General features: G+C 39.7%; 60 protein-coding genes (2 of these 60 cut by a window edge). 32 read left to right on the top strand and 28 right to left on the bottom strand.

The features are described from left to right. Positions 1-465, bottom strand: the start of a protein-coding gene (locus MJX77_RS17025; protein ID WP_252059789.1) for an SGNH/GDSL hydrolase family protein. Its footprint begins 774 nt before the window's first position; 465 of the gene's 1,239 nt are visible here — the first part of the coding sequence; the start codon lies at positions 463-465; the stop codon falls past the left edge of the window. 111 nt (positions 466-576) lie between these two features. On the opposite strand from MJX77_RS17025, the gene MJX77_RS17020 reads away from it, so the two are divergent. Continuing rightward, complete coding sequence (locus tag MJX77_RS17020; RefSeq protein ID WP_252059788.1) at positions 577-1,482, top strand: LysR family transcriptional regulator; 906 nt, start codon at positions 577-579, stop codon at positions 1,480-1,482. Here the strand turns inward: MJX77_RS17020 and MJX77_RS17015 are convergent. Further along, a complete protein-coding gene (locus MJX77_RS17015; RefSeq protein ID WP_004793054.1) occupies positions 1,475-1,777 on the bottom strand; it encodes a hypothetical protein in 303 nt (100 codons plus the stop codon). The genes MJX77_RS17020 and MJX77_RS17015 overlap by 8 nt on opposite strands. A gap of 904 nt (positions 1,778-2,681) precedes the next feature. Here MJX77_RS17015 and MJX77_RS17010 point away from each other — a divergent pair. Together MJX77_RS17010 and MJX77_RS17005 are read left to right on the top strand one after the other, a co-directional pair. Further along, entirely contained in the window at positions 2,682-2,828 is a 147-nt protein-coding gene (locus tag MJX77_RS17010) for a hypothetical protein (protein WP_005304246.1), read from the top strand. A 266-nt stretch (positions 2,829-3,094) separates the two neighbouring features. Further along, positions 3,095-3,523 carry a hypothetical protein gene (locus MJX77_RS17005; RefSeq protein ID WP_252059786.1) on the top strand — a complete coding sequence of 143 codons (429 nt, stop codon included), beginning with the start codon at positions 3,095-3,097 and terminating at the stop codon, positions 3,521-3,523. A 90-nt stretch (positions 3,524-3,613) separates the two neighbouring features. On the opposite strand, the gene MJX77_RS17000 is transcribed toward MJX77_RS17005, so the two are convergent. From MJX77_RS17000 to MJX77_RS16990, 3 genes are all read right to left on the bottom strand, one after another. After that, the gene (locus MJX77_RS17000) at positions 3,614-3,931 is read right to left on the bottom strand and encodes a hypothetical protein (RefSeq protein WP_004793048.1); all 318 of its coding nucleotides are present in this window, start codon (positions 3,929-3,931) and stop codon (positions 3,614-3,616) included. A 115-nt stretch (positions 3,932-4,046) separates the two neighbouring features. Then, complete coding sequence (locus MJX77_RS16995; protein WP_005304252.1) at positions 4,047-4,262, bottom strand: hypothetical protein; 216 nt, start codon at positions 4,260-4,262, stop codon at positions 4,047-4,049. Between the two features lie 280 nt (positions 4,263-4,542). Continuing rightward, complete coding sequence (locus MJX77_RS16990; protein WP_252059784.1) at positions 4,543-5,019, bottom strand: CinA family protein; 477 nt, start codon at positions 5,017-5,019, stop codon at positions 4,543-4,545. Between the two features lie 316 nt (positions 5,020-5,335). Here MJX77_RS16990 and MJX77_RS16985 point away from each other — a divergent pair, with 316 nt between their 5' ends. After that, complete coding sequence (locus MJX77_RS16985) at positions 5,336-6,754, top strand: iron-containing redox enzyme family protein (protein ID WP_199987174.1); 1,419 nt, start codon at positions 5,336-5,338, stop codon at positions 6,752-6,754. Positions 6,755-6,797: 43 nt separating this feature from the next. Further along, complete coding sequence (gene katE / locus MJX77_RS16980) at positions 6,798-8,942, top strand: catalase HPII (protein WP_252061354.1); 2,145 nt, start codon at positions 6,798-6,800, stop codon at positions 8,940-8,942. 56 nt (positions 8,943-8,998) lie between these two features. On the opposite strand, the gene MJX77_RS16975 is transcribed toward katE, so the two are convergent. Together MJX77_RS16975 and MJX77_RS16970 are read right to left on the bottom strand one after the other, a co-directional pair. Next, positions 8,999-9,877 carry an SDR family oxidoreductase gene (locus tag MJX77_RS16975; protein WP_005304264.1) on the bottom strand — a complete coding sequence of 293 codons (879 nt, stop codon included), beginning with the start codon at positions 9,875-9,877 and terminating at the stop codon, positions 8,999-9,001. Between the two features lie 139 nt (positions 9,878-10,016). Next, a complete protein-coding gene (locus tag MJX77_RS16970) occupies positions 10,017-10,418 on the bottom strand; it encodes a DUF6367 family protein (RefSeq protein WP_252059783.1) in 402 nt (133 codons plus the stop codon). A 474-nt stretch (positions 10,419-10,892) separates the two neighbouring features. Between MJX77_RS16970 and MJX77_RS16965 the strand changes: the two genes are divergently transcribed. Continuing rightward, a complete protein-coding gene (locus MJX77_RS16965; protein WP_286089230.1) occupies positions 10,893-12,122 on the top strand; it encodes a KGG domain-containing protein in 1,230 nt (409 codons plus the stop codon). A gap of 59 nt (positions 12,123-12,181) precedes the next feature. Here MJX77_RS16965 and MJX77_RS16960 read toward each other — a convergent pair whose 3' ends face one another. Beyond that, positions 12,182-12,415, bottom strand: a complete 234-nt coding sequence (locus MJX77_RS16960; protein ID WP_004793031.1) for a hypothetical protein — start codon at positions 12,413-12,415, stop codon at positions 12,182-12,184. 288 nt (positions 12,416-12,703) lie between these two features. On the opposite strand from MJX77_RS16960, the gene MJX77_RS16955 reads away from it, so the two are divergent. Further along, positions 12,704-13,315: a LexA family protein gene (locus tag MJX77_RS16955; RefSeq protein ID WP_005304277.1), complete on the top strand. Its 612-nt coding sequence runs from the start codon at positions 12,704-12,706 to the stop codon at positions 13,313-13,315. 69 nt (positions 13,316-13,384) lie between these two features. On the opposite strand, the gene MJX77_RS16950 is transcribed toward MJX77_RS16955, so the two are convergent. Beyond that, on the bottom strand, positions 13,385-13,996 hold the full coding sequence (locus MJX77_RS16950) for a LysE family translocator (RefSeq protein ID WP_151768552.1): 612 nt from the start codon (positions 13,994-13,996) through the stop codon (positions 13,385-13,387). A gap of 156 nt (positions 13,997-14,152) precedes the next feature. Between MJX77_RS16950 and MJX77_RS16945 the strand changes: the two genes are divergently transcribed. After that, positions 14,153-14,608 (top strand): Lrp/AsnC family transcriptional regulator, encoded by a 456-nt coding sequence (locus tag MJX77_RS16945; protein ID WP_000376211.1) that lies wholly within the window; start codon positions 14,153-14,155, stop codon positions 14,606-14,608. A 57-nt stretch (positions 14,609-14,665) separates the two neighbouring features. On the opposite strand, the gene MJX77_RS16940 is transcribed toward MJX77_RS16945, so the two are convergent. Then, positions 14,666-16,282 (bottom strand): purine-cytosine permease family protein, encoded by a 1,617-nt coding sequence (locus MJX77_RS16940; protein ID WP_004793027.1) that lies wholly within the window; start codon positions 16,280-16,282, stop codon positions 14,666-14,668. 195 nt (positions 16,283-16,477) lie between these two features. On the opposite strand from MJX77_RS16940, the gene MJX77_RS16935 reads away from it, so the two are divergent. Both MJX77_RS16935 and MJX77_RS16930 read left to right on the top strand, forming a co-directional pair. Further along, on the top strand, positions 16,478-19,942 hold the full coding sequence (locus MJX77_RS16935; protein ID WP_252059781.1) for a hybrid sensor histidine kinase/response regulator: 3,465 nt from the start codon (positions 16,478-16,480) through the stop codon (positions 19,940-19,942). Next, a complete protein-coding gene (locus MJX77_RS16930) occupies positions 19,939-20,898 on the top strand; it encodes a response regulator transcription factor (protein ID WP_252059779.1) in 960 nt (319 codons plus the stop codon). Before MJX77_RS16935 ends, MJX77_RS16930 begins: the two co-directional genes overlap by 4 nt. A gap of 45 nt (positions 20,899-20,943) precedes the next feature. Here MJX77_RS16930 and MJX77_RS16925 read toward each other — a convergent pair whose 3' ends face one another. Together MJX77_RS16925 and MJX77_RS16920 are read right to left on the bottom strand one after the other, a co-directional pair. Then, complete coding sequence (locus MJX77_RS16925) at positions 20,944-22,014, bottom strand: alpha/beta hydrolase (protein WP_252059778.1); 1,071 nt, start codon at positions 22,012-22,014, stop codon at positions 20,944-20,946. A gap of 45 nt (positions 22,015-22,059) precedes the next feature. Continuing rightward, positions 22,060-22,536, bottom strand: a complete 477-nt coding sequence (locus MJX77_RS16920) for a cyclophilin-like fold protein (RefSeq protein ID WP_252059777.1) — start codon at positions 22,534-22,536, stop codon at positions 22,060-22,062. A 285-nt stretch (positions 22,537-22,821) separates the two neighbouring features. On the opposite strand from MJX77_RS16920, the gene MJX77_RS16915 reads away from it, so the two are divergent. Continuing rightward, the gene (locus MJX77_RS16915; protein WP_252059776.1) at positions 22,822-23,712 is read left to right on the top strand and encodes a LysR family transcriptional regulator; all 891 of its coding nucleotides are present in this window, start codon (positions 22,822-22,824) and stop codon (positions 23,710-23,712) included. On the opposite strand, the gene MJX77_RS16910 is transcribed toward MJX77_RS16915, so the two are convergent. Next, entirely contained in the window at positions 23,690-24,895 is a 1,206-nt protein-coding gene (locus MJX77_RS16910; RefSeq protein WP_252059775.1) for an MFS transporter, read from the bottom strand. The two genes, MJX77_RS16915 and MJX77_RS16910, sit on opposite strands and share 23 nt — an antisense overlap. A gap of 263 nt (positions 24,896-25,158) precedes the next feature. Between MJX77_RS16910 and MJX77_RS16905 the strand changes: the two genes are divergently transcribed. Next, positions 25,159-25,443, top strand: coding sequence for a GNAT family N-acetyltransferase (locus MJX77_RS16905; protein ID WP_252059774.1), 285 nt, complete (start codon positions 25,159-25,161; stop codon positions 25,441-25,443). A gap of 105 nt (positions 25,444-25,548) precedes the next feature. On the opposite strand, the gene MJX77_RS16900 is transcribed toward MJX77_RS16905, so the two are convergent. Further along, positions 25,549-25,662, bottom strand: a complete 114-nt coding sequence (locus MJX77_RS16900; protein WP_085940545.1) for a hypothetical protein — start codon at positions 25,660-25,662, stop codon at positions 25,549-25,551. Positions 25,663-25,726: 64 nt separating this feature from the next. Between MJX77_RS16900 and MJX77_RS16895 the strand changes: the two genes are divergently transcribed. From MJX77_RS16895 to MJX77_RS16875, 5 genes are all read left to right on the top strand, one after another. Further along, entirely contained in the window at positions 25,727-26,386 is a 660-nt protein-coding gene (locus MJX77_RS16895) for an amino acid ABC transporter permease (RefSeq protein WP_002114214.1), read from the top strand. Next, positions 26,376-27,041 carry an amino acid ABC transporter permease gene (locus tag MJX77_RS16890; protein WP_000418072.1) on the top strand — a complete coding sequence of 222 codons (666 nt, stop codon included), beginning with the start codon at positions 26,376-26,378 and terminating at the stop codon, positions 27,039-27,041. The genes MJX77_RS16895 and MJX77_RS16890 overlap by 11 nt, the downstream gene beginning before the upstream one ends. Before the next feature lie 2 nt (positions 27,042-27,043). After that, positions 27,044-27,775 (top strand): amino acid ABC transporter ATP-binding protein, encoded by a 732-nt coding sequence (locus MJX77_RS16885; protein WP_001130360.1) that lies wholly within the window; start codon positions 27,044-27,046, stop codon positions 27,773-27,775. A gap of 30 nt (positions 27,776-27,805) precedes the next feature. After that, entirely contained in the window at positions 27,806-28,666 is an 861-nt protein-coding gene (locus MJX77_RS16880; RefSeq protein ID WP_032063758.1) for a transporter substrate-binding domain-containing protein, read from the top strand. A gap of 82 nt (positions 28,667-28,748) precedes the next feature. After that, a complete protein-coding gene (locus MJX77_RS16875; protein ID WP_000209985.1) occupies positions 28,749-29,615 on the top strand; it encodes a cysteine ABC transporter substrate-binding protein in 867 nt (288 codons plus the stop codon). Positions 29,616-29,861: 246 nt separating this feature from the next. Here the strand turns inward: MJX77_RS16875 and MJX77_RS16865 are convergent, their stop codons facing one another. Beyond that, positions 29,862-30,797 (bottom strand): LysR family transcriptional regulator, encoded by a 936-nt coding sequence (locus MJX77_RS16865; protein WP_252059773.1) that lies wholly within the window; start codon positions 30,795-30,797, stop codon positions 29,862-29,864. A 91-nt stretch (positions 30,798-30,888) separates the two neighbouring features. Between MJX77_RS16865 and MJX77_RS16860 the strand changes: the two genes are divergently transcribed. Further along, on the top strand, positions 30,889-31,527 hold the full coding sequence (locus MJX77_RS16860) for a LysE family translocator (RefSeq protein ID WP_252059772.1): 639 nt from the start codon (positions 30,889-30,891) through the stop codon (positions 31,525-31,527). A 620-nt stretch (positions 31,528-32,147) separates the two neighbouring features. Here MJX77_RS16860 and MJX77_RS16850 read toward each other — a convergent pair. The 5 genes from MJX77_RS16850 to MJX77_RS16830 all read right to left on the bottom strand — a co-directional run bounded on the left by MJX77_RS16850 (position 32,148) and on the right by MJX77_RS16830 (position 37,717). Next, entirely contained in the window at positions 32,148-34,109 is a 1,962-nt protein-coding gene (locus MJX77_RS16850) for a family 2A encapsulin nanocompartment cargo protein cysteine desulfurase (RefSeq protein ID WP_252059771.1), read from the bottom strand. Further along, the gene (locus MJX77_RS16845; protein ID WP_001107602.1) at positions 34,084-35,016 is read right to left on the bottom strand and encodes a family 2A encapsulin nanocompartment shell protein; all 933 of its coding nucleotides are present in this window, start codon (positions 35,014-35,016) and stop codon (positions 34,084-34,086) included. Before MJX77_RS16845 ends, MJX77_RS16850 begins: the two co-directional genes overlap by 26 nt. A gap of 257 nt (positions 35,017-35,273) precedes the next feature. Continuing rightward, a complete protein-coding gene (epsC, locus tag MJX77_RS16840; RefSeq protein ID WP_075382795.1) occupies positions 35,274-36,215 on the bottom strand; it encodes a serine O-acetyltransferase EpsC in 942 nt (313 codons plus the stop codon). Positions 36,216-36,233: 18 nt separating this feature from the next. Further along, a complete protein-coding gene (locus tag MJX77_RS16835) occupies positions 36,234-36,743 on the bottom strand; it encodes a rhodanese-like domain-containing protein (protein ID WP_151821791.1) in 510 nt (169 codons plus the stop codon). 236 nt (positions 36,744-36,979) lie between these two features. Next, positions 36,980-37,717 (bottom strand): SDR family oxidoreductase, encoded by a 738-nt coding sequence (locus MJX77_RS16830; RefSeq protein ID WP_252059770.1) that lies wholly within the window; start codon positions 37,715-37,717, stop codon positions 36,980-36,982. 125 nt (positions 37,718-37,842) lie between these two features. Here MJX77_RS16830 and MJX77_RS16825 point away from each other — a divergent pair, with 125 nt between their 5' ends. Beyond that, the gene (locus MJX77_RS16825) at positions 37,843-38,763 is read left to right on the top strand and encodes a LysR family transcriptional regulator (protein WP_252059769.1); all 921 of its coding nucleotides are present in this window, start codon (positions 37,843-37,845) and stop codon (positions 38,761-38,763) included. Between the two features lie 37 nt (positions 38,764-38,800). Here MJX77_RS16825 and yghU read toward each other — a convergent pair whose 3' ends face one another. From yghU to MJX77_RS16810, 3 genes are all read right to left on the bottom strand, one after another. After that, positions 38,801-39,661 (bottom strand): glutathione-dependent disulfide-bond oxidoreductase, encoded by an 861-nt coding sequence (gene yghU / locus MJX77_RS16820; protein WP_252059768.1) that lies wholly within the window; start codon positions 39,659-39,661, stop codon positions 38,801-38,803. Positions 39,662-39,694: 33 nt separating this feature from the next. Next, positions 39,695-40,321, bottom strand: coding sequence for a glutathione transferase (gene yfcF / locus MJX77_RS16815; RefSeq protein ID WP_252059767.1), 627 nt, complete (start codon positions 40,319-40,321; stop codon positions 39,695-39,697). Between the two features lie 120 nt (positions 40,322-40,441). Beyond that, entirely contained in the window at positions 40,442-41,347 is a 906-nt protein-coding gene (locus MJX77_RS16810) for a LysR family transcriptional regulator (protein WP_252059766.1), read from the bottom strand. Positions 41,348-41,457: 110 nt separating this feature from the next. Here MJX77_RS16810 and MJX77_RS16805 point away from each other — a divergent pair, with 110 nt between their 5' ends. After that, positions 41,458-41,889, top strand: coding sequence for a CidA/LrgA family protein (locus MJX77_RS16805; RefSeq protein ID WP_252059764.1), 432 nt, complete (start codon positions 41,458-41,460; stop codon positions 41,887-41,889). An 11-nt stretch (positions 41,890-41,900) separates the two neighbouring features. Continuing rightward, positions 41,901-42,590, top strand: coding sequence for an LrgB family protein (locus MJX77_RS16800; protein ID WP_004792992.1), 690 nt, complete (start codon positions 41,901-41,903; stop codon positions 42,588-42,590). Positions 42,591-42,597: 7 nt separating this feature from the next. Here MJX77_RS16800 and pdxR read toward each other — a convergent pair whose 3' ends face one another. Further along, positions 42,598-44,088: a MocR-like pyridoxine biosynthesis transcription factor PdxR gene (gene pdxR, locus MJX77_RS16795; protein ID WP_252059762.1), complete on the bottom strand. Its 1,491-nt coding sequence runs from the start codon at positions 44,086-44,088 to the stop codon at positions 42,598-42,600. Positions 44,089-44,202: 114 nt separating this feature from the next. Between pdxR and MJX77_RS16790 the strand changes: the two genes are divergently transcribed. Next, a complete protein-coding gene (locus MJX77_RS16790) occupies positions 44,203-44,838 on the top strand; it encodes an FMN-binding negative transcriptional regulator (protein ID WP_252059760.1) in 636 nt (211 codons plus the stop codon). Positions 44,839-44,880: 42 nt separating this feature from the next. Continuing rightward, complete coding sequence (locus MJX77_RS16785) at positions 44,881-45,474, top strand: GNAT family N-acetyltransferase (protein ID WP_252059759.1); 594 nt, start codon at positions 44,881-44,883, stop codon at positions 45,472-45,474. A 3-nt stretch (positions 45,475-45,477) separates the two neighbouring features. Here the strand turns inward: MJX77_RS16785 and MJX77_RS16780 are convergent, their stop codons facing one another. From MJX77_RS16780 to MJX77_RS16770, 3 genes are all read right to left on the bottom strand, one after another. Further along, positions 45,478-46,470, bottom strand: a complete 993-nt coding sequence (locus MJX77_RS16780; RefSeq protein WP_252059757.1) for an AraC family transcriptional regulator — start codon at positions 46,468-46,470, stop codon at positions 45,478-45,480. Between the two features lie 39 nt (positions 46,471-46,509). Then, entirely contained in the window at positions 46,510-47,340 is an 831-nt protein-coding gene (locus MJX77_RS16775) for an oxidoreductase (RefSeq protein ID WP_252059755.1), read from the bottom strand. Positions 47,341-47,500: 160 nt separating this feature from the next. Beyond that, positions 47,501-48,688, bottom strand: a complete 1,188-nt coding sequence (locus MJX77_RS16770; protein ID WP_252059753.1) for an MFS transporter — start codon at positions 48,686-48,688, stop codon at positions 47,501-47,503. A 409-nt stretch (positions 48,689-49,097) separates the two neighbouring features. On the opposite strand from MJX77_RS16770, the gene mdcA reads away from it, so the two are divergent. From mdcA to madM, 9 genes are read left to right on the top strand one after another with little or no spacing between them, the layout of a single operon-like run. Then, positions 49,098-50,777, top strand: coding sequence for a malonate decarboxylase subunit alpha (mdcA, locus tag MJX77_RS16765; protein WP_252059751.1), 1,680 nt, complete (start codon positions 49,098-49,100; stop codon positions 50,775-50,777). Next, positions 50,777-51,661: a triphosphoribosyl-dephospho-CoA synthase gene (locus MJX77_RS16760; protein WP_252059750.1), complete on the top strand. Its 885-nt coding sequence runs from the start codon at positions 50,777-50,779 to the stop codon at positions 51,659-51,661. The genes mdcA and MJX77_RS16760 overlap by 1 nt, the downstream gene beginning before the upstream one ends. A gap of 2 nt (positions 51,662-51,663) precedes the next feature. Next, positions 51,664-51,963, top strand: coding sequence for a malonate decarboxylase subunit delta (locus MJX77_RS16755; RefSeq protein ID WP_252059748.1), 300 nt, complete (start codon positions 51,664-51,666; stop codon positions 51,961-51,963). Next, the gene (locus tag MJX77_RS16750; RefSeq protein WP_252059746.1) at positions 51,956-52,807 is read left to right on the top strand and encodes a biotin-independent malonate decarboxylase subunit beta; all 852 of its coding nucleotides are present in this window, start codon (positions 51,956-51,958) and stop codon (positions 52,805-52,807) included. The genes MJX77_RS16755 and MJX77_RS16750 overlap by 8 nt, the downstream gene beginning before the upstream one ends. Further along, positions 52,804-53,631, top strand: a complete 828-nt coding sequence (gene mdcE, locus MJX77_RS16745; RefSeq protein WP_252059745.1) for a biotin-independent malonate decarboxylase subunit gamma — start codon at positions 52,804-52,806, stop codon at positions 53,629-53,631. The genes MJX77_RS16750 and mdcE overlap by 4 nt, the downstream gene beginning before the upstream one ends. Further along, positions 53,622-54,230: a malonate decarboxylase holo-ACP synthase gene (locus MJX77_RS16740; protein ID WP_252059744.1), complete on the top strand. Its 609-nt coding sequence runs from the start codon at positions 53,622-53,624 to the stop codon at positions 54,228-54,230. Before mdcE ends, MJX77_RS16740 begins: the two co-directional genes overlap by 10 nt. A gap of 12 nt (positions 54,231-54,242) precedes the next feature. After that, positions 54,243-55,181, top strand: a complete 939-nt coding sequence (gene mdcH / locus MJX77_RS16735; protein WP_252059742.1) for a malonate decarboxylase subunit epsilon — start codon at positions 54,243-54,245, stop codon at positions 55,179-55,181. Positions 55,182-55,229: 48 nt separating this feature from the next. Beyond that, the gene (gene madL / locus MJX77_RS16730) at positions 55,230-55,646 is read left to right on the top strand and encodes a malonate transporter subunit MadL (RefSeq protein ID WP_252059740.1); all 417 of its coding nucleotides are present in this window, start codon (positions 55,230-55,232) and stop codon (positions 55,644-55,646) included. Further along, complete coding sequence (madM, locus tag MJX77_RS16725) at positions 55,639-56,403, top strand: malonate transporter subunit MadM (protein ID WP_005132241.1); 765 nt, start codon at positions 55,639-55,641, stop codon at positions 56,401-56,403. The genes madL and madM overlap by 8 nt, the downstream gene beginning before the upstream one ends. A 36-nt stretch (positions 56,404-56,439) precedes the next feature. Here the strand turns inward: madM and MJX77_RS16720 are convergent, their stop codons facing one another. After that, on the bottom strand, positions 56,440-57,272 hold the 3' portion of the coding sequence (locus tag MJX77_RS16720; RefSeq protein ID WP_005132240.1) for a LysR family transcriptional regulator. Its footprint extends 100 nt past the window's final position; only the last 833 of its 933 coding nucleotides appear in the window; its start codon lies beyond the right edge, outside the window — the gene reads right to left on this strand; it ends in the stop codon at positions 56,440-56,442.

Raw genomic sequence — 57,272 nt, 5'->3', positions numbered from 1 at the left:
CCAATGAAAAGTTTTAAATGTAGTCGGCTTTTGAATAAAGCTATTTACCATTAACTGCGCATGATCGGGAACAGGTAGCTGGATTGGATCACTAATCAGTTGTTTGCCAGGTAGAATTTGTGCTTTAAGTTTCCCAGAAAAATAAACTGGATAAGTACTCTTAGCTTTTAGACTTTGTCCTTTGAATATTCCCACAGTTGTTTTATCAATAGATAGCGGTTGATCCCCATATTGATTTGTGAAAACAAGCCTAACAGCTTCACCACCTAAACTAATTTGGCTGATTTGTTTGATGGTTTGATTAGATATTTGATCTGGAATATTGGTCGGGAAAACGAAATCTTTATTCCAGACTTTTTGGGGGCTGGCTGCCCAAGTGGTAATCCATTCGCTCTTTTTTACTTCTGCTTGTGCAAAGCTCGTAAATAAAATGAGAGAGAATAGGGCGGGTTGATAAAGTTTCATCTCGTGAACTCTTTAAAATGAATTAAAGTTATCTTGAAACAAATTGCTGGCTTGTTATAGCGACATAAGCGGAATAAGATTTGTGAATGAAATTCATAAATAGCTTTTGTTATGTCATATTTTGATATTAATCGGTCTGGCGAGTTGGCAATTTTTATTCGAGTGGTCGAGCTTGGAAGTTTCTCTTCCGTTGCAAGAGCTTGTGACATGACGCCGTCTGCGGTCAGTAAGTTAATTTCTCGGCTGGAAAAAAGACTTGGTGTTAGATTGCTTAACCGTTCAACACGCCAGTTTCAGCTTACCAGTGAAGGATGTCATTTTTATGAGCAAGGCATTCACATACTCAATAACTTAGATGAACTAGAGCAATCAGTTACTGCAAATCACATGCCGCAAGGGCGAATTAGAATTCATACCAGTCTTTCATATTGGACACACTTTTTATTACCTTGTATTTCTCGATTTAATGAGTGCTATCCACAAATTGAATTAGAGGCTCATTTGAGTGATGAAGTCATTAATTTAGTTGAGCAACGGATTGATGTTGCAATTCGGACAGGGCCTCTAAAAAGCTCAAATTTGGTTGCTCGCTCACTTGGAAGCACGCGGAAACATTACGTCTGCTCACCTGCCTATATTGAAAAGTATGGTTGTCCGCAGCACCCAGAAGAGCTTTATGAACATCAGCTTTTAGATGTAAGTTATCAGCGCCAGAATAAAACATGGTTCTTTAAAAAAGACGAGCAAGAAATCACACTTGCACCTACTAAAGTTCTGAGAGTAAATCATGGAGAAGCAATCTTACAGTTAGCACTCGCAGGTCTTGGCGTTGCACAGCTTAATGAATTCCAAGTTCGAAAAGCGCTAGAGCAGAAACTATTGGTTAAAATTCTTGAAGACTGGAATATCAATGCTTCTGAAGAATTTCATGCTGTTTGGATAGGACATGACAAATATGTCCCTAAACGCGTAAGGGCATTTTTAGATTTCTTGGTAGAGCAGGCAAAGGTTAGTTAATTAAGTTTTTTCTGGCACTTAACTGACATTGGTGCATGGTTTCATTCATTGTTTCCACAAAGTGCATATCCGCATCAATATTTTGTAAGCTTACTTTAGGTAAGTTTTCTACAAATTGTGGCGAATAATGTTCTTCTAAAGAGTTATAAATACAATTACATTGTGAAAGTGCGCGTCCTGCCCAAACACAATGCCTGTTAAATTCATTTTTACTGATAGATCTGCAACCTAATAAACTTATAGAACTTATTAATAGGATGCACATTAAAACAATACGATATAAAAAAAACATCATAATTGCTCTTTGTTGGTTGTTGTTATCGTTCGATTTGGTATATAGATGTTCTAATCTTTAATTGGCGTTTAATCTTGAGATTTTTTCCGTATAAAGATAAAAGTTTGGATAGGTGAAAAGATGGCAGGAATTCTTTAAAAGTGTTTTAAGCTGAACGATAAGATAATAAAGATGAAGAAAAATAAAATGATATAAAATAATAGTCATTAGAGACTCCTTGATAAAAGAAGTTACGCCCAATCACTGCTATTAATTATGGTGGTGAAACGAAAGAGGGTTAGCAGACTGATACCTAAGAAACCAGCACACCCGAAGGTGTCCCACTCCCGTTCCTCCGTCAAAGGCACGAGGGGCTCCACACCAAAAAACGTGTTTTTAGTGCACTTAGGTAGACGGTCTGCTAAAACCGACTGACAAAATAGGTCAGCCGGAGCATCATAAGCTGAGCATTAAAGCGGGTCAATTGCAAAAATAAAAGATTGGTTTATATAAACAAATATTAATATTTTTAAATTTTTATTAATAAAATAACTGATTATTTGGAATTTAAGCGATTGATTAATTATTATACCTAATCTTAATAATTGAGTTTTAATGTTTATATATCAAATATTTATTAATTGTTAATTTATATATTGTTTGCAATCATTGACTTAATAAGACACAAACTCGGAAAGGATGAATAATTTTACTTTCATGAATATGACAATCTGAATTAATTAGCTAATGCCAAAATTTAATTAAAATATCAATTGCAAGAATGATATTTTTTGATCATTTATTTAATTTTGATTTTTACAAAAGCTTGCATAATCTACAAAAGTTAAGAGAACCACTGCGGTAGGTCAACAGAAGATAATGTTATTCATAAGCTTACATCTTAAGATTAATCAGGGTGATCTCAATGTTAAGAATTTTTTGTGCAGTGAGTATGGTATTTGCAATCGCGATGGGTATGAGCGCTTGCCAAGATCGACATTCAACAGATGATGATGGAACACATGGCTCTAATGATCCAACTGTTCCACAACAAATGGATAAAAACTCATAATTATTTCATCTAAGAAAACTCACTTTTACGTGAGTTTTCTTATCGTTAATTTCTATAAAATATGTAACACAATAAAAAAGATAATTATATAAAAAGATAAAATTAATCAATGAATTAGATTGAATTTATCTTTTGAATAATTTGTTGTTACTGAATTGTTTCGCTATTAAATTATAGTTTCAAAAAATTAATAAAATAAACACAATAAATTACTTATATTCATCCAAAATTCATTTTAATGATGAGAGTTTTATAAAGGTAAGGATATGCCCCAGTACTTAAGAATAGCTGAGAAAATCTATCAAAATGTTAAAGAGAAAAAAGGCTTTACAGATGAGCCTATGGAGGACCTTAACAATTTGATGATTGAACTCAGACATGAGCTTAAGGGGACAAAGCTTAAGCTTTTATACAATTACATTGATTTTGCTGACTTACTGATTAAACCCTTACAGGAATCTAAAATTAAATTGGATTTAAGCCTTATTCCAAAGAGTAAAAATACACAAGAATTTGTGCTGTGGCTTGCAGGTTTTATTGAAAGAATTACTACAGGCGGGCAAGAAAAATTACCGCCAATTCAGACTAAAGTTGCTTTACCTAACTACGCCTATGAAGAAATACATTCGTCTCCAGTAAAACCAGTCAATAATGGAGAAGAAATTATTGAATATTTTAAGAAAAAAGAAAGTTAAATAGTGGCATATAAAAAAAGCCTATTTCCGAGGGCCAATCGGAAATAGGCTCTTAGTTTTTGGACCAAAAGAGAATGTTATAAAAACAACTTATCTTCCATTCCATGCATCTTTAATTGCTTGTTTAGCATGTTCCCATTTTAAACGAGATTCAGCTTTGAGTTCTTCCCATTTTTGTTCCAAACCGCCTTCGACATCTTCAAATTGAGTGCCTTGTTCCGATTCAGCACGTGCACGATGACCTAATTCATAGGCTGTCGAAAAGTCTCGGTCATAATCGAGATCGGGAGTAGTAAGCTGAGCTTCTTGATAATAAGGACGAGTAAGGTAACTTTCGCGCCAATAAGTGTCAGAATAATTATGGTCGCCGGCTGGCAGTCGTGCGTGATCGCTATTTTGATCTGTCATCAGTTTTTCCTCATCTATTATTTAATTTTATGCTTATGGTAAATTTAGGAAGGTGAGGGCACCTTCCTAAATAAAATGAATGACCGCATCAAATGACATTTAAGTCAGCATCGGATTAGCGTTGCTGATTATTGTTATTTGAGTTTTGTTGGCCTGAATCTTTTTGATTCGAGCCTTGTTGTTGGCGGCGATTGTCATTTTGCTGTTGTTGCTGATTGTTTTGTTGCTGTTGATTGCCGTTTGGCTGTTGCTGATTGTTGCGGTTGTCATTTTGCTGTTGTTGTTGCTGTTGATTATCGCGTTGATTGCTTTGATTATTAGTAGTGCTCATCTTTAATTACCTCATATCATTTATGATGTGTGTTTTATCTGAGAGCTTCAGATAGGTTTATTAAAACATGAAAATTTTTAATGTGTAGCCTTCGGGTGTTACCCTATATTTAACTGTAAATTTAAAAATTAAATAAAACCTTGATTTCTATAAAATGTAACTTTTATCAGTAAACATAATTAATATGAAGATAGATAAAATTACACTTGTGCAAAATGGTGTTAAATAAATGCAATGGTCATTTCTAAATGTGTATATGTTATCTTTTATTAAAATGAATTTATTTTTTATTATCTAATATTATGTATTCTATATCTTTAGAAATGCAATAAATAAGTTGTCTAATTTTAAGGCATGCTGGTCCTTTAAATAGCCGTCTAAAGTTATAAAAATTATTTTTATAATAAATAGAATAAAAAAAGGTGCCTACAGGTTTTTCTTTAGTCTCAGAACCTCCTTTTTTTAAGAGGCCTGTGCAGGCAATATAAAGATCGGCATGTAGGAGTTCTTTGCCTTTTTTGATCATTTCCACAGTGACTTCCATCGATTCAGGTGTATATTTTTCAATAAGTTCAGGTGCGATATGAAGTGTATTTTCTTTGACACGTAAGTCATAGCTGACTAAGCTTCCAATAAGAATATCACCTGAATAGGGACTTAAAGAGAAGCGATAAGCTAAATAGCCCGCCGAAGCACTTTCAAAAAGTGCAATTTTAATTTTTTCTTGTGCGAGTAATTTGCAACATGAATTAAACATTGGTTTTCTCCTTAAAACTCTTTTTAATTTAGTTATAAGATTATTTTTAATTTATTTTTGTTAAGTTTTTAAACTTTATGATTTTTAAAGTAACTTAAATGTAATTAAAATTTATTATTTATATATTTTTTATAAAAACAGATGCTTAAATAATTCTAAAGGTGAGAATGTAATTTTATGTTATTTTTTATCTGGTTGAAATTTAACGCTTTTAAAATTATAGGTTATTTCTTAATAACGTAATATAACAAAGATAGGCTGGGATTATAGTTTAGCTGAAGTATGGTAATTTATATCTCACTAAAGGAGAATAGAAATGCCTGTTGTAGTGAAAGAAAGATTATTAGACTTATTACAAGATAATCAACAAAACTATTACGAATTATTTGTTTTTTTCCTTGATCCTGATATTTCTAGTTTTGAAAAAGAAAAGAAAGCACGAGATTTTCTTAATAAAGAAATTGATAAAATAGATCAAAAGGAAATTGATTTTCCTGCAACTATAAATACAGTTAAACAATGGTGTGAAAACGATAATAAACAAAATTGTGAATTATTTCAGACTTACCTAAACCGTAGACAAAACGGGGGTGAGAGAGAGTATTTTAAGAATGTTGGTCAGGCATTCGAATTTTTAATTAAGGTTTCCCCAACTAAAAAAGTAGATGGTGCATGGCTATATAGTTCAGTTCACTACTGGAATGATCCGGTTTTTCATGACCTCATTATTACTTATTTGGAAGAGCTGGGACTAGGTGAGCCGAAAGCCAACCATGTCTGTATTTATGATGACTTACTACGTAGTCTCGGACTCGATAGTTTTGATCTGCTATTAGAAGATGAATATTATCATAATGCCGTGATTCAGCTGGCACTTGGTTATGCTCCACCTGAGTTCATTCCTGAAATTGTCGGCTTTAATTTAGGTTATGAGCAACTGCCACTGCATCTACTCATCAGTAATTATGAGCTTGCCGAACTAGGCATCGATTCTAAATATTTTAATTTGCACATTACTATCGATAACATTGATAACGGGCATGCAGATAAAGCAATTAAAGTTATAGAAAATATTTACGATAAATACAGAGATAAAGAACTTTTCTTTAATAAATTGAAGCGCGGTTTTGCGCTTAATGGCCATGGTGTTTCGTCTTCAAAAATTATTAAAAATTTAAATCTTGAAGATTTAGTCCTTAAAATTTTAAAAAGAAAAGCGCTCGTGGGTCAGCTCATTCATAACGAAACTAGACAGTTTGGATGTAAAACGATTAACCAATGGTTATCAAATCCAGAAGACGTTAAAGGGCTAGTTACACATCTTATTGATCACAAGTGGATTAAATTTAATACCGACCCTGAACAGAGTGTGTTCTGGCGAATGATTAATGAAGAAAATGGAAAAATGTTTGGGGTATTTAACCCTGTAGAACGTCAAATTATTCATGACTGGATTGCTGGTAGTGACCATTCTTCTAACTTCTTGGCCTATAGCAGGGAATTAAAGAATAGCCAGCGTATTCAAGATTATCTCTTTAGTTATATTTCCGATGGCGAACTGGATGCACTCCAAGAGCGTGTTCAGAAATCACATGATCTTGCTATAAAAATATGCAAGCTGACTCCGTTTTTGGCCCCAGATTCACATCATAAAAGCATTGGACTTTGGAGCACTCGTAAATACGTCGAACTCCTTTTTCCATATTTAAGTTCCTTTAACAAAACTAACTCTTGAAGTTTTTTAACTCACCCCACGTTTAACTTTAAAAACATAGGTAATAAACATGACTGATAATGTTAAATCAACAAATAAAACAAGTGAAATGGCTGGTGCTGACGCTGCAAATAAAGCCAATACTACCCAAAAAACTGAACAGTTAGACTCAGTCAGAGACGATGCAACCAATGAAGCATTAACCACAAACCAAGGCGTTAAAATTGCTGATAACCAGAATAGTTTAAGAGCAGGTATTCGCGGTTCGACGCTATTAGAAGACTTTATTTTAAGAGAGAAGATTACTCATTTTGACCATGAACGTATTCCTGAGCGTATCGTGCATGCGCGCGGTGTAGGTGCGCACGGTTACTTTCAAGCTTATGAAGGAAATGAGCGCTTAACTAAAGCGGGATTTTTAACTGATCCAAGTATTCAAACACCAATTTTTGTACGTTTCTCAACAGTGCAGGGACCACGTGGCTCTGCTGACACCGTTCGTGATATTCGTGGTTTTGCGATTAAATTTTATACCCAAGAAGGTAATTTCGATTTAGTCGGCAATAATGCACCAGTATTTTTTGTACAAGATGGTATTAAATTTCCAGACTTTGTTCATGCGGTAAAACCTGAACCAGATACAGAAATGCCAACAGGGGCAACTGCCCATGATACTTTCTGGGATTTTGTGTCTTTAGTTCCTGAGTCAGCACATGCAGTAATTTGGGCAATGTCGGACCGTGCTATTCCACGTAATCTACGCTCAATTCAAGGCTTTGGTGTTCATACATTCCGTCTTATTAATGCCCAAGGTAAATCACATTTTGTAAAATTCCACTGGACACCTAAACAAGGTTTAAGTGCTTTAGTGTGGGATGAAGCTCAAAAGCTTGCAGGTAAAGATCCAGATTTCCATCGCCGAGATCTTTATGAAGCGATTGAGAATGGGGTTTATCCTGAATGGGAATTGGGTGTACAAATTGTCGAAGAAGAAGATGAAATGAACTTTGACTTCGATTTATTAGACCCAACCAAAATTATTCCTGAAGAGTTGGTTCCAGTGACTCCAATCGGCCGATTTGTTTTAAATAGAAATGTAGATAATTTCTTTGCAGAAACAGAGCAGGTGGCTTTCTGTCCGGGACACATCGTGCCAGGAATTGATTTTACAAATGACCCACTTTTACAAGCACGCCTATTTTCGTACACCGATACACAGTTAAGTCGTTTGGGTGGACCGAACTTCCACCAAATTCCGATCAATAAACCAGTATGCCCATTCCATAACAATCAACGTGATGGTATCCACCAACATACGATTCACAAAGGGCAGGCTTCCTATCAACCAAACTCAATTGATAATGATTGGCCAGCAGAAACACCACCTGCTGCTTCAAATGGTGGTTTTGAAAGCTATCCTGAACAAATTAGCGGACACAAACTTCGTCAAAGAAGTGAAACCTTTTCCGATCATTTTTCACAACCGCGCCTTTACTATAAGAGCCTTGCGCCTCATGAGCAAAAGCATGTGGTCGATGCCTATACTTTTGAACTAAGTAAAGTGCAACGAAAACACATTCGTGAGCGCCAAGTTCAACAAATTTTGGCAAATATTGATCTCGACTTAGCTCGACAAGTAGGCGCTAATTTAGGAATTGAAGTTCCTGATTTGACTCTAGATTATAAGAAAACCGCAGTTGAAAAATCGGCTAAATTATCTTTCTTGGCTTTCCCACCAGAAGATATTCAAGGCCGAAAAGTTGCTGTACTAATTCATAACCTTGTGAAGTCAGATACCCTTGAAGCTATTAAAAATTGGGCGATTAAAGAAGGTGCGGTTGTTCATTTACTAGCGCCGAGCTTGGCTCCAGTAAAAGACCATAAAGACAACATTATTGTGGCTGATGGTATGCAAATGGCTGAACCTTCAATTGCTTATGATGCGGTGATTATTCCTGATGGCGATAACTTAAATGCTGTCCTGCAAGATGGCGTAGCGCGCCATTATGTACTCGAAGCTTATAAGCATTTAAAACCAATTGCGTTTTTAGGTAATAAATCTGATTTGCTTGAACCGCTAGGTTTAGTTGCCGATGAGGGTACTTTAGTTGAAGATGAATTCCAGGCTATTGCTGAAAAATTCAAAAAACTGATTATGGCCCATCGTGTTTGGTCACGAGAACAAATAGCCGCTCAGGTACCAGCTTAATAAACAAAAAAAGCCCTGAAAGATTTATCTTTCAGGGCTTTTTTATATCTTAGGGATTAACCATTTACGATTTGACCACCGTTTACATGAATCACCTGACCTGTAATATAACTTGCATCATCTGAAGCAAGGAAAAGATAAGCAGGTGCAACTTCACTTGGTTGTCCCATTCTTCCCATTGGTGTGTCTTTACCAAATTCCTTAACGGTTTCTGCATCGAAACTGCTTGGAATTAAGGGGGTCCAGATTGGACCTGGTGCAACACCATTCACCCGAATTCCTTTTTTCTGCTTCATTAAATTGTTTGATAAGCTACGTGTGAAAGTCGTAATCGCACCTTTGGTACTTGCATAATCAATAAGCTCATCATGGCCTTGATAACTGGTAATACTAGTCGTATTAATAATACTGTCGCCTTCTTCCATATAAGGAATAGCTTCTTTAGTAAGATAAAACATTGGAAAAATATTAGTTTTAAATGTCTTTTCTAATTGCTCATTACTAATACTTTCAATTTCCTTTTGTTGATATTGCACGCCAGCATTATTCACTAAAATATTAATTTTTCCATAATGTTGTAGAACTTTATCAATATCGAGTTTTGCAACATCTGGGTCAGAAATATCACCTTTTAATAAAAGACAATGTTGTCCTTCTCTTTCAACGAGTTGTTTAGTGATTTCGGCATCCTCATCTTCTTCAAGATAAAGGATTGCAATATCGGCACCTTCACGGGCAAACAATACTGCGACAGAACGACCTATACCGCTATCGCCACCACTAATAACGGCAACTTTATCTTTTAACTTATCGCTACCTTTATGGGAGCTTTTTATAATCTCAGGTTCAGGATGCATTTTTTCCTGATCGCCTGGTTGATGAGATTGAACTTGTGCAGGTGCGGATGTTGGATACTGATTTGTTGAGTTTTCCATACTTTAAATACCTCGGTTAAATATCTAATTTATAAATAGTGCGCTGTTACTACGTAAATATGAGTAAAATGAATTTTTTAATAAGTTGCCTTTGTTATTTTATTTATAAGGATGTAAAAAAATATTTTATATTTAAAAGTTAAATAATATCCATTAATTTAATTTTGTTCTTATCAATCATACTTTCAATAATAGATCTATTGCCTGTATCTTGTAGCCAATTTTCAATAGGTATATTGTTGGATAAGTCCAAAATTTCTTTAATAATTTTTTTAGCACCTTCAATATTTTTTGTCTCTTTATTATTTTTAATAATGATATTATCAAGCAATAACTTTATATCTTCTTGCTCTATATTCTTTGACTTAATAATATATAAATCTCTTTGGAATGGATGGCTTGCATGCGGAGGATCTAATCTATAGCTCCATTCTTGGTCATAATTTTGCCATGAATTCTTAGACTTAATATGGCCGAGTAAAATTTCTGGAATAGAAATATGGATGTATTGTAGTGTTGACTCTTGATATTCTAATTGCATGGCTAAACTACTCAAATTGCCTTATTAAAACTAGTTTTAAATATTCATATTAATCTCTCAAGTAAATTCATTTTGAAAATGTAATGATATATATTATTGTTTTTTATTGAAAATAAGTGTTTTACTCTGTGTTTGTTTAAGTGAGTATGTTTCATTATTTTACTTTTTGTTTATAGTTAAGCTGTTTTGTTGTTTGTATAGATATTTTAAATCTGTTTGTAAAAATATATTGTAATGTGCAGTTAAGTAATAATAAGTGAGCTAATTATTTAAAAAGTAAAATGTGAGAAAAGTTGGAATGTATAAATCTTTATTTAAATAATGAAGTTATAAAATTTTTAATCTTTCATTTTATATACATTTAAATTGATTGATACAGAGCATCGGTAGGAAAATATTATAGATCTTCTATCTTTATTAAATCCGTTAATCAAAAGCGGTAGTGACTATAATTAAATATAGGAAGATATAACTATGGCTAATACTAGATATGAAGATGATGATAACAATAGTACAGGTACTTCAAATCGTGGATTTGCAAGTATGGATCCTGAAAGAGTTAGAGAAATAGCCAGCAAAGGTGGGCGAGCAGCCCATGCCAGTGGTAATGCGCATGAATTTACTTCTGAAGAAGCTCGTGAAGCTGGTCGAGCAGCGCATGCAAGCGGTAATGCACATGAATTTACATCTGAGGAAGCTCGTGAAGCGGGTGCCTTAAGCCATAGAAATGGTGGTCGCGGTCGTAGCCGCGATGATGACGACGATGACGATGATCGCGGTAGCCGTTCAGGTGGCCGAGGACGTGGCCGCAGCCGTGATGACGATGATGATGACGATCGCGGTAGCCGCTCAGGTGGTCGAGGCCGAGGTCGTAGCCGTGATGATGACGACGATGATGACGATCGCGGTAGCCGTTCAGGCGGCCGAGGACGCGGTCGCAGTCGTGATGATGACGACGATGATGACGATCGCGGTAGCCATTCAGGTGGCCGAGGTCGCGGTCGTAGCCGTGATGACGATGATGATGACGATCGCGGTAGCCGTTCAGGTGGCCGAGGCCGAGGTCGTAGCCGTGATGACGATGATGATGATCGCGGTAGCCGTTCAGGTGGCCGAGGTCGTAGCCGTGATGACGATGATGATGACGATCGCGGTAGCCGTTCAGGTGGTCGAGGTCGTGGCCGCAGCCGTGATGACGATGATGATGACGATCGCGGCAGCCGCTCAGGTGGTCGAGGCCGTGGCCGCAGTCGTGATGACGATGATGATGACGATCGCGGTAGCCGCTCAGGTGGTCGAGGCCGTGGCCGCAGTCGTGATGACGATGATGACGATCGTGGCCGCTCAGGTGGCCGAGGACGCGGTCGCAGCCGTGACGACGACGATGATGACGATCGCGGTAGCCGCTCAGGTGGCCGAGGCCGAGGCCGCAGTCGTGATGACGATGATGATGACGATCGTGGCAGCCGTTCAGGTGGCCGAGGCCGCGGTCGCAGCCGTGACGACGACGACGATGACGATCGCGGTAGCCGCTCAGGTGGTCGAGGCCGTGGGCGCAGCCGTGACGACGATGATGATGACGATCGCGGTAGCCGTTCTAGCGGACGAGGTCGTGGTCGCAGCCGTGACGACGACGATTATGACGGTCGTGGACAAAACTCTCGTAATCAAAAACGTGATGCCTCTGGACGTTTTACGTCTTAAGCATAATGTTTTAAAAACGAAGGAGGCTTTTGCCTCCTTCGTTTTTTAATTTATTTACTTTACTGTGGGAGCAGTTGTAGTCCTTTTACAATATCAATGTACTCAGAACCGTTTAACCAAAAAGATTTTTTTAAAAATAGTGTCGTCATAATACTTTCGGCTGCTTCGCTATCCGGATTTTCACAGAATAATCCGTAGCTTTCACCTAAAACCGCATCATTTTCAATCAGGCGGATATAGTAAGCATGTTGCTCATTTGCATAACCTAAAACCGCATCACGTTGATTTTTCATTTCGCATGTCTCCATACCAAAAAACTGAATTTAACCAGAATGTTAAGTGTTCAGAATCTCATTTGATAAAAATCAAAAAACAGTCAGCAATAATGACTATCTCGAAATAGGTTTTGATTTTCTTCAAATTGCCATTTTGATTAAAACATCCCTGTTAAAAGCAAAATGGATTAAAATCTGATCATGAGATTTATTGTTATGCAAAAAAAATATTTCGTCAACTTGAAAATGTAACTTTTTCAAGTTACATTGTTTGTGTAGGATTTGAACAGTGAAAAGGGAGGCAATATGCCAAAGAAGAAAGAGTTCGAGCATGGCGGTGTACGAGAAAATGCCGGACGTAAAGCACAGTTCAATGAACCCACCAAAGTCATTCGTGTTCCCGAGTCTCAAGTTAACTTTATCAAAAATTGGTTACTGAATAATGTCAAAACCAATAATTTAACCGACTTTAACTCAAAACTTAATGTTCAACAGGTCCACCCGAATAACGATAAAATTTACCACATTCCTTTGGCAACAGAACGTGTTGCGGCAGGTTTTCCTTCGCCTGCACAAGATGATATTGAGCAAGCACTCGATTTAAATGAATATTTAATTAGAAATGAAAATGCCACGTTTATTGTCAAAGCCAACTCTTTGTCCATGTTAGATGCTGGAATTGATATTAATGATCCGCTTATTGTGGACCGTAGTATTCCCGCTAAATCGGGTGATATTGTGATTGCACTCATCGACAATGATTTCACTGTTAAGCGCTTAATGATTGATAGTCAATTTCAGCCACCTAAAGTTTGGCTAAAAGCTGAAAATCCTGATTATCAGAATATTTATATTGAAGAGGGGCAAGAACTGGTGATTTGGGGAGTGGTGACTTATAACCTCAAACGAATGAGATAAATTTTTCTTATATTTATTATTTAAGTTACTGAACCGAAAAGTGAGTCAGTAACTTTTGTTAAATGAGTTTTAAATTTGCCCAATCAATAAACATGTAGCAATAACGACCATCAAACCACCTGAAAAACGGCCAACTAATTGTGCTGCTTGTGGTCTGGTTTTTAAAATAGCCTCTGAACCATAACCTACCATTAAGTAAATAATCGCGCAGCTAATCATGTGTACAACACCAAAGGCAAGAATTTGTGTCGTCACTGACCATGAAGCAGTAGTGTCAATAAATTGAGGAAGCAGGGCTAAAAAGAGCAAAAAAACTTTCGGGTTTAAGCCACTCACGTAAACGCCTTTGGTTGCCCAGCTCAACCATGACTGAGCTTTTTCAGAACCAGATTTGTTCGGAGTAGGAGGGGTAAGTAATAAGTTTATTCCCATCCATAACAAATAAGCAGAACCTGCAATGGTTAGGATCATGAGTGCAGTTGGATTATTTGCTACAAGCAGCCCAACACCAGCCGCTACTAATAAAATCGTAATAAAGTGCCCAAATAGCATACCTGCGACAGCGGGTACGACGACTTTGCCCTTAATTCCTGCCGAAATGGCATATGCCCAGTCTGCCCCTGGCGTAATAATAAAAAGAATGGAGACACTCCAAAATGCAATAAAAATGTTAAAAGCCATATGCTTATCTCGGCAAACTATTTTCCAAAGGTTTCGCTCGTGGTTTAGAAAAAATCCCTATTTATTCGAGCTTGTTGAAAATAATATGCTCATGTATTTAGAATGTGCTTTTAAATGTTTGCTCATATCACACTCATTTGGGGTAAATTTTTCTAAATGGATCGCACAGATAAAAAGATTCTTGCTGAATTGCAATTAAATGGCCGATTATCTATTACTGAATTGGCAGAAAAAGTAGGCTTGAGCATTTCACCTTGTCATAGACGAGTGAAGGCTTTAGAAGAATCGGGAGCCATCAAAGGCTATCGGGCAGAACTCGACCCAAACTTAGTGGGATTTGAATTTTCAGCGATTGTTTTTATTACGCTTAAAGAAGGTGATAAACAGGCAGTCGAGAAGTTTGAAAATGCCGTAATTGATATCCCGCAAATTATTCAGGCGCAGCGCTTATTTGGTGAACCAGATTACTTGTTGCATGTGGTCGCTAAAGATTTGCCTGCTTTTCAGCGGTTGTATGATGAAAAATTATCTGCTATTCCAAGTGTGCAACGACTCATCTCAACCATTGTGATGAAAGATGTAGTCCCTGAACGTTTATTTCCGATTGGCTAAAATCATCAGGGGTAAAAAAAGAAGCTTTAAAGCTTCTTTTTTAGTTGGTATAGAATTTTAAGCATCAAGAGTTTTACACAAAGAGCAGATCGTACCGTTATGTTTATGAGAGAACATAATATCTGGGCGTTCGTAACCTTGTTCACATACGCGGCAGTGGTAAACCGTTGCAACTGGTGTGCCTTCAGCATCGTAACGTGGTTCTTTAATGCCGTCATCGTGTGACTTGATGTAGTATTTTCCTTTGGTTAATAAGCCCATGACTGGAGTTAATACGAAGGCAAGCACAAGTGCGATAAGCGGTGAGTAAGGCGCCAAGAAACTACCAAGTAAACCGAAGAATGCTGCAATTGATAAGCCTGCTGATACAAGGAATGCAACCATACCGACAGGGTTCACGTTGTATAGCATGTCACGGCGATATTCTGGTTCTTTCGGTGAAAGTTTTAAAACATATTTGTTGATTGAAATGTCTGTTGCAACGACTACAACCCAAGCAATCGCAAAGTTTGAATAGAACCCTAAGATTTTACCCAATACCGCAAACATGTTGCCTTCCATTAAAGCAAGCGCAATTGCCAAGTTCACCATCACAAAGACAATACGACCCGGATAATGTTTGCTAATACGTGTGTAGGCACTTGTCCATGCAAGGGAACCAGAGTAAGCATTGGTCACATTAATTTTAATTTGAGAAATGACCACCAAAATCACTGCAAGTGTTAAAGCTGCCCAGCCCGGAAGCATGTCATGAAACGCTGCATTAAACTGTTGAACAGGTTCAGTACTGTTTACGCCCGGTATTTTAGTGAGTAAATAGAAACCTAAAAATGCCCCAATAATTTGTTTGATTGCCCCTAAAATCACCCAACCCGGACCCGCTGAAATAACGGCTGCCCACCATGCTTTGCTATTTTCTTTTGTTTTTGCAGGCATGAAGCGTAAGTAATCAATTTGCTCACCAATTTGCATGATGAGCGATAAACAAATACCAGCACCTAACATGATCGCGGCCATGTCTACGGTTGCAAAACCTTCTTTACCTGTAAAAGTAGCAAATTGGCTAACTAAGGTTGGTTCTTGATAAATCAGGTAGGCCACAGGACCAATCATCAGAATGAGCCAAAGTGGGGTAGTCCAGACTTGTAATTTACTCAAGGCTTTCATGCCGTAAATCACCAGCGGTATGACCATAACGGTTGAGATGAGGTAACCAGCCCAAAGCGGAATGCCTAAACCGAGTAGTAACCCTTGCGCCATGATTGAACCTTCAAGGGCAAAGAAAATAAATGTGAAACTGGCGAAAATGATACTAGTAAGAACTGATCCGATATAACCAAAACCTGCACCGCGGGTAATCAAGTCAAGGTCGATGTTATAGCGCGCTGCGTAGTAGGCTAAAGGAATGCCGGTTAAGAAGATAATAATCGCTGCAAATAAAATGGAGAAAACAGCATTGGTTGTTCCGTAAGACATACCAATACTGGCACCAATAGAAAAGTCAGCAAGATAGGCAATACCACCAAGTGCAGTAATAGCGACAACTTTGGGACTCCAGCGCCGAAAGCTGTGTGGAGCATAACGTAAAGTATAATCTTCTAAGGTTTCATTCACTGCTTTTTGTGAATCTGTACCTTGCACAGTGTCCAGATTTGGATGTTCAGATACACTCATAACATCAATCTCCCAATCATTTTCGGTCAATCAACACAAATATTGATCATTGTTTTTTGATGGTTTTGAGTGTGTGATTTTTGGGAAAAATTGAAAATACGTTATTTTGCGTATATGTGCGTATTTGAGAAAATCGCCATGATAAATGACTTTTGGCATAAGGATTGCTGGGTTTAATGCAGCCCCATCCAAAACATGAGTGTTATGCCAGATTCTTCACGCCCCCAACAAGCGCCACAACGTGTGATCAAAACACGCCGTGAATATAATATTTGGGTGGCCGATGAAAGTATCGAAGATTATGCGCTCCGCTATGCACCTACCTCAGTGAGAAAATGGTCACCTTGGACCGTTACTAATACCGCAATTTCAACCGTTAGCTTTTTGGCTATGGAAGCCATTGGGGCAACCATGCTTTGGCAGTATGGCTTTAGCAATGCAGTCTGGGCAGCAATTGTCGTATGTACCATCATATTCTTAACCAGTTGGCCCATTAGTTACTACGCCGCAAAATATAATGTAGACGTCGATTTGCTTACTCGTGGTGCAGGTTTTGGCTACATTGGCTCGACCATTACATCTCTAATTTATGCCAGCTTTACCTTTATTTTGCTTGCGTTTGAAGCCGCAATTATGGCGATGGCACTTGAGCTGGCTTTAGGCATTCCGCAAGTTATTGGTTATTTAATTTCTGCCTTAGTGATTTTGCCTTTAGTGGTCAAAGGCATTGGTTTTATTAATAAAGTTCAGGCAATCACTCAGCCAATCTGGCTCTTGTTTCTGTTATTGCCGTGGTTTTTTGTACTTTGGAAACAACCACAAATTTTAAGTAGTAGCCTGCATTTTGTTGGTGCGGTTTCAAATTCAACCGATTTTAATCTGTATTACTTTGGTGCGGCGTGCACTCTTATTTTTTCATTTGTGATCCAAATTGGGGAGCAAGCCGACTATTTACGTTTTTTACCCCAACAAGAAAAAAACAGAACTGCATGGCGTTTTGCTGTTTTTTTAGGTGGACCATCTTGGATTATTTTCGGTTTTCTAAAAGTTTTGATGGGCATGCTGCTGATGGTTTTGGCTTTTCAGCTGTTTATTCCTGTCTCTGAACTAGACAATCCGACTTATCTATATTGGGTTGCCTATCAACAATTTATTCCAAACCCTCAGCTTGCATTAATCCTGACTTTAGCACTGGTTTGCTTGGCGCAAATTAAAATTAATATGACCAATGCCTATGCTGGTTCACTGGCATGGTCAAACTTTTTTGCCCGTTTAACTCACAGCCATCCGGGACGAATTGTCTGGCTTCTTTTTAACGTTTTTATCGCCATTGTTTTGATGGAAATGGGAATTAGCCATGCGGTTGAACGCATTTTGGGGCTATATAGCAATATCGCTTTGGCATGGATTGGTGCCGTTGTTGCCGATTTAATTATCTGTAAACCTTTAGGTTTAAGCCCAAAGGGAATTGAATTTCGCCGTGCTTATTTATATGACATTAACCCCGTAGGTGTGGGTGCTTTACTGATTGCCTCAGTGTTATCGATGCTCAGTTATTTGGGCTTTTTCGGATTGATGGCCAAAGGTTTAGCAAGTTTTATTGCTTTGGGGAGTGCGGTGTTATGTGTTCCTGTTATTGCTTACTTAACCAAAGGCAAATATTACATCGCACGCCAGCCTGAAAAAATTCAGGCGACTTCGGTTGCAAACTGTGTCGTGTGTGAACGGGACTATGAACTTGCCGATATGGCCGGCTGTCCAGCCTATAATGGTACGATTTGCTCTCTATGCTGTTCACTTGAAGCACGCTGCCACGATTTATGTAAACCCGATGCACGCTGGTCAGTACAACTCAAAAAAGCCATCTGGCACTATTTACCAGAACGTTGGGCCAGCCGTTTAAATAGCAGGGTCAGTTTATATTTATTACTGACTTTAGGGCTGTCGATCGTTCTAGCTGTGAGTTTAAGTCTGGTTTATATCCAAGAAAAAACCTACTTAGAAACGATTAATGCCGCAGCCGTTCCTCAGCTATTTACCTTGTTTGTCAAAATTTATACCATTTTATTTTTATTAATGAGTGTTGCTGCATGGTGGTTAGTGTTAAACGATGAAAGCCGTCGTAATGCCGAAATCGAGACACACCAACAAACAGCATTATTGATTGATGAAATTGCTGCCCATGAAGTCACTTCAAAAGATCTGCAAGATGCCAGAATTTCAGCAGAGCGAGCAAATGATGCAAAAAGCCGTTATGTCATTGGCATTAGTCACGAACTAAGAACACCTCTAAATAGTATTTTGGGCTATAGCCAATTGCTTCAAAAACAAGAACAGCTTTCAGAACAAGGCAAAATGGCGCTCGGTGTGATTAGCCGTAGTGGGCAGCATTTGACTTCACTGATTGACGGTTTACTAGATTTAGCACGGATTGAAACGGGCAAAATTTCTTTAAATGTGGTGGATGTGCATTTTCCAAATTTTATAGAACAGATTATTCAAATGTTTCAGCCACAGTTTGAACAGAAGAATTTACAGTTTGTTTATGAAATTGGAGATAACCTGCCGCACTATGTGCGTACCGACAAAAAACGCTTAGAACAAGTGCTCATCAATTTATTGGGCAATGCTTTAAAGTTTACCACGAGCGGCACAATTACTTTGAAGGTTGAGTACCGTTTTCAAACGGCTTACTTTGAAATTAGAGATACGGGTTGTGGTATTGCCGAGGCAGATTTAGAGCGAATCTTTAATCCGTTTGAACGGGGCAGTAATGTGGTTCAAGGCGGATTTACCGGAACAGGGCTAGGCCTACCCATTGTAAAATTGTTGGTCGATTTACTCGGCGGACAGCTATCTGTGACTAGTCAGCTCAATCAGGGTTCACAATTTAAGATTAAGTTTTACTTACCTTCAAAAGAAGTAGTTCATCCAATTTCTAATGTTTACTCCAACCAGATCACAGGTTATCAAGGCGAGCGAAAACGAATTTTAGTTGTCGATAATGAAGCGGTGGATCGAGGTTTAGTCGCTAATTTTCTCAAACCTTTAGGATTTATGATTGAAGAAGCCGAGTCGGGCATTGACTGTTTAAGACGAGTACCTATTTTTCAACCTAACCTGATTTTGATGGATTTAAATATGCCTTTGATGGGCGGTTGGGAAACTGCGCGATTATTGCGTCAGAATAATATTACCAATGTGCCGATCTTAATTATTTCAGCGAATGCAGGCGAGCGTGAAGTCAATCCACAAGATGCCGTCTTAAGTGAAGACTTTATGCTAAAACCAATCGACCTGAATTTGTTGCTGAGTAAAATTGGAGACAAATTAGGTTTACTATGGATTGATTCCAAATCAGATGCACTACTTGAAAATAATGAGGTTCAATCACTGGATGTAAAGGTATTTAAGCAGGAGCAAACCACTGTTCATACATCAATTACACAACCTGAAAATAATGATCTGCTCGATTTGCCGCAAAGCTTGCAACAATTAAATGATTTGATTGGGCAGGGTTACATTCGAGGAATTCAACAGACTTTAACGCAATGTCGTCAAAATTTTCCGGAGCATAACGAGTTATGGGAACAGCTTGAACAGGCTATTCAAAAGTTTGATTTAAAACACGCGCAACGATTAATTCAGGATAAGCAATGAGTACGCAACATGTTTCTTTTCAGCAAGCTTCGCCAAACGAGCAGGCTGTTATTCTGATTGTGGATGATGTGCCGGAAAATTTAGGCTTGCTACATGAAAGTCTGGATCAGGCAGGTTATCGCGTGCTTGTCACAACTGATGGGTTAAGTGCAATTGAAATAGCTCATCGATGCTTACCAGATATGATCTTGCTCGATGGCAATATGCCACATATGGACGGTTTTGAAAGTTGTATACAGCTTAAAGCGAGTCCAATTACGCAGTTTATTCCCGTCATTTTTATGACAGGTTTGTCTGAGACAGAACATATTGTGCGTGGTTTTCAGGTCGGTGGGGTAGACTATGTAACCAAGCCTCTGAATATTGAAGAAGTATTAGCAAGGGTAAAAACACATTTGGCACATGCCAAACTATTGCAGCAACAAAAACAGGTGATTGATGCAACGGAAACAGCCATTCTTGCGCTAGATGTTCACGGTAAAATTGTTTGGAAAACCCAAAAAGCCAGTGATTTACTGAATCAATATTTACCTGAATTAGAGGGTTTTGAAGCAGGTTTAAAAGCTTGGTTTTCAGACTTAGAAAATGAAAAAGACCCTAAAAAATTAACCAGCTGTTCTTATTCAACGCCATCCCAGCAATTACAGCTTTTATTGCTTACGCCGTGGGAAAGTGACCCAAGCGTGGCAAAAAATTATCTTATCCAGATAAAAACTTCTACACCAGCTTTGGAAATGAATGATATTTTGAAATATTGCCCACAGTTGACTCAACGTGAGGCAGAAGTCATGCACTGGTTATTGTTAGGCAAAACCAATAAAGATATTGCAGAAATTTTGGAGCTGAGCCCACGGACGGTGAACAAACATTTAGAGCATGTTTTTGAAAAACTTTGTGTTGAAAATCGAACTGCTGCGGTGGCGCATATTAATAGCTTGGTACAAGAGTTTCATTAAGTTCATTTAAAAATAGAGGCCCGTGTTGAGCCTCTATCATTTTTATTACTTCAAGTTCTGTTTAAAGAAACTGGTTAATTTATTAAATGGAATGAGATCGACCCGATCATATAAATCGACATGTCCAGCACCCTTAACGTAGTAAAGTTCTTTAGGTTGGCCTGCGAGTTTATAAGCTTCTTCACTAAACTCCTTTGAATGAGCTTGTTCACCGGTAATAAACAACATCGGACGTGGTGAAATCGTTTCAATGTCGTTAAATGGGTAGAAGTTTAAAAATTTGACATTACTGGTGAGCGTTGGGTGGGTTGTAAGCTCTCTCGATGAACCTTTAGGCGTATATTCTCCGCGTGGAGTACGATAAAAGTCGTAAAATTCACGTTGAATAGGGTGTGTATCTGCTGTTAGCTCATGCGTAGTTCCGCTGGTATATTTGGTTTCACCACCTTTAAACTCAACATAACGCTGTGCAGCGGCTTCTGCAATAATTTGTTTTCTTTGTTCTAGGGTTTGTGAGTGACGTAAGCCATTGCGGTTTGCTGCACCCATGTCGTACATACTTACAGTGGCAATAGCTTTTAAACGCGGATCAATTTTTGCTGCACTAATGACAAAACTCCCGCTTCCACAAATACCTAATACACCAATGTTATTACGGTCAATGAAAGATTGTGTTCCCAAATAATCTACAGCGGCACTAAACGCTTCTGCATAAATGTCTGGTGCTACAACATTTCTTGGTTGGCCCGCGCTTTCACCCCAAAATGATTGATCAATTGCTAAGGTCACAAAACCTTCTTCAGCCAGTTTTTGTGCATAAAGCATAGAGCTTTGCTCTTTTACAGCACCCATAGGGTGACCAATTACAATTGCAGAGGCTTTAGTCTTTTTATTCAGATTTTTGGGAATAACCAGATTGCCGACAATATCCATGTTGTATTGATTTTTAAAAGTCACTTTTTGAATAGTCACTTGCTGACTTTGATAAAAGTTATTCGCACCATTAGACATATCGGCCGCCATAGCTGAAGTTGAAGAAAATAGACAAATAGTTGCTGCACAAATTGCAGCCGCCGTATGGGTTTTAAGCTTTTTAAATAAGGGAGATGTACTCATAAATACCTCAATTTAAACAATGTGAATGGGTGAGTAGGTGCATGCTTATTCGATTTGGGAAATTGAAATTTTGATGTGTTGTTTTTGCTTGAATGCGTGGGGAATAGCATCAAGTTTCCCAAGAAAAATGAGGCCATTCGCGTAACCAATAGCTGAGTCTTTATAGAAAAAAGCTAGATTACCCCAAGGAGCATAATAGGTAAGATCACCCGCTTTTCCAGCATATCCATGAGGCGCGTTTTGTGTAGTTAGCTTGGTGGGTAGATCAGCTATTTTTTCAGTAGAGTCATAATCTTTAAGGATTAATGTCAAAGGAAGCTGTTTGGCAAAATCTTCAACAGTAGGTAACATGGCTAATGTGGCAAATAGCGGTTGCTGTGTTCCATCAATATCAATACGGATTTTCATCATCGATCCCCTTTGTTGATTTTTACCTTGAGGCTTTATTGCATAAGAAGCGGAAGTCACTGAGAACAAAACACAGAGGCTGACTAAGCCTTTAAAAAACTTATAACTAGCCATATCAACTCACCTCGCTTCTTTAAGAAAAAGCACATAAATGCAATGAAGCTATTTATTCTTTAACGTAAAGATATGAGTGGAATTTATTAATTTTTTACAATAATAAAATGACTCATAATAATCGCCTCAGTTTATTTAAATCTTCATATTTACTGCTTGATATGGATTTTAACGAATCTTCTTTTTAATAATTAGTCTAAAAAACAAACATGGACTTATGAGTAATATTCATGAATAGTTTTATCCTTTATAATGAGGTTGACTCCCCAATAAGAGATAAAGCAGATGATAAATAAAGAAAACTATAATGATCTTTATGCTTTTTTAATGGTGGCAAGAGAGGGTAGTTTTACTAAAGCCGCAGGGAAAATGGGAATTTCACAATCTGCGCTAAGCCATACGATTCGGGGTTTAGAAGAACGTTTGGGAATGTTACTCCTGACCAGAACTACACGTAGTGTTTCACCTACAGCAGCAGGCGAAAGGTTGAAACAAACGATTAGTGCTAGTTTTGACCAAATCGATAATGAATTATCCCTTTTAACTTCATTTCGAGACCAACCCGCTGGTACGGTTCGGATTAATGCTAGTAGCCATGCGATACGGGAAGTGCTGATTCCAAAACTTAAAAAGATTGCGGGTGATTACCCAGATGTGCAAGTTGAACTAACTGCCAATAGTGGGATGGTCGATATTGTGGCAGAGCGCTTTGATGCAGGCGTTCGTTTCGGAAGCCGCGTAGCTGATGGCATGATTGCAGTACGTATTAGTCCAGATGTCAAAATGGCGGTAATAGCAACACCAGCATATTTTGAACAATATGGAATTCCTAATACTCCTAAAGATTTAATCAATCATCAATGTATTGGCTATCGTTTAACGACCCAAGGCAGCGTGTATGCGTGGGAATTTGTGAAAGATGCTCAAGAAACAAAAGTTAAAATTCAGGGGAAATGGATATTTAATGAAAGTTATGAGATTGCACAAGCTGTTCGGGCTGGATTTGGACTAGCTTATATTCCAGAAGATTTGATTCGAGAAGATCTAAAAGAGGGGAAGCTGATTCAAGTTTTGGAAGAGTACAGTATCCAGTTTCCTGGATACCATTTGTACTATCCACATCGCAGACAACTTTCACCTGCGTTACGGTTGGTTATTGATGTGTTACGTGAGTAGCATTCTGCCATGTAACATAAGCAGTAATCGCGCCTAATAGCAAAATAGTTGCGCTCATATAGAACGTGGCGCTATAGCCATGTGAGTCATATAACAACCCACCTATAGTTGCACCTAAAGTAATTGCAAATTGAATAATCGCAACCATCAAACCACCACCAATTTCGGCATCATGATGTAGTGCTTGGGCAAGCCATGTATTCCATGCAACAGGTGCCGACGTTCCAATCAAGCCCCATAAACCCATCAATATGGCAACAAACCATAAATGCTCACCACCAAACACAAAAGCTCCAGCAATCACTGCCATGATGAATGGAATAAGAATCAGATAACGATAAATATGTTGGTGGAGGATTAAACTAATTACAAATGTACCCACTAAACCTGCTAAACCCAATATTAATAATAAAATGGATAGCATTGTCGCATCGACATGAGTAACGGTTTCTAGAAATGGGCGTAGATAGGTAAATAGCGCAAATTGGCCCATAAAGAGTAATAAAATTCCGGTCATCCCATAAAGTACAATTGGGCGTTTTAGTAAACCAAATGGATTTTTAGATTTCTCAACTGATAATATTGCAGGAAGAGAAGGCATACTTTTAAATTGCCAAATAAGTGCAACAATCGCGATGGGGACAATACAGAAAAAAGCACCACGCCAGCCAATAATTGAACCCAAAAAACTTCCTAATGGTGCTGCAATTGTGGTGGCTAAAGCATTTCCGCCATTTAATAAACCGAGAGCTTTAGGTACTGAAAGCGGAGGGACAAGTCGCATGACAATTGATGTCGACATTGCCCAAAAACCACCAATAACTACGCCTAAGATTGCACGACCCAACATAAACAAAGCCGCAGAATGGGCAAATGTAATGACTATCCCCGAGGCAATCATCAGTAGGGTGAGTAATAAAATGATATGACGTCGGTCCCATGCCTTAAATACACGGCTAATCGATAAGCTGGTCATCACAGCAAAAATACCAGAAATTGCGATTGCTTGACCTACTTGGCCTTCACTCATATTTAAATCTAATGAGATTGGGGTGAGTAAACTTACGGGCATGAACTCAGATGCAATTAATACTGCGCAGCAGAGCGACATTACAAAGACGGCACCCCAGGCAGGTGTTGAATGTTCATATGTGCTTTGCTCAATTTGATGAAAAGAAGGCATAAAAGTTCCAATCTCAAAACCATTGAATTTTCATAAATGAAATGAATAAAATCTGGTCGCAGAGCTTAACAGTAATGATTTGAGAGCATTAGACGCAGAATTAAGAATAGAATTATGAGTTTTATGCATGAATTGTATTTAAAAAGCATACAGACTAGCTGCTAAAAACAGGCTATTTTTTTACACTTAGATTTGTTCTTATAGATAAAGATTATACAAAGTCATTTCTAAATAAATATGAGTCGTAATACGAGGAATTCATTGTGGATATTCAACAAAAAGATGATACAAAACACGGCAGTTTTAGCTTACTTGATGGTGAAACCGTTGCAGGCGAAATGACTTATACATGGGCAGGCGAAAGCATGCTAATTATTGATGCCACAGATGTGAATGAAAATTATCGTGGACAAGGCGTAGGTCGCCAATTACTTGATGCTTTGGTGGCTTTCGTTCGTGAAAAAGACGTAAAAGTAATTCCGCTTTGCCCATATGCTAAATCGGTTTTTGATAAAGACCCAAGCATTGGCGATGTACTTAGAAAGTAAGTAATAGATTAAAATCATTTAATAAAAATCGGGCCTTGGTGTCCGATTTTTTATTGGCTTTATTATTCATCTTTGTTTTAGTGAATATGTTTTGAGCGGTTGTATTCAACTGATTTGAAGGTTTTCGATTGTCAGATCGAATTTATCAAACTTATAGAAAAGCTTATCTAATAAAAATAGTTTTAGACCAATTGGGAAAAAAATAAACTTGTTGCACAAATATTTAATGGCTGACGAAAGCTAAATATTTATAACGTTTTAATATTATTTTTTGGAATTTTCCTTGAACTGGCAGTATATCCATAGTGTGTTGCCGCAATTTTTCTCTGCAACTTTGACCACGCTGAAAATTTCAATTATCAGCATTATTTTGGCAATTATTGTTGGGCTGATTTGCAGCATTTTAATCACATATCGCGTGCGGGTGCTAAATAGAATTGCCCAGTTCTATATTGAGTTATCTCGAAATACCCCTTTATTAATTCAACTGTTCTTTTTGTATTACGGTTTGCCAAAGCTTGGCATCAAAATCGATGGTTTTGCTTGTGGTGTGATCGGACTGACCTTTTTAGGCGGAAGCTATATGGCCGAAGCCTTCCGAGCAGGTTTGCAGTCTGTTGCAAAAGGGCAGATTGATTCTGCAAAAAGTATTGGTCTACAACCGATTCAAATTTTTAGATATGTCATTTTTCCTCAAGCACTGGCTATTTCAATTCCAGCAATAGGGGCAAATTGTCTATTTCTAATTAAAGAAAGTTCTGTGGTCAGTGCCATTGCTGTCGTTGAACTGCTTTTTGTCACTAAAGACTTAATTGGCATGGACTATAAAACCACAGAAGCTTTGTTCTTACTCATCATGGCTTATCTCATTATTTTATTGCCCGTGTCTATTTTAACCAGCTATCTGGAGCACAGAAGTCGGAAGGTGAGCCATGGAACTTGATTATCTATTTCAAGCGAGTCACCTCGAACGTTTAATGTGGGGACTTTGGGCAACTGCAAAAATTGCATTTATTTCAGTGTTTTTCTCTGCAATTTTCGGCACAGTTTTCGGCGTCATCATGACTTCTAAAAATATAGTCGTTAAATCGCTGTGCCGTCTGTATTTAGAAGCCATTCGAATTATTCCAATTTTAGTTTTGCTGTTTGTGTTTTATTTCGGCTTTGCGACATGGTTTAACTGGCAATTTTCCGCAATGTGGGTGTGCGTTGTTGTATTTGTTTTATGGGGTACGGCTGAAATGGGCGATTTGGTCCGTGCAGCTATTACTTCAATTGATCAACATCAACGCGATTCGGCCTATGCGCTCGGACTAACTCATGTTCAAGCTTTGATCTACGTCATTTTTCCGCAAAGTTTAAAACGAGTAACACCAGGCGCGATTAATTTATTTACTCGAATGGTGAAAACCAGCTCTTTGGCAGTCCTGATTGGTGTGGTCGAGGTGATTAAAGTTGGCCAGCAAATTATTGAAAACTCGCTGTTGACCGTGCCGAGCGCTTCTCTTTGGATTTATGGCTTTATTTTTATTTTGTATTTTCTGATTTGCTATCCCTTATCTCGTTTGGCGGCACATTTAGAAAAGGTCTGGGAGTAGTTATGCCTTTGTTATCGATACAACAATTACAGAAATCATTTGCACAAAGTCATATTTTACAGGGCATTGATCTGGATGTAGAACAAGGAGAAGTGGTTGTTATTTTAGGTCCATCGGGCTGCGGTAAAAGTACCTTATTGCGCTGTATTAACGGCTTAGAACCGATTCAGGGTGGCGAAATCCGTTTAACCGGTTCAGGTGTGCTCGGTAAAGATGTGGACTGGACTAATGCTCGTCAAAAAATTGGCATGGTTTTTCAGAACTATGAGCTATTTGGGCATATGAACGTCATTGACAATATTTTGCTTGGACCACTTAAAGTACAAAAACGCCACCGTGATGAAGCTGAACAAGTAGCAGATGAGTTGCTAAAGCGCGTTGGACTGTTTGAGCGAAAACTTGATTATCCACGACAGCTTTCAGGTGGACAAAAGCAGCGTATCGCTATTGTGCGTTCACTAGTTATGCAACCTAAAGTCATTTTACTTGATGAAATTACTGCTGCGCTTGATCCGGAAATGGTCAGAGAGGTGCTTGATGTAGTCCTTAAATTGGCGAATGAAGGAATGACTATGTTGATTGTGACACATGAGATGTCCTTTGCACGCAAGGTTGCCGACCGCATTATTTTTATGGATAAGGGCAAGATTATTGAACAGGCTTCACCAGAAGAATTTTTTGAACAGCCAAAAACAGAACGAGCGAAAGCCTTCTTAAATATTTTGTCGTACTAAATTTTTATTATTTGAATCATGAGGAAGTGAATGTTTAAACGTAATTCAATAAAAATATTAAGCAGTATTGCCGTTGCTGGGGTGTTATTAACTGCATGTAGTAAAACGCCATCCACTGAACAGGCAAGTAATACTCAAGAAGACCATTCTTTAGAGCAAGTCAAAAAAAATGGAGTTCTACGAGTTGCTGTTTTTGCCGATGATCCGCCATTTGGTTACGTAGATAGTGCGGGGAATAACCAGGGCTTTGATGTGGCCTTAGCAAAACGTGTGACTAAAGACTTACTCGGTGATGAAAAGAAAGTTGAGTTTATTGTGACTGAAGCTTCAAATCGGGTGGAGTTTTTAAAATCAAATCGTGCTGATGTGGTGTTCGCGACATTTACAGTGACGCCTGAACGCAAGGAAGTTGTAGACTTTGCTGAACCTTATTTAAAAGGTGCTTTTGGTATTGTCTCGCCTAAAGCCAAGCCGATTACTGACATTGCTCAATTAGAAGGTAAGACTTTAATTGTCAATAAAGGCACAAGTTCAGATACCTACTTTACCAAGCATTATCCAAAAGTGAATTTACTGAAGTTTGAAAGAAATTCGGATGCCTTCAAAGCCTTAACCGATGGTCGTGGTGATGCAATTTCACAAGATAGTACTTATGCATTAGCGTGGGCCGCGAAGAACCCAAGTTATGTAGCAGGTATTCAGTCTATTGGTGATCAAGAGTTTATTGCACCAGCAGTTAAAAAGGGCAATACCCAATTATTGAACTGGCTTAATACTGAAATTAAGCAGTTAAGAACAAGTGGTGAAATTAATAAAATTTATGATGAAACCTTGAAACCAATTTACGGTGACTCGGTCAATCCAAATGTGTTTTTAGATGTAGGCCAATAATTTTCAATATCGCTAGAGCAGTGTCTAGTAGTAGGCGCTGCGATTTTAAATAAGACTTTTACAAGAACGATAGGGTGAAATAATGACAACATTAACATTTCAAAACGTGAAGCATATTTTAGCTGCGTCTTTACTGAGTTTAGGTTTGGTTGCATGTGACAAAGGAACTCAGTCTACTGAAAAAACGGCAGATACCACACAAACTGTATCGAGTATTGAACAGATCAAAAAGAATGGCGTGGTAAGAATTGGCGTATTTAGTGATAAACCGCCGTTTGGATATTTAGATGCTCAAGGTAAAAATCAGGGCTTTGATGTAGAGATTGCTAAGCATGTTGCGAAAGATCTGCTCGGTGATGAAAACAAAGTTGAGTTTGTTTTAACTGAAGCGGCTAACCGTGTCGAATATTTGAAAGCCAATAAAGTGGATATTATTTTTGCCAACTTTACCGTTACACCAGAACGCAAAGAAGTGGTCGATTTTGCTAAACCTTATTTAAAAGTGGCACTAGGCGTGGTTTCTCCAAAAAGTCATCCGATTACCGATGTGGCTCAACTTAAAGATAAAACTTTATTGGTAAACAAAGGTACAACGGCTGATTCATTCTTCACCAAGACTCATCCTGAAATTAAACTACAAAAGTATGAACAAAACACTGAAACTTTTGATGCTTTAAAAGATGGTCGTGGTGCTGCGCTTGCACATGATAACTTGCTGGTTTTAGCTTGGGCTAAAGAAAATCCAAACTACACCGTTGGCATTACCAATTTAGGTGAACAGGACTTAATTGCACCAGCAGTGAAAAAAGGTGATAAAGAGTTGCTGGATTGGTTGAATCAAGATTTAGAGAAACTGGCGAAAGAAGGCGTGATTCATCAGGCTTATGAAAAAACGTTAAAACCAGTCTATGGCGATACCATCAACCCGAAAGATTTATTGGTTGAGTAGTTGTGCTCATAGCCTCTAATGATTAGAACTCTAGAATAGTATTTGCTTGAGCTAGGATTCATCTACAGCCTGCCCATAATTTATAAAGATAATGTTTTTGCAATATTTTTTATAGATGGAAACAGTGGTCAGGTTCTGTAGATGAGAAAGTTTTTTGGTTACTTTTTCCAAAAAAATAACAGAATGAGCTGAGTGCTTTAGAGGTTAAAAGGTAGGAGTCCATCGTGCTAATTCTTTGACTTTATATTACTTTAATTTAAATAAAGTCGGCTCTACTGCTAGTTTATCTGCCAAATATTGAATAAACACACTCAATTTAGGCGGGACATGCCGTGTCGGTGGGTAAAGTAACCACAGCCCGCCACTGTAATAGGTTTTAAAATACCAGTCGGGTAAAACCTGAACTAAGGTACCTTGTTGTAGAGCATGGCGTGCAACGAAGTATGGCAGGCTCGCAATACCTAAATGCTGTAATGCAGCACTCAAACGCACACCCGTATGGTTTGCTGCATAACGACCACGCACAGCCACACTGATCGATTTATTTCCTTGTTGAAATTTCCATTTTGAGTCACTGGCTTGTTCACCTAAGTAAATACATTCATGCTGCTTTAAATCATGAGGGTGGTTCGGAGTGCCATGCTTTGCTAAATATTCAGGTGTAGCACAAACCAAGTGATCAATATCAATCAGCTTTCGGCCCATAAGGCCACCTGGTGGTTGCTCTGTAATTCGAAGCGCTAAATCGATTCCATCATCAATCAGGTCTACATAACGATCTTCTAAAAGCATTTGAATATCAATTTTCGGGTAGCGTTCTAAAAACTCGGGTAAATGTGGGTGAATCATAAAATGTCCCACAGCTTTTGGAACACTCATGCGAATAATACCTTCTGGCTCGACATGAAATTGTCCCGAACTTTCCATGACTGCTTGCGCAGCATTCACCATGTCTAAACAGCGTTGATAAACCTGTTGTCCACTTTCACTTAAACGAAGTTTCCGTGTGGTCCGATAGAGTAAGCGGGTGCCTAAAGCACGTTCTAAACGAGCAATTGCACGACTAACAGCAGAAGGTGTTGTACCAAGCTGGCGGGCAGTTTCAGAAAAACTTTCCGACTCGACAACCTTAACAAAAGTCGCCATTTCATTTAACAGAACCAGACTTTGATTTGTGCTCATGAGGCAAAAGTTATTTGGATTTTGATTGGATTATCGCGTTTAAAAAATCGCAATACAATCTTTTAGGTGATTTTCAGGAAACTAAATTGTTATGTGGCAGTTGTATGGACATGAGTTTTTAACACTAGCTCTTATTCACTTTATGGCGGTGATTTTACCGGGACCAGATTTTGTGATTACGGTAAGACAAAGTGTACGTTATGGCTACTTAATTGGTTGTCTAACCGCAATTGGTATTGGTGTCGGGATTTCAGTCCATGTGTTTTATACACTTGTTGGTATTGGCTTTTTGATTCAACAAAGCGAATGGCTGATGTCAGTTATCAGAACAGCGGGCGCAGCTTACTTAGTGTATTTAGGATGGCAGTGTTTACGTAGCCAGCCGAATACCAATATTGAGATTAATAGCCAAGCAGACAGTGATACTCCGAGTTTATTTAAAGCGTTTACCATGGGTTTTCTTACCAATGCGTTAAACCCAAAAGCCACTATCTTTTTTCTGGCAATTTTTACAACGATTGTAAGTACGACCACACCAATGAAAGTTCAGGTCTTTTATGGGGTTTGGATGTGTATGGTCAATGCCATCTGGTTTATGGTAGTGAGTGTACTGTTTGCACAGTCTATTGTACGTAAAAGATTTTTAGAGTTTGGGGTGTATTTTGAGCGGGTAATGGGAGTTTTATTAATTGGGATTGCATTGAGATTGATTTGGGGATTGTTTGTTTAAGTTAGTTTTCTTTATAAATGGATGGACTGTCGCGACGGAGTCTTACCGTTTATACATCGGAAGAAAGTAGCTAATTCTGTTACTTTTTTTGAAAAAAGTAACCAAAAAACTTTGTCATCTACAGAACCTGTTCACTGCTTCCATCTATCAGAAAATGTTGCAAAAACATTATTTTTATAAATTATGGGCAGGCTGTAGATGACTCTTAGCTCGAGCCGAAGGCTAACCTAGAAATCGAATTTTAAATAATAAGACTCCGCGGTGATAACTGCTTTGAGTTGTCCGAACTATTGATAACTCTTAATTCGCGCTAAAATCATCTGCAACCTGCGTGGTATTAAATAGTTTATGTTTCTGCGATATATCGATTAGATATAAGAAGAGGACAGGTTTTGCAGATGAAAATGCTTTTGCTCTTACGAAGCTTTAGACGCTTCTCAGGGCGAAACCAAAGTAAGTCTAGCTGAAGGCTAATTCAGAAATTGAATTTAAGATAATAAGACTCCGCTGTGATAACTACTTTGACTTGTTACTTTTATATAGAACTTTTGAGCTAAAGTAGCTTCAATAAAGAATCCATAAAAAAGACTGCCCGTAAGCAGTCTTTTCTACAAATAGATTTAATTGCTACGCCTATTACGCGTCAGTTGATGTAACACCGACACCAATAAATCAATTTCTTCTGTCGTATTATAAAAAGCCAAAGACGGACGCACGGTCTGTTCTACACCAAAACGACGTAAAATTGGCTGTGCACAGTGGTGTCCAGAACGTACGGCAATACCATGTTGATTTAAAGCTTTACCGACTTGTTCGGTTGAATAACCTTGTAAGGTAAAGGACATAACACTGGCTTTGTGATGTGCCGTTCCGATCAAACGTAAACCTGACACACTGCTCAGTGCATTTTGACCATATTCGAGTAGATCATGTTCATAGCGAGCAATGTTATGAATACCTAGACTCTCGACATATTCAAGCGCAGCGCCTAATCCGACAGCATCGGCAATGTTTCCAGTTCCAGCTTCAAACTTGTTTGGTGCAGGTTGGTAAACTACTTGTTCGAAGGTCACATCCTGAATCATGTTACCGCCGCCTTCCCAAACAGGCATGCTTTCTAGCAACTCTGGCTTTGCATATACCGCGCCAATGCCCGTCGGCCCAAACACTTTATGTCCAGAAAACACAAAAAAGTCTGCATCAAGGGCTTGTACATCGGTAGGGATGTGTGAAACAGATTGAGCACCATCAACTAAAACACGTACACCTTTGGCATGCGCAATTTTAATGACTTCAGCAACAGGTGTGACTGTACCTAAAGCATTCGAAACTTGAGTAATCGACAGCAGTTTAGTGCGTTCATTAATCAGTTTTGGCAACTCTTCTAAAATAATCTGGCCCGTGTCATCCACAGGAATGACTCTTAATTTTGCTCCAGTTTTTTTAGTGAGTTGATACCAAGGCACAATATTGGCATGGTGTTCTAAGTGAGAAACGATAATTTCATCACCTTCACCAATATTTTGCTCACCCCATGTTTTTGCAATCAGGTTAATGCCTTCGGTTGTTCCTCGAACAAAGATAATTTCTTTAGAAGAGGGTGCACCAATAAATCGGGCAACTACATTTCTTGCATGCTCATAGGCATCGGTTGCACGAGCCGCTAACTCATGTGCAGCACGGTGAATATTTGAATTTTCATGCTTATAAAAATAAGCAATTCGATCAATCACGCGCTGCGGTTTTTGTGTGGTCGCAGCATTATCCAACCAGACTAGAGGACGACCATTTACGCGTTCCTGTAAAATTGGGAAATCGCGACGTATAGCATGTACATCGAGTGGTTGAGCACTACTTGCTACAAAGGTAGGTTGCGATGGTTGATAGTGACTATAACTTTGTCCACTTTGAGGCAAGTCTAAAAAATAAAATGCAGAGCTTGCCGAACTTTGGGGAGGCGTGTTCGTTGCAAAACGATCTTCCGTCAGCAATGATTTCAGCTGGTCACCATGTGGCAATTGAAAAGACTGTGCAACCGAATAATTATCTTCAACACCTTGAACAGACGGTTCTGCTGCATTTGGAGCAGAAAAATCATTTAAAAAATAATAAGGTGATTCACCTGCACCCGTTGGTAAGCTTGGTTCAATGCGTGGCACATTGGGTTCACTGTGAGCACTTTGTGGCAAATGTGGTTCAAATGGTGGGCGTGGCAAATTAGCTCCACCAACCACAGGCGCAGACGCTACAATTCGACGTTCAGGGTAGTCTGGCAAATTTGGAATATGCTCAGGATATTCTGGATTGAGACTTTTCTGAAAGGCGATATTGGGCGCACGACCACTCAGTGCAGAAAATGGTTCACCCGGTTGTGGTGGGTGCGGTGGCGCTCCGACAGGTAAGTCCAAGTTTAGGCCCGATGGAGAAGCTGAACTGCTTGAGCTTGGTAATGCTGAAAAAAACTCATTAGCAAGTCGAGCAATGGTGGACTCATCAGGGAAGTTGGCTGGTGGGTTAACACCAGTCACTTCAGGCCCCGTTGGACTACCTTGCAGATTACTTGTAGTTAACTGGGTAGTCATGATATTTGTCCACCTCCACATCATCTAATACTGCCAATGCATCATCAGTGAGTACTGCAAGTGAGCAATATAACGAGATTAGATATGATGCAATCGCGTTACGGTTGATTCCCATAAAGCGTACTGAAAGCCCTGGTGACTGTTCACCAGCAAGACCTGGTTGGAACAAACCAACAATCCCTTGACGCTTTTCACCAACACGAAGCAGCAAGATTTTAGTTTTGCCATCTTCTACAGGAATTTTATTTGATGGAATGAGTGGAATACCGCGCCATGTAATGAATTGCGAACCGAACAGACTAACCGTTGGAGGTGGTACACCACGGCGTGTACATTCACGGCCAAATGCTGCAATTGCATCAGGATGCGCTAGGAAAAATCCCGGTTCTTTCCAGACTTTACGTAACAAATCATCAAGATCATCTGGAGTAGGTGGGCCATTTAAAGTCGAAATACGTTGGTCATCTGTCACACTTGCCAGTAAACCGTATTCAGGGTTATTGATAAGCTCACTTTCTTGACGTTCTTTAATGGTTTCAATGGTTAAACGAAGCTGTTCTTTAATTTGGTCGTGCGGGCTGCTGTAAAGGTCAGCAACACGTGTATGTACATCTAAAACAGTAGATACACCATTTAAAAAGTATTCGCGTGGCTCTGGGTCATAATCGACAAAGGTTTGAGGTAAAGTTGCTTCATCACGTTGTGTGCAAGCGACTTGAATATCATCGGTATTATTTACACGGTTTAAGCGGTAGATACCTGCTTCAACAGGAAGCCATTGAAGTAAGTGAGTCAGCCATCTGGGAGTAATTGTAGAAAGTTGGGGAGCAGTTTTGGTTGCATTGGCCAGTTGACGGGCTGCGTGGTCCCCCAGCGCAAGTTGTGCTTTGTCAGTATTTTTCGCCATGAATCATTTTTCCTTATTACAGTGGCTTGGTTATAAAATGTTAAATTTTTAAATTATCGTGTTAACAGATTAGAATTAAATATTCGATTTTCAAAATATGAATAAGGTATAAATAAATGAATACAGTTCACTTATTATGAATAAGCATATGTTTATGAAAATTTAATATAAATAAGTAATAAACTGATTTATATATACCAAATTCATGTTTTTAATATATTGGTTAAAACTCTTATATATAAAATTGTGAATACGATTTATTTAAATTCTGGATTTTTTTGATAAGCTTCCAGTGGTGACTGTAAAATCTGGCTTCCTGCGGGAATACTATGTGTAAGCCAGACATTTCCCCCAATAATGGACCCTCGACCAATCGTAATACGGCCTAAAATAGTGGCGCCTGCATAGATCACCACGTCATCTTCAACAATTGGATGGCGTGTATAGTCTTTTTTCAAACCGCCATCATCATTCGTTTCAAATCGTTTCGCTCCAAGGGTCACTGCCTGATAAATACGAACACGCTCTCCAATAACGCTAGTTTCACCAATCACCACACCCGTACCATGATCGATGAAGAATCCTTTACCGATTTTTGCACCCGGATGAATATCAATACCAGTTGCAGAATGCGCCAACTCGGAAATAATGCGAGACAATAAAGGCACTTGGGCATAGAGTTGATGCGCAATTCGATGATGAATAATCGCAAATATGCCCGGATAGCAAAGTAATACCTCATCCACACTATGCGCCGCCGGATCGCCTTCATAAGCAGCACGCACATCGCCGTCTAAAAGACGTCGTATAGAGGGCAAGGTGTTGGCAAAATCCTGCACAATATTTTGAGCAAGTTCGTCTGGCTGTTGGACTGTGTTCGAATGACTCAAATGACGTTTTGCTTCATAGTTCAAAGCCAGTTGTACTTGAGCATGTAAGGCTGTGAGTACCCGATTTAAAGTATAGGCAATATAAGAATCTTCAGTTTCTTGACGTAAGTCAGCAGGGCCTAAACGCATTGGAAATAAAATTCCGCACAGGTCATCTAAAATGGCTTTTAACGCTTCTTTAGATGGAAGTTCACGGCCCCCAAATTCTTTGGTCCTGTGTTGCTGCTGACGCCAGTCATGCCTTGCTTGTTGTAAACCTTGTACAACAGCATTAATGTTCCATTGAGTCACAAGCTTTCCTTGATTCACTGAAAATTGATTAAAATATTAGTCTTGTTGCCAAGGAAGTTGATGGATGCGCCAGCCATTTTTCTGATTACGCTGTTGCTGATCATTTAGATCGCCTTCGAAGCCTTCAAGAACGTTATAAATGTGCTCAAAACCAGCATTAAATGCGGCCTCGGCAGCTTGTGCCGAACGGTTGCCACTACGGCATAACAAAAGAATGGTTTTGTCTTTGCCAACTTTTGATTCGAGTTCTTTTAAAAAGCGTGGATTACGGTTAAACGATGTGCCTGTTGCCCAAGCGACATGAACACTTTCAGGGACATAACCCACAAATTTACGTTCTTCATTGGTACGCACATCAACTAAAACAGCTTCGCCTTGTTGTACGAGCTGCCATGCATCAGTAGGTGATAAACTGCCACTAAAATTAAGTTCATGTTCCTGTGCGTATTGCTGTGCTTTACTAAGAATAGTGTCTTTTGACAAAGATGTATTAGAACTCGAAGAGATAAAACCAGATGGGTTTTCTGTATTTAATTTGGCATTCATTTAAATAATTCCTTATCTTCGATTCAGATTGTTATTGTTCAATTTACGCGTTTTTAAATATAAGCAAAAATAAGTAATATCTATTTATATATATTTTTTTAATAAATAAGCAAGCTAAATATTTTATATAAAACAGTATTAATTAATCTTATAAAGTTCTTCTAATAATATGTTTAATGGATTTTAACGTTTGGTAAAAACCATATGGATTATAATAATCCATATGGTTTTAAACATTAAGCAAATCCACCATTTACTCGAATGACTTGTGAATTTACCCACCGTCCATCTGGGCCAGCTAGCATGGCAACTACACTGGCAATTTCTTCAGGTGTTCCGATTCTTTCCAAGGGAGCGAGTTTTGCAATTGCTGCTACTTGCTCTTCGGTTTTTCCATTGTAAAAAAGGTCAGTACCTGTCGGGCCGGGCGCAACGGCGTTTACAGTAATATTTCGGCCGCGTAATTCATTTGCTAACACATGTACCAAACCTTCTACACCTGCTTTTGAAGCAATATAGGGGCCATATGCCGGAAAAGATTTAGCAATTACACTGGTTGAAAGCGTAATAATTCGGCCACCATTTGGAACTGTTTCGGCCGCATGCGCCAATATTAAAAAAGTACCACGTAAATTGGTATGAATTACTTTATCGAAATCTGGCAGACTTTCAGGTGTAATTTTCGCCATAGGCATAATGCCTGCGCTATGAACCACAACGTCTAATTGACCGTTAATGGCTTTAGCTTCTTGAAATAAACGATTCGCCTCATTTTCATTTGCAACGTCCGCTTGAATAGCTGAGGCTTGACCACCTTGCTCAATAATATGATCTACAGTTGCTTGGGCATGAACCTTATTGCCAGCATAGTTAACAATGACATAAAAGCCATCTTGGGCTAAACGCTCAGCAATAGCACGACCAATACCGCGTGATGCGCCAGTAACAAGAGCTGTCTTTTTTGAAATATTCATTTTTAGATTGCCTGTTTGAGTAAGTATGGCTTATTTTAATAATATAGAAATATGGGATAAATCTTCATAATTGGATAAGATAATTCCATATTTATTAACAATAGATAGGGTTAAAAGCGAGCACCATGGATAAATTTGATACCTTGCAACTTTTTACCCGCATCGTAGAGCTGGGTAGTTTTAGTCAGGCAGCTGATCAGCTAAATATCCCACGTGCTACTGCAAGTAATGCCATTAAGGAGTTAGAGAGTAATTTACAGTGCCGTTTGCTAGAACGGACGACTCGGCATGTAAGACCATCACTAGATGGACAAGCATTTTATGAGCGTTGCACACAAATATTATCGGAGCTCGATGATGCTGAATCGTCCTTACGTAATGTAATTGCACAGCCCCGTGGTTTATTACGTGTCGATTTATCAGGCGCACATGCAACTAAAATTGTTTTACCCAATATCGACCAATTTCACGAGTTGTATCCCGAAATTAAACTCGTAATTAGTACAGGCGATCGTTTAGTTGATCTGATTCGGGAAGGGATAGACTGTGTGGTGAGAGCGGGGCGTTTGGATGATTCCACTTTAATTGCTAGACATTTGGTTGATATGCCACAAGTCATTTGTGCAAGTCCTGACTATTTAATTAAACATGGAACGCCTCAGCAACCAGAAGATTTGTTATCACATTATTGTGTCAATTTTTTCTCGACATCAGGTGGGCGGAATTATCCATTTGAATTGATGGTGAATGGCAAAAAACAAGATTATTTTTTGAAAAGCTGGATCGCGGTAAATGATGCTGAAAACTATGTATTATCTGCTTTACGTGGGGCAGGTTTAATTCAGGTACCGCGCTATCATGTGGCGAATGAACTAAAAGACGGGCAACTGGTTGAGGTTTTATCTGCGTGGCAAATCCCGAAGATGTCAGTTTCTGCTTTATATCCACAGCACAGGCAGCTCTCGCCACGCGTACGCGTTTTTGTCGCTTGGCTGAGTGAGTTATATACGGGTTATTTTGCCAACTTTGAATACCCGCAAAAATGAAATATCTTGCGGGTAAGTCAAAAACTGAATGATATTTTTAAGATTGATTCTGCAATTTATCTTGAGTCTTGGTCTCAAAATCGCTGGCATCATGGCGTTCATGCAACTGTGTAGCTAAATCACCAAAAGTACGGTTGACCATACGACCACGTTGAACCGCAGGGCGCGCTAAAATCGCATCTGCCCAGCGCTGAACATTTTTATATTGATCGACACCTAAAAACTCCGCGCCGTTATACACCCAGTTTTTAACAAGACCACCATACCAAGGGAACGCCGCAATATCAGCGATGCTATATTCAGAACCAGCCAAATATTCATGCTTTGCTAGATGCTGATCTAACACATCAAGTAAGCGTTTTGTTTCCAAGGCAAAGCGGTTAACCGCATATTCAACTTTAATGGGTGCATAAGCATAAAAATGCCCAAAACCACCACCTAAGTATGGCGCGCTACCCATTTGCCAGAATAACCAATTAAGGCATTCAGTACGTGCAGCAATATCAGTTGGAATGAAAGCTTTAAACTTTTCAGCCAAGTAAAGCAAAATTGAGCCAGATTCAAACACTCTTAATGGTGGGTTTTGGCTATGGTCAACTAATGCTGGAATTTTAGAGTTGGGATTAATTTCGACAAAGCCACTGCCAAATTGCTGTCCTTCACCAATTTTAATCAGCCATGCATCATATTCAGCATCTTGATGACCTAATGCTAAAAGCTCTTCTAGCAAAATAGTGACTTTTTGACCATTAGGCGTTGCTAAAGAATAGAGCTGGAGCGGATGTTTCCCTACTGGAAGTGTATGCTCGTAACGCGCACCTGAGGTAGGTTGGTTTAAATCGGTTTTCTCTCCAGTCCATTGCCAAACTTGTGGAGGAATATAGTTTGAATCGCTCATTTTTTATCTCATGTTTGGTGTAAATATAAGGATTTATTTATGTCGCAAGGCAAGCCATTTTTGTACGGTCGGTCGTTGCCATTGCTGTAATGCATAGTTTTTTAAACGTTCTGGTACAGCATCACCATTTTGAATAAGGCGTTGCAGCATCAGGGCAAGTTCAGCATCCACAATGCTCCATGAACCAAAAAGAAATTCGGCATCAGACGCAAGAAGTTTTTCTGCAACAAAGAAAAGTTTCTCGGCTGCTTTTTTGCCTTCTTCTGAAAGTGGAGTGGAGGTGGGCTGAATAAAAATAACATCGGTTGGACGCTCAGTTCTTAGTGCCACTAAGTCTGATCGGAGCCATGCCTGAATTTGTCTTGCTCTTGCGCGTGCTTGAATATCTTTTGGATAAATAGATGTGTTTGGATAAAGCTCTTCAAGATATTCCAAAATGGCAGAAGATTCTGATAAGGCAAAATCATTATGCTCAAGTACAGGCACTTTGGCAGTTAGTGACTTTGCTACATAAGATTTTTCAAACTGGTCTTGCTGGCCTAAGTTGATGGTCGCTATTTCAAATGGAATTTGTTTTTCATGTAGCCCTACAAAAACTGTAAACGCGTAGGGGCTTAGAAATTGTGAATCTGTGTACAGCTTAAAATGTTCATTATTCATTGTTATTGTCCATGTCATAAAACAATCGGATCTAGTCTAAGTGAGCTGATCCAAGATTGGGTAGCTTTTTTGTGGAAAAGCTTTATCGGTTTTTGAATTAAGCCATTTCAGTGTTCAACGTCAGGGCTTAATGTGCTGAAAATGTTGACGAACAATGTTCAGCCACGCCTGTACTGCTGGTGAGACAGGAAGATTCTTTTTCCAAGCCATGACTAAGTGCCACTGAATATTTGGTTTTTCGAGTGGCACTGCTGCAAATAAACTAGGGTCAAGCATGCCGGTATAATACTGCGGGAGAAGTGCAATCCCCATTCGCTGTAGCACCATGTCTGCTAAGAGATGCCATTGGCTGGTACGGCAAGCAATGGTTGGGTAGAAACCATGCTGCTTACAGGCATCGAGAATAATACTGTTTAAAGAGAAATTTTCAGGAAACATTAAAAACGATTGGTGTTGTAGCTCTTCTAGATTTATTTTTTTGCGGGTTGCCCAAGTGGCATCACGACGTAAAAGAACCATTAAAGGGTAGTTACATAGCTCAATGCTATTGAAAATTTGTTCATCAAAAGGCTGCAATAAAACACCAACGTCTAGTTCATTGTTAAGCAAAGCTTGCTCAATACCACGTGAGCCCACTTCCATAAAAGCTAATTCAATATCTGGCAATTGCTGATGATAATCAAACAGGGCAGTCGTTAAGAGCTGCGAACCCAAAGGCGGAACGCCGAGTTTTAAAGTTCCTGTTTTTAATTGTTGATAGTTTTCAATTTCAAGAAAGATGTTTTGTTCTGCCTGAAGAAGCTCAATCGCATGTTGATAAATCCGCTCTCCAATTTCAGTTAATTCAATTTGTCTTTTACGGCCATGATCAGGTTTAACCAACAGCTGTACCTGAAGCTGCTCTTCAAGCTGCTGTAATATTTTACTAATAGTCGGTTGAGTCAGATATAACTCTTCAGCAGTACGTGTAAAGCTTTTAGTTTTGACCAGCGTAACGAAGCATTGTAGTGATTTTAGTGAAAGCATAATAAAGAATATATTATTCCATTTTGGAATGATAATAACATGAATAATTCATATTTAGCAGCTTTAACCAAGATAGCATAATGGTGTAGTTAACCATTTAATTTCGCAAAATGAGTACTGAATCTGCTTCTGGCACACCCACACAACCTTCACTTTTAGTTTTAGTTAAACAAATTTTGATTTTGGCTGGATTTTGGTGGGTCGGATATCTCTTACATCAAAAGCTTGGCGTACCTGTCTCAGCAGGCATTTTAGGTATGTTTTTATTGCTTTTATGCCTGTTCTTTAAAATTATCAAAATGAATCAGGTGGCAATGGGAGCAACCGTTGTTTTAGGTGAACTGTTGCTGTTTTTCGTGCCCGTTGTGGTCGCTGTAGTGCAGTATAAAACCTTGTTTATGACCGAAGGATGGCAAATTGTCTTGAGCATTGCGGTTGGGACCATTTCGGTCATGCTCAGTACATGTCTGACGATTCACTATTACAATCGTTTGAAAGCTTATTTACAGGCTCGAAAACGTCTTCAACATAAGCATATCTAAGAGAAAACGACATGAATATCTGGTCAATTCTTTGTCTGATCTGGACTTTGGTCGCCTATGTTGTGGCAAAGCGAATCTATCAGAAAAATCCAAAACTTTGGTTGTCACCTGCGATTAGCGTGCCTGTACTCACCATCATTTTGATGACGATTTTTGGAATTTCATATCAAACTTATGCTGAAGATACGCAATGGATTGTTAATTTATTAGGACCAGCAACGGTTGCTTTCGCTGTACCGATTTATCGTTATCGGGAAACGATTCGTAAAAACCTTGGGGTCCTTTCAATTGCGATTATTGTGGGGATGAGTGTAGGTGTGATGTCTGCCTATGAAATGGCACAGTGGTTTCACTTTAGCCCTGAAGTCACCAACAGTTTGATGGCCCGTTCTATTTCAACACCATTTGCCATGATTTTAGCGGAAGATATTCACGGTTCGGCAGCTTTGGTTTCACTATTTACCGTTATTACTGGTTTGGTCGGTATGATTTGTGGCGATGCAATTTTAGCGATTACTAAAATCCGTTCTAATGTGGCAAATGGGGCAGCCTTTGGCAATGCAGCGCATGGTTTTGGTACAGTTAGAGCACAGCAACGCAATAGTGAAGAAGGTGTAATTGCCAGTTTGACCATGGTTATTGCTGGTATTTTAATGGTATTGATTGGGCCATTTGCCATTCATCTATGGTTGCTGTTGTAGGCTATATCTAACTTGATTTGTCATGTTGTTGAATAATCTTTGATAGTTTTTTGATGGCTTGTCTCATCAGTTCAGGTTCAAAATCGCCTAAGCCAACAATTAACCCCGGACGTTGTTGTTCTTTTGAAAATGTCGGTGAAATTGCTTTAATCGCAATGCCTGCATCGACTGCTGAGCTTGCAACGTCAATGTCATTAATATGATGAGCAAGCCATAACACCATATGCATGCCTTGATCACCCGGCTGTAACCAAGCCAGTTCTTGAGGTATGTATTTTTCAATCAAGCCAATAATGTATTCTCGAACTTCTGCATAGACATTCCGAGTCCGTCGAATATGCCGCTCTAAATAGCCTTCTTGAATAAAAGCAGCCAAAACGTGCTGGTCGGCAGCAGGTGGGTGTCGATCAATTAATACTCTTAGCCCACAAAAAGGTGCCACCAATTCTTTAGGCAATACTGCATAGCCAAGTCTAAGTGATGGAAATAGGACTTTACTGAAAGTCCCAAGATAAATCACTTGGTCGGGCGCCATACCTTGTAACGATGGGAAGGGTTGACCGTTATAACGGAGTTCACTGTCATAGTCATCTTCAATGATCCATGCATTTTGCTGTTTTGCCCAAGCCAATAAAGCCGTACGTCTTGCTAGACTCATCGGCATGCCAAGCGGATATTGATGAGAGGGTGTCACAAAAGCAGCACGTGCATGTTTAGAAAGCTTAATTCCGGTTTCAACTTGAATACCTTCTTCATCGACAGGAACACGCACCATCCGAATGTTTTGTACAGCATGTTCAAAAATGGCTGTGGTACCCCGATAAGCTGGATCTTCAATCCAAACTTCATCTTTTGCTTCAAATAAAATCTGGCTACAAATATAAAGTGACTGTTGAATACCGGGTGTAATCACAATTTGTTCAGGTTCGCAGTGGACAGAGCGGGATCGACGTACATAGTCTGCTATAGCAATTCTTAGTGATAGCACACCTTGAGGTTCACCATAACCCGAGGGAGCACCTGCACCTCGAGATCTAAATTTATTTCCGAACTTGCGCCAAATATCACTCGGTTGGGTGCGCGCAATCGGGACAGACACTGTAAAAGGGGCGTGAGGGAGTGGTTTAAACTCTTTAAGCACTTGAGCATAGGAGAGTGCCGACTTCGTCAACGGTATTGAGCTAGGTGGGGTTTCTTTTTGAGAATGTTGCGGTGTAGTTTTTTTAGTTAAAGCATGAGACACATAGGTGCCCGTTCGTGCTTGAGAGTCAAACACACCTTCAGCTAAAAGCTGATCGTAAGCTTCGATAATCGTTCCGCGAGCGACTCCAAGTGTTTGAGCCAATTCGCGTGAAGAAGGCAACGGATCGCCGGGCTGTAAATCACCACTTTGTACAGCTTCACGCAAAGCTTGGGTCAGTTGAGCACTTATTTTTCCTTGGCTTTTATTAATCTTTGCAATCGACGGAAGTTCAACAACTTTTGCCATTCTTGCCATAATTCTGGTCTACTTAAAAAAATACAAAGTGGTTCTTTTTAATAAACCACAGAAACCAGAAAATTTACAACACAAAATATAAATAACCCTGATCTTTACAGTGAGGTTTTAGCCATGTATATCCCTGATGATTATGCAGAAAACCGTTTGGATATATTGCATTCTCTTATTACCGAACATCCGTTTGGTGTGCTTTTTACTCATGGAAGTAATGGTTTAGATGCAAACCATCTTCCATTTGAATTACAGGCAGGTGAAGGGGAATTGGGTGTACTACGTGCGCATGTGTCTAGAGTTAATCCAGTCTGGCAGGATATTAAAAATGGAGATGAGGTGTTGGTCGTGTTTCAAGCAGGCGATGCTTATATTTCACCAAACTGGTACCCATCCAAACATGAACAGCACAGACAAGTGCCGACGTGGAACTATAGGGTTGTGCATGCTCATGGCAAAGTAACAGTTCACGATGATGAACGTTACGTTCGCGGTGTCGTGGCTCGTTTAACCCGCACCCATGAAGCATCTCAACCTGAACCATGGAAAATGTCCGATGCACCAAAGGACTATCTTGAACCGATGTTAAAAGCCATTGTAGGTATTGAGGTTGAAATTACCAAGTTACGAGGTAAATCAAAGCTTGGGCAAAACAAAGAACGTCGAGACATTTTGGGCGCGGCAGATGGCTTATCAAAATCTGGTCATCAAACCATAGCAGACGCTATGTATAGTATGGCTGAGTTAAATAAATAATTTTGAAAATATAAAACTTTAATATCAATTGAGGAGACAAAGATGTCTTTTACTACACCTGTTGAGTTGGTAGGTGAGCACGTTATTTTAAAGCCCTTAGACTTAACTCAAGCTGAATCACTGGCGGAGGCTGTTTGTGATGGGGAACTCTATAATCTTTGGTATACCCGTGTGCCAAGACCTGAACAAATGACTGCTGAAATTGAAAGACGTCTCGGTTTGCAAAATTCTGGTTCTATGTTGCCATTTTATATTGAAGACCGAAAAACAGGTCGGGCGTTGGGTATGACAACTTTAATGCATATTGAAGAAGCACATCGCCGTGTAGAAATTGGTTCGACGTGGTACCGCAAGTCTGCACAGCGCTCACCTGTAAATACTGAGTGTAAAAAGCTATTGCTGGCCCACGCATTTGAGAATTTAAACTGCATTGCGGTTGAGTTAAGGACATCTTCTTTAAATGTGCAAAGCCAAGCCGCAATTGTACGTTTAGGCGCAAAGCTCGATGGGGTACTCAGAAGCCATCAAATTGTGAAAGATGATATTTTGCGGGACACTCACGTTTATAGCATTTTAAAACATGAGTGGCCTGCGGTTCGCCAAAACTTGGAATGGATGTTGAACAAGCCGCGTTAGGAATTAATGCAGAAGTCTATATTCTTGCGGAGTATTACCCGTCCAGTTTTTAAATGCTCTGCTAAAAGAATTGTGCTCTTGAAAGCCCAATAGAAATGAAATTTCACCCGTGCTCATTGATGATTTTTCTAAATAATGTTGGGCAAGAGATTGACGTGTGGCATCCAAAAGCGTTTTAAAATTAGTTTGCTCTTCTAAAAGTAGCCGTTGTAGCGTACGTTTGCTCATCGCGAGTCGTTGAGCAACATCTTCTATCGTACACAGTCCAGCAGGTAGGTTTTCTAAAAGAATTGCTTTAACTTTTTCGCTAACAGTTGCATCTTCATCAAGCTGTATAAGACTACGTTGCAAGTTTGGCTCGAAAAAAGACCACATGGTCGGGTTGGCTGTTAAAAAAGGACGTTCAACATCTTGGCGTGAAAAGACAATTGAAATGTGTTCACTTTTTTGTGGAAGTATGCCAAAAAATGTTTTGTACTCTGCCAGATTATTAGGTAAATCGGGCAGTGTAACTTTCAAAGGTATAACCTGATGCCTTGTACATATTCTTGCTAATTGAGCAAAAAAGACCAGTTCTGACATAGCAAGGCTTTGCGGCGTTGGCGTAGATACATTATAAAATTTGAGCTCTAGCGTTGTGGTGTCGTTATCAATGGCTACTTGTAACTGCATTGGCCCAACGAGTCTTTTAAATTCAGATAGACGCTGTATCGCAATATTAAAGTTGGGACTACAAATACAAGCAAAAATCGCTGGGTCAAACAGTTCAACTGTAATCATTTGACCAATTTTTAAAGGTAAGTCATTTATTCCAGCAAGTTGTTCAATTGCGTGCCAAAAATTGAAATATTGAACGGGCGTAAGGCTTGCATCTTTACGGTTAAATAAATCAAGCGGTAGAGATGCCAAACGTAATGCATCTTCAACATTTATGCCTAGGTCATTCAGTAATAACTTCCAGTTGGTATTTAGGGCAAAATTTGAAGCATATTTCATTTGAGCATCTCAACATTAAGCTTGTGTTGGTCACTTAATTTATTTAATAACTGACATCACCATACGATCAAACACACGGTCGCCAAACCATTTACGTACAAATATCATCAGTTTGGCATATTTGCCACCCACATAACGTGTTTTAGGTGAGGATGCATGAACAGCTTTCATCAGCATATCAACGACAACTTGCACGTCTGAAAGTTCACCTTTTTCGACAGAGGTATTTGTTGTATTAGCTACTGCCGTCGCCATGTGGCTGTAGGCACTTTGCCCTGAACGTTCAAGCATAGGCTTGACCATTACATCTGCAAATTCAGTTGCGATAGCACCGGGTTCAATGACCACAACATCAATATTAAATGATTTTAACTCTAAACGTAGACAGTCAGACCAACCTTCAACTGCATGTTTACTCGCATGATACCAACTACCAAGTGGGGTATAAATTTTCCCACCCATTGATGAAATATTGATAATTCGACCCTGCATTTTTTTACGCATACTAGGCAGAACCTTTTGGGTTAAATAGGCCATACCAAATAGATTCACTTCAAATTGATAGCGTGCATCGGCAAGGGAAGTATCTTCCATGGCGCCATACATGCCGAAGCCTGCGCAGTTAACTAAAATATCAACACCATGGGTTTCTTTTTCAATAGTTTTCACAACTTGGTCGATATCATCCTGATTGGTAATATCCATTTTTAATGTATGAGCACCAAGTGTTTTTAGTTCTTGCATAGCATCAACGCGACGGGCAACGGCATAAACAGTTGCACCTTCTTTGAGTAATGCTTTGGTAAATGCTTTTCCCATACCAGATGATGCGCCTGTGATGAGAACGATTTTTTCTTTAACTGTGTTCATATTCTGTCTCTCAACTAAAGTTTTAAGGAACTTGCTTTTCGATAGAGACATCATAGAAATTTGAATGATATTCATCCAAATCGAATGGCGACAATGTTTAATCAAAGTACGCCAAATTTTTAAAATATTATTTCCTCGAAATAAGAGCAGATACACAAAGTTAAATTAAAGCTTCTGGCCGTCTTTTGCTTAACCATAGTAATGAGCATGCTGCAATTACTAGCCACGGTACTAAAGCAATATTCATTGCTTCCCAGCCAAATAAATCGAGTAAAGCACCTGCGCTAAAAGAACAAATTAAGCCGACAACAAAAACAGTCATGTCGTTAATGGCTTGAGCCTTGGCTTTTTCAGCCGCTGTATACGTTCCGGTAAGTAAAGAAGTGCTGCCAATAAATAAAAAGTTCCAACCCACACCTAATAAAATGAGTGAGATTGCAAAAGATGCGAACTGAATACCCGAGAGGGAAAAACCAATATAGCAAGCAAATAATATAAGACCGGCAAACATGATTTTAAGCACACCAAATCGGGCGATTAAATGTCCAGTAAAGAATGAAGGTAGGAACATACCAAGCACATGAAGCTGAATGACAGTTGTAATCGTGCCTAGTTCATGATGTGAATGTCGCATGGCTATGGGTGTTGCGGTCATACCTAAAATCATGATGCCGTAGCCTGTTACGGCACCAAACAAAGCAACTAAATAGGTAGGCTGAAAAACAATCTTTTGCCATGGGCGACCAGCAGTAAAATCAGATTTTTGCTCAATTGTATTGGCAATATGTAGGCTAGATAAAATGCCCATTGCCACAAGTGAAATGATACTAATAATTAAAAATGAACCGATATATTCTAAATGTTGAAATAATGGGCCACCAAAGCGCGCCAAAGTCGGACCAATCAGTGCGGCAACAACTCCACCTGCCATAACCCAAGAAATGGCACGTGAACGGAATGCATCATCTGCTACTTCACTGGCAGCAAAACGATAAAACTGGGCAAAGGATTGGTAGGCTCCGACACATAACGTGCCTAAGGCTAAGAGAGTAAGTGAACTATAAAAGATACCAATGGCGGCAATAATACCGCCAATTACACCTAAAAAAGCGCCGAAAAGAAAACCCTTACGCCGTCCCACATGTGCCATCAACATTGATGCAGGGAACATCATTAAGGCTGTACCCAAAAACATAGATGCGATGGGTAAAGTTGCAAGTATCGGTGTATTAGAAATATTTGCCCCAGCCAAACCACCAATCGTCATGACCATGATCGATACGGTTTGGTAAAGTGACTGAGAACTCGCCAAAATAAGAACTTGGCGATGCATCGTATTTTGAAGCATGAGAGCCTTTAATCATATGTGTTAATCGATGATTCTGGGTGCTGAGTTTTTACATAGGAAGAAAGTATCAACAGCTCAGCTTGAAAATGTTGAGGCGTTCTTGGCGGTAGATATAACAATATTTCTTTGGCATAAACTATTTTTTATCAAGTAATTGCAGCTGAATAATCAGACTTAATATTCTATCATCTGATAGTTTGATACAAAACAATTGAAGCCCCAATTTTTCTAAATAAGTCTATTTATTTAAGACATTTAATATGTCTATTCTCTCAAATTCTTTTTCAGCCACCCTAAAAATAAATCATTAACCTGAAGTTAATAACAGCTCATCTAGGTTGATTGATCGAAACTCCATAAAGCGTTTTTATAGATACAGAACAAAACTGCGATCTATATAGGTAAGCACATGGAAGGATCAGTTCAGAATAAAGAACGGTTATGGACAAAGCGGCGTCATGCCAAACAACTAAAACTAGAGATGGCAAACCAATATACAGATGGTGTGGTGATTCCAACTCAAGACATTATTAAAGTTTTAGAAACTTTAATTACACCAGGTGACAGAGTTGTACTCGAAGGGAATAACCAAAAGCAGGCAGATTTCCTTTCACGTTCTTTGGCACAAACTAATCCAGATGTTTTGCATGATTTACATATGATTATGCCAAGCGTTGGGCGTTCAGAACATCTTGATCTATTTGAAAGAGGCATTGCGCGTAAGCTCGATTTTTCTTTTGCTGGCCCACAAAGTTTGCGTATTAGTCAGTTAATTGAAGATGGGCTGCTAGAGATTGGTGCGATTCATACCTATATCGAGTTGTATTCACGTTTGGTGGTCGACCTCATTCCAAATGTGGTGCTTTCTGCGGGCTTTATGGCAGACCGTCAAGGCAATATCTATACAGGCCCAAGTACCGAAGATTCTCCAGCACTTATTGAACCTGCCGCTTTTAGTGATGGTATTGTGATTGTTCAGGTCAATGAACTGGTCGATGACGTAACAGAGTTACCACGTGTCGATATTCCTGCTTCTTGGGTCGATTATGTGGTGGTCGCAGACCAGCCATTTTATATCGAACCGTTATTTACTCGCGACCCGAAACACATCAAACCTGTGCATGTACTCATGGCGATGATGGCAATTCGCGGAATTTATGAAAAGCATAATGTGCAATCGTTAAATCATGGCATTGGTTTTAACACTGCTGCAATTGAACTGATTTTACCGACCTATGGCGAGTCTCTAGGTTTAAAAGGAAAAATTTGCCGAAACTGGACACTGAATCCGCATCCAACCTTAATTCCAGCGATTGAAACAGGTTGGGTTGAAAGCGTGCATTGCTTCGGTACCGAACTCGGTATGGAAAAATATGTTGCAGCTCGTCCCGACGTGTTCTTTACAGGTCGTGATGGTGCTTTACGTTCCAACCGTATGATGTGTCAGCTTGCAGGTCAGTACGCCGTTGATCTATTTATTGGCGCAACTTTGCAAGTTGATGGCATGGGCCATTCTTCGACTGTCACCAAAGGTCGTTTAGCTGGTTTCGGTGGTGCACCAAATATGGGGCATGATCCACGCGGACGTCGTCACGATACGCCAGCATGGCTAGATATGCGTTTACAAGGTGCCAGTGAAACTGAAACCTATTTGGCACGTGGTAAAAAGCTCGTTGTGCAAATGGTGGAAACCTTCCAAGAGGGTGGCAAGCCAACTTTTGTGGATCGTCTCGATGCAATTGATGTGGCTAAAACAGCAGGCCTACCTTTAGCACCGATCATGATTTATGGCGATGATGTCACTCATCTACTGACTGAAGAAGGTATTGCTTATCTATATAAAGCAAGCAGCCAAGAAGAGCGTCAAGCCATGATTGCTGCTGTGGCAGGTGTGACCAGTATTGGTTTAACTCAGGACCCTAAAACAACAGCACGTTTAAGAAGCGAAGGCTTGGTGGTATTCCCTGAAGATTTAGGTATTCGCCGCACCGATGCAACACGTGAGCTTTTAGCCGCGAAAAATATTGCCGACTTGGTGACATGGTCCGATGGTTTATATCAACCACCTGCAAAATTCAGGAGTTGGTAATGATGGCACAAGTTCAATATCAAACATTTAGCGATAATCAGCTTTTGGCAAGTTTAGCGGTCGAGGCTTTGATTGATGAGGTTAATCTGACGCCTAAACCAGCTTTGGTCGATCGCCGTGGCAGTGGTGCACATGATGACCTGACTTTGGAGTTAATGGAGCGCTCTGCGAAAAGTTTAGGACCCATGTTTGAAGCGATGGTTGAAGCTGCAAAGCATCATGGAAAAGTCTGTTTAGCTTTGCGTGAAGACATTGGTGAAATTGGTCGCCAAGGTGAAAACACCATGATGTTAGCGACAAATGGTGTCAACACACATCGCGGTGCAATTTGGGCATTAGGGTTAATGGTAACGGCAGCAGCATTGGCACGCACGAATCAACAGTATTTATCGGCTGTTGAGCTATGCCAGTTAGCAGGCCAGATTGCTCAGCTTGAAGATCGTTTTATTCCAGAGCAGGCCTTGAGTCATGGTCAGCAAGTACAAAAGAAATTAGGCATCTTAGGTGCTAAAGAACAGGCTCAACAAGGTTTTCCAACTATTGTGAATTTTGGCTTAAAACAGCTTTACCAAAGTCGTAGTAAACCAATGAAAGAAGAGTTCGCTCGTTTAGATGCCTTACTTGCCATGATGACTGATTTGACCGATACCTGTGTGCTTTATCGCTCGGGAACATCGGGCTTAAAGCATATGCAACAAGGTGCTCAGCAAGTACTTGATTTGGGCGGCAGCTCAAGCTTGGAAGGTCGACGTGCTTTGCATCTTTTAGAGATTGACCTGCTTCGGATGAAGGCTTCTGCTGGTGGTGCAGCAGATTTGTTGGCAGCAACATTGTTTATAGATCGTGTTGAGCAGTCATCTGTGAAAAATAAAAAGGGATTTTGATTATGGAAACACTTCATTTTGAATTTGTGGCCACAGAGCCACCTGTAAAAAAAGCGTTGGTAGGATGTGTCGGCTCGGGTGATTTAGAAATTTTGATCGAACCCGGTGAAAAAGGAAAAACCTCTATTCAGGTAGTGACTTCGGTAGATGGCAGTGCAGCACGTTGGCACAATCTTTTTGAACGGATTTTTACTGCGCAAATACCGCCAGCGGTCAATATTGATATTCATGACTTTGGTGCAACTCCCGGTGTCGTTCGCTTACGTCTGGAACAAGCATTGGAGGAGATAACTCATGACTGATATTCAGAGTTTGTTAAATAAAAAAGATTTTATTGAACTCAGCGCAAGAGAGCGTGCCAAAGCGCTATTAGATGAAGGGACTTTTCGAGAGTTGCTCGACCCATTTGCACGTGTTATGTCGCCTTGGTTGGCTCAGCAAAATATTGTCCCGCAAGCCGATGATGGTGTGGTGATTGCAAAAGGATCTATTCAAAAATGCCCAGTGGTTTTAATTTCAATTGAAGGTTTATTTCAAGGTGGAAGTTTAGGCGAGGTGGGTGGTGCCAAAATTGCAGGTACCTTAGAACTTGCAGTTGAAGACAATATGAAAGGGATTCCAACAGCGGCAATTTTACTACTAGAAACGGGCGGTGTTCGCTTACAAGAAGCAAATCTGGGTTTGGCAGCCATTGCTGAAATTCAGGCTGCAATTGTGAACTTACGGCAGTATCAACCCGTGATTGCTGTGGTCGCAGGCAGTGTAGGGTGCTTTGGTGGCATGTCAATTGCGGCTGGTCTATGTAGCTATATTGTAATGACACAAGAAGGACGTTTAGGCTTAAATGGCCCGCAAGTAATTGAACAGGAAGCTGGTGTACAAGAATATAACGCCAAAGATCGTCCATTTATATGGAGTATTACGGGTGGTAATCAGCGTTTCGCTAGTGGTTTGGCAGATGCTTATGTTGACGATGATCGCCAGAAAATTCGTGAGCAAGTCATCGATTATTTAACTCAAGGTGTGCCTCAGCAGCATCGTAGTTCAAACTACTCATTCTATTTAGCGAAGTTACAACAAGTCGATACTGCTGAGCAGATTACCCCAGCACAGGTTCAAGCTTTGTATCAAGGAGAGCAAGCATGAATATCGCCGTTGATACATTAAAAGCATCTACTCGTGGTGCACATTGGTTTAAAGCATTTACACAGGACTTTAAGACAGTTGAAGGTTTTCCAGCTTCTGTTTGGGTGGCTGATGGTCTGATCGATCAGCAAGCAGTACGTGTGATTACAGTTGTCCAAGACAGCAATAATCTGTTCCCACGCGCGAGACAAGGTGAAGTTGGACTGCTGGAAGGCTGGAATTTAGCAAAAGCAGTTGATGACGTGATTCAAGCCGATGCTCAGACTGAAAATAAACGCGGCATTTTATGTTTGGTTGATGTCCCGAGTCAGGCCTATGGGCGCCGTGAAGAATTATTAGGTATTCATCAAGCTTTAGCAGGTGCAGTAGATAGCTATGCTAGAGCCAGATTGGCAGGCCATCCTATTGTGAGTTTATTGGTAGGTAAGTCGATGTCGGGAGCTTTCTTGGCGCATGGATACCAAGCCAATCGTATTATTGCCTTAAAAGATTCAGGTGTTATGGTGCATGCGATGGGTAAGGAATCTGCTGCACGCGTTACCTTGCGATCGGTTGATGAGTTAGAGCAATTGGCATCAAGCATTCCTCCAATGGCTTATGACATTGAAAGTTATGCAACTCTAGGTTTGTTATCTGAACTGTTATCTGTTGAAAACCCTGAACAACCGACAAACCATGATCTTGTGTTAGCGAAACAGGTGATCGCTCAAGCATTTAAAGAAATTAATGCTGATCAATTGAGAGGATTGGAACAAAGGCTTCACGGCAAAAACCGTCAAATGTCTAAAAAGGTCCGTGAATTATTGCGCGAGCAATGGTCATGAAACTTAAGCTCGAAGCCCATGATTTACTGTGGGGTATGACGGTCGATTGCTTGGCTGATGATGCTCCGCATTGGGTAAAAGAGGTACTACTACGAGGTGATCCAGTTGTAGTTCGACGGGCAATTACTCCTGTAGATCAGGTGGCTGTGGGGGTAAGAGGGCAATTTCGTCATCAACGATATGCAGCTCAAATGCCACGATCAGCAATCAGCAAACAGCTTAAGCCAGAAGCACTGACTCGCGTAGATACGCAACAGTTTGAGCACTTGGCAGAACGTTTACAGAGCATTTCCAGCATTATGAAAAACTTTTCAGGATGCTGGGGATATACAGGAAGTTTTGGGTTTGAACTGGCAACGGGCATTAAAACAGTAACCGAGCAAAGTGACATAGATTTATTGATTCGAGCTGAACAACCTTTTGCCAAAAAGGAGGCAGTTGAGCTACTCGAAAATTTTCAGCAAGCAGGGCTGAATGTGGATATACAGCTACAACTTTCACAAGGTGGGTTGGCGTTAAAAGAATGGGCTGGGAACAGTGGAAAAGTTCTATTAAAACGTTCTGACGGTGCTGTTTTAGTAGAAAACCCATGGAATTAGGGAATAGATATCATGGCTTCAATTTGGGTATATCCGGGACAAGGTGTGCAACGAGGCAATATGTTGCACGACTTAGCTCAAACCGCTCTAGTTAAAGAATACCTTGAGCGTGCATCGGATGCACTCAACGAAGATGTCTTGATGCTAGATAGTCCGGCTGCATTGCAATCGACACGTGCAGTACAGCTTTGTTTACTTATTTCAGGTGTGGTGAGTTCTGCACTATTAACTGCGGAAAACTTAACGCCTGATTATGTTGCGGGTCTATCGATTGGTGCATGGTCGGCTGCGGTTGTAGCAGGAGTTTTAGCCTTTGAGGATGCCGTTCGCTTGGTTGCCTATCGAGGTGAACTCATGCAAAACGCCTATCCAACAGGCTATGGTATGACTGCCCTGATTGGTGCAGACCGTGCAGCTGTTGAAAGATGGGTCAAACAAATTTATGAAATAGCGCCAGAGGTGTTTGTCGCAAATATTAATGCACATAACCAGATCGTTATTTCAGGAAGCTTCGAAGCCATGAACCAAGTTGCTGTTTTGGCAAAGCAACAAGGCGTGGTAGCAAAAAAATTAGATGTATCGGTGCCATCGCACTGTGAATTATTAAGTCAGCAAGCAAAGCAACTTGCAGCGTCTATGGAGGGAGTGACTTTAAAGCAGCCTAAAATACGTTATTTAAGTGGTACAACGGCTCGTACGCTTAGCAGGCCAGAACAGATTAGTGATGACTTGGCTTTTAATATGAGTCGAACTGTAGATTGGGAAAGTACCATCCAAGCTGCATGGGAGCGAGGTGTGAGGTTACAGATCGAAGCTTTGCCGGGAACGGTGCTTACTACACTTGCACGCCGAACATTTAAAGAAGGAACCGTGTTGTCATTTCAAGGGACACGCATAGACACTATTCAGATGGCAATGCAAAAAGAACAGGCGAATTGCTTCTCTTTTTGAGTCAGATTTTACAAAAGCATAAATGATCCAAGGATATGAGGGATTGTCATGATTATATATGGAGTTGGTTTACTCGCACTTTGCACCTTGGTGGGTGTTATTGTTGGCGATTTGTTGGGCGTTTTATTGGGTGTAAAGTCCAATGTTGGTGGCGTGGGTATCGCCATGATTTTACTCATTTGCATACGGTTATGGATGGAAAAACGTGGTGTTATGACAGTTGAAACCGAAAAAGGCGTTTCATTCTGGGGCACTATGTATATTCCTGTTGTTGTTGCTATGGCAGCACAACAAAATGTGGTTACAGCATTATCTAGTGGACATATGGCACTCTTCGCTGCGGTAGTTTCGGTAATCGTTTGTACACTGACCATTGCAGGCTTAAGCCGTTATAACAAGGCAAGCCCTTTACCGAAGGAAGAAGACACCCCATTAAACCGCATTGGAGGCAAAGTTCATGGTTGAATTATTGTTAAAGGACTTAACCCATTTAGGTTTAATTACAGCTTTTGCCTTAATTGCTTTAATTATGTGGTTGTCGACTAAGCTATCTAAATATTTAACCAAGGGACGAGTGCATGCTTCAGCAATTGCGATTGTGATTGGTTTAATTTTGGCATGGTTTGGCGGAAAAATGACAGGCGGTGAAAAAGGTATAACCGATCTTGCACTCTTTACCGGTGTCGGGCTTATGGGCGGTGCAATGCTTCGTGACTTTACCATTGTCGCAACTGCATTTGAGGTACAAGCGACTGAGGCGAAAAAAGCCGGATTTATTGGCGCCTTCTCTTTATTTCTCGGAACCATTTTGCCATTTATTGTTGGTTGTATGTTTGCGTGGATTTTTGGCTATCGTGATGCGGTAAGTATTACCACAATTGGCGCAGGTGCAGTGACCTACATTGTGGGGCCAGTGACAGGCGCTGCTATTGGTGCGAGTTCTGAAGTCATGGCGCTTTCCATTGCAACGGGGCTGGTGAAAGCAATTTGTGTAATGGTTTCAACACCACTTACCGCAAAATTTATGGGATTAGACAATCCACGTTCTGCCATGATTTTTGGTGGCTTAGCCGGAACTGTAAGCGGTGTATCAGCTGGTTTAGCAGCTACAGACCGTCGTTTAGTGCCTTACGGTGCACTTACAGCAACGTTCCATACAGGTCTTGGCTGCTTAATGGGACCGACTGTTTTGTTCTTCGCGGTTAAAGCTTTAGTCGGTTAATCAGTATTTAATATTCAGTCAAAAAGGCCGTTGCTATTAACAACGGTCTTTTTTATTTTTGAAATTAGAGGCAAACATTCGACATTCAGCAATCAGAGCAAGTAAGTTAGGGTCGCGCTCTTTACTCTTTAGAAAGACCAAGCCAATTTCTTGCTGCATATGATATTGCTGTTTTAGTGGAATAAGTTTTACTGAACTTTCATAAACTGCAGAAATACGGCCGGGTAGTAGAGCAAAACCGACACCTGAGCTGACCATACTAATTAAGGTAAAAATATCATTGACCTGTAAAGCAACTTTTGGTGAAAAACCTGCTTTTTTAAAAATAATGTCGCTGTCGTTATGAGTTGCAAAACCCTTAGTTAAAGTTAAAAAAGTTTCTTCTTTTAAAAGGCTTAAATCAATATCTTTAAAATCGGCATATTTTGAATCTTTATTGACTGCCAAAAAAATGTCATCTGAAAACATCGGCAAAATTTCAAAGTCATCATCTTGAGTAGTTTCATTTAAAGCCACGATAATGGCATCAAGCTCAGTTGCTTTAAGCTTTTTCACCAAATCCTGATTTGAACTCAGCAACAGTTGAATATCAAGCTCACTACGTCTGAGTTTAAGACCGCTAATCACATTTGGAATCGTATTTACCGTCAAAGAATAAAGAGACCCTAAATGTAAAACCTTAGCTGCAAAGCCAGCGGCTTCTCTGGTTTTATTTACGGTGATAAAAATGTCTTGTACGATTTTTTGTGCCCGTTCTTCAAAGACATAAGCACTTTTTAAAGGAATGAGGTTACGGCCTTCATTTTTAAAAAGAGGACAACGTAAAGCGCTTTCTAAAGAATGTAAGGCTTTATGAACACTGACATTAC

It is taken from the genome of Acinetobacter sp. AHP123, assembly GCF_023757925.1.
GTDB lineage: Bacteria > Pseudomonadota > Gammaproteobacteria > Pseudomonadales > Moraxellaceae > Acinetobacter > Acinetobacter oleivorans.
This window is presented reverse-complemented; position numbering and strand designations above follow the sequence as displayed.

Coding starts and splice junctions, on each gene's coding strand:
- MJX77_RS17020 (WP_252059788.1), top strand. CDS start 577: ATGTCATATTTTGATATTAATCGGTCTGGCGAGTTGGCAATTTTTATT.
- MJX77_RS16940 (WP_004793027.1), bottom strand. CDS start 16,282: ATGAGTGTATCTGAACATCCAAATCTGGACACTGTGCAAGGTACAGAT.
- MJX77_RS16910 (WP_252059775.1), bottom strand. CDS start 24,895: ATGCCTTCTTTTCATCAAATTGAGCAAAGCACATATGAACATTCAACA.
- MJX77_RS16950 (WP_151768552.1), bottom strand. CDS start 13,996: ATGGCTTTTAACATTTTTATTGCATTTTGGAGTGTCTCCATTCTTTTT.
- MJX77_RS16850 (WP_252059771.1), bottom strand. CDS start 34,109: ATGACTACCCAGTTAACTACAAGTAATCTGCAAGGTAGTCCAACGGGG.
- MJX77_RS16965 (WP_286089230.1), top strand. CDS start 10,893: ATGGCTAATACTAGATATGAAGATGATGATAACAATAGTACAGGTACT.
- MJX77_RS16990 (WP_252059784.1), bottom strand. CDS start 5,019: ATGTTTAATTCATGTTGCAAATTACTCGCACAAGAAAAAATTAAAATT.
- MJX77_RS16825 (WP_252059769.1), top strand. CDS start 37,843: ATGGATAAATTTGATACCTTGCAACTTTTTACCCGCATCGTAGAGCTG.
- yghU (WP_252059768.1), bottom strand. CDS start 39,661: ATGAGCGATTCAAACTATATTCCTCCACAAGTTTGGCAATGGACTGGA.
- MJX77_RS16890 (WP_000418072.1), top strand. CDS start 26,376: ATGGAACTTGATTATCTATTTCAAGCGAGTCACCTCGAACGTTTAATG.
- mdcE (WP_252059745.1), top strand. CDS start 52,804: ATGAATATCGCCGTTGATACATTAAAAGCATCTACTCGTGGTGCACAT.
- MJX77_RS16865 (WP_252059773.1), bottom strand. CDS start 30,797: ATGAGCACAAATCAAAGTCTGGTTCTGTTAAATGAAATGGCGACTTTT.
- madL (WP_252059740.1), top strand. CDS start 55,230: ATGATTATATATGGAGTTGGTTTACTCGCACTTTGCACCTTGGTGGGT.
- MJX77_RS16845 (WP_001107602.1), bottom strand. CDS start 35,016: ATGGCGAAAAATACTGACAAAGCACAACTTGCGCTGGGGGACCACGCA.
- MJX77_RS16755 (WP_252059748.1), top strand. CDS start 51,664: ATGGAAACACTTCATTTTGAATTTGTGGCCACAGAGCCACCTGTAAAA.
- MJX77_RS17015 (WP_004793054.1), bottom strand. CDS start 1,777: ATGATGTTTTTTTTATATCGTATTGTTTTAATGTGCATCCTATTAATA.
- MJX77_RS16975 (WP_005304264.1), bottom strand. CDS start 9,877: ATGGAAAACTCAACAAATCAGTATCCAACATCCGCACCTGCACAAGTT.
- MJX77_RS16780 (WP_252059757.1), bottom strand. CDS start 46,470: ATGAAATATGCTTCAAATTTTGCCCTAAATACCAACTGGAAGTTATTA.
- MJX77_RS16970 (WP_252059783.1), bottom strand. CDS start 10,418: ATGCAATTAGAATATCAAGAGTCAACACTACAATACATCCATATTTCT.
- MJX77_RS17005 (WP_252059786.1), top strand. CDS start 3,095: ATGCCCCAGTACTTAAGAATAGCTGAGAAAATCTATCAAAATGTTAAA.
- MJX77_RS16930 (WP_252059779.1), top strand. CDS start 19,939: ATGAGTACGCAACATGTTTCTTTTCAGCAAGCTTCGCCAAACGAGCAG.
- MJX77_RS17000 (WP_004793048.1), bottom strand. CDS start 3,931: ATGACAGATCAAAATAGCGATCACGCACGACTGCCAGCCGGCGACCAT.
- MJX77_RS16920 (WP_252059777.1), bottom strand. CDS start 22,536: ATGGCTAGTTATAAGTTTTTTAAAGGCTTAGTCAGCCTCTGTGTTTTG.
- MJX77_RS16835 (WP_151821791.1), bottom strand. CDS start 36,743: ATGAATGCCAAATTAAATACAGAAAACCCATCTGGTTTTATCTCTTCG.
- MJX77_RS16790 (WP_252059760.1), top strand. CDS start 44,203: ATGTATATCCCTGATGATTATGCAGAAAACCGTTTGGATATATTGCAT.
- MJX77_RS16810 (WP_252059766.1), bottom strand. CDS start 41,347: ATGCTTTCACTAAAATCACTACAATGCTTCGTTACGCTGGTCAAAACT.
- MJX77_RS16770 (WP_252059753.1), bottom strand. CDS start 48,688: ATGCTTCAAAATACGATGCATCGCCAAGTTCTTATTTTGGCGAGTTCT.
- MJX77_RS16925 (WP_252059778.1), bottom strand. CDS start 22,014: ATGAGTACATCTCCCTTATTTAAAAAGCTTAAAACCCATACGGCGGCT.
- MJX77_RS16805 (WP_252059764.1), top strand. CDS start 41,458: ATGAGTACTGAATCTGCTTCTGGCACACCCACACAACCTTCACTTTTA.
- MJX77_RS16775 (WP_252059755.1), bottom strand. CDS start 47,340: ATGAACACAGTTAAAGAAAAAATCGTTCTCATCACAGGCGCATCATCT.
- MJX77_RS16935 (WP_252059781.1), top strand. CDS start 16,478: ATGAGTGTTATGCCAGATTCTTCACGCCCCCAACAAGCGCCACAACGT.
- madM (WP_005132241.1), top strand. CDS start 55,639: ATGGTTGAATTATTGTTAAAGGACTTAACCCATTTAGGTTTAATTACA.
- MJX77_RS16785 (WP_252059759.1), top strand. CDS start 44,881: ATGTCTTTTACTACACCTGTTGAGTTGGTAGGTGAGCACGTTATTTTA.
- MJX77_RS16885 (WP_001130360.1), top strand. CDS start 27,044: ATGCCTTTGTTATCGATACAACAATTACAGAAATCATTTGCACAAAGT.
- MJX77_RS16945 (WP_000376211.1), top strand. CDS start 14,153: ATGGATCGCACAGATAAAAAGATTCTTGCTGAATTGCAATTAAATGGC.
- MJX77_RS16995 (WP_005304252.1), bottom strand. CDS start 4,262: ATGAGCACTACTAATAATCAAAGCAATCAACGCGATAATCAACAGCAA.
- mdcA (WP_252059751.1), top strand. CDS start 49,098: ATGGAAGGATCAGTTCAGAATAAAGAACGGTTATGGACAAAGCGGCGT.
- MJX77_RS16860 (WP_252059772.1), top strand. CDS start 30,889: ATGTGGCAGTTGTATGGACATGAGTTTTTAACACTAGCTCTTATTCAC.
- MJX77_RS16955 (WP_005304277.1), top strand. CDS start 12,704: ATGCCAAAGAAGAAAGAGTTCGAGCATGGCGGTGTACGAGAAAATGCC.
- MJX77_RS16915 (WP_252059776.1), top strand. CDS start 22,822: ATGATAAATAAAGAAAACTATAATGATCTTTATGCTTTTTTAATGGTG.
- mdcH (WP_252059742.1), top strand. CDS start 54,243: ATGGCTTCAATTTGGGTATATCCGGGACAAGGTGTGCAACGAGGCAAT.
- MJX77_RS16830 (WP_252059770.1), bottom strand. CDS start 37,717: ATGAATATTTCAAAAAAGACAGCTCTTGTTACTGGCGCATCACGCGGT.
- MJX77_RS16985 (WP_199987174.1), top strand. CDS start 5,336: ATGCCTGTTGTAGTGAAAGAAAGATTATTAGACTTATTACAAGATAAT.
- MJX77_RS17010 (WP_005304246.1), top strand. CDS start 2,682: ATGTTAAGAATTTTTTGTGCAGTGAGTATGGTATTTGCAATCGCGATG.
- MJX77_RS16875 (WP_000209985.1), top strand. CDS start 28,749: ATGACAACATTAACATTTCAAAACGTGAAGCATATTTTAGCTGCGTCT.
- MJX77_RS16800 (WP_004792992.1), top strand. CDS start 41,901: ATGAATATCTGGTCAATTCTTTGTCTGATCTGGACTTTGGTCGCCTAT.
- MJX77_RS16750 (WP_252059746.1), top strand. CDS start 51,956: ATGACTGATATTCAGAGTTTGTTAAATAAAAAAGATTTTATTGAACTC.
- yfcF (WP_252059767.1), bottom strand. CDS start 40,321: ATGAATAATGAACATTTTAAGCTGTACACAGATTCACAATTTCTAAGC.
- pdxR (WP_252059762.1), bottom strand. CDS start 44,088: ATGGCAAGAATGGCAAAAGTTGTTGAACTTCCGTCGATTGCAAAGATT.
- MJX77_RS16760 (WP_252059750.1), top strand. CDS start 50,777: ATGATGGCACAAGTTCAATATCAAACATTTAGCGATAATCAGCTTTTG.
- MJX77_RS16740 (WP_252059744.1), top strand. CDS start 53,622: ATGGTCATGAAACTTAAGCTCGAAGCCCATGATTTACTGTGGGGTATG.
- MJX77_RS16960 (WP_004793031.1), bottom strand. CDS start 12,415: ATGAAAAATCAACGTGATGCGGTTTTAGGTTATGCAAATGAGCAACAT.
- MJX77_RS16880 (WP_032063758.1), top strand. CDS start 27,806: ATGTTTAAACGTAATTCAATAAAAATATTAAGCAGTATTGCCGTTGCT.